Origin of the sequence: Pseudomonas sp. Q11 (genome assembly GCF_024494355.1) — a bacterium.
In the GTDB taxonomy this organism is placed as follows: domain Bacteria; phylum Pseudomonadota; class Gammaproteobacteria; order Pseudomonadales; family Pseudomonadaceae; genus Aquipseudomonas; species Aquipseudomonas hefeiensis.
The window spans coordinates 192739-249034 of record NZ_JAKNQY010000005.1 but is presented as its reverse complement, the minus strand read 5'-3'; the positions used below and the strand labels follow the sequence as shown (position 1 = coordinate 249034).

Here is a 56296-nt window from a genome sequence, read left to right as displayed (position 1 = left end):
CACCCTTTGCCAGCGCATGGGCGCGGGCGGCCAGACGGTCGACATCGTCGCGCTGACGCTGGCGGTTGTCCGCGAATTCGGTCACCAGGGCCGGTAGCAACTGCACCGCGTCGTCAAGCAACTGCCGGACCGCAACACCTGGCTCGACGCTGCGTTCCAGCACCCGGTTGAGCAGGTTTTCCACGGCCCAGGCCAGCTCACCCAAGACCAGCGCCCGCACCATCCGGCCGCTGCCCTTGAGGGTATGGAAGGCCCGACGCAGTTCAGCCAGGGCGCCGTGGTCGTCCGGGTGAGCGGCCCAGCGCGGCAGGTATTCGCGCAAAACGTCGAGCACCTCGTCGGTTTCTTCCAGGAAGACCTCGCGCAGCTCGTCGTCCACCGGATGCTCGTCCAGCGGCGGTGGTAGCAGGCTACCCGGCGTGCTCCTGGCCGGCGGGTTGACCGCCGAGACCGGGCTGGCCAGCACTTGAGCCAAAGACTGCACGGTCTGCGGATCATCGAGCTCCTGCAAGTCCTGCATGACTTGGGCTTCGTTGGGGCTCAGCACATCGTCGAGCAACGGCACTCGGGCTTCGTCGGGAAAATAACCTAGGGTACCCAGGCTGCGCTCAACCAAGTCCAATAAGGGTTCGCCGGGCGTTTGCGGGTCTTCGTTCAAACGCTCCAGGTAGTACTCGAGGCCGCTGATCACATCGGCCAGGTGATCGAGCTCTTCCCAACCTGGCTGGGCGTGGTCCAACAGCAGATGTTCGCGGATGAAACCGTTGCACGCTTCCACCAGGCTGGCGGCCCGGCTCAGGGGGATCATCGCCAGCGCGCCGCGCACCTGGGTCAGCAGCGCCGGTAGCGCTTGCAGTTGTTCGCTGTTCCAGTCGGCGTCGATGTAGTCGACGATCATGTCCTTGGCCTGTTGCAGGCAGGTGTGGGCTTCCTTGATGACAATCTGGTGGATCTGGGTCAGGTCTGTGGTGGGCAGGTGGGTGTCTTCAGGGCTCTCGGGCTCGACGGTGCCGACCATGCCGGCGAGGGTGGCCTCGACGTAGAGCAAGGCCCCGGCGACATCCATGAGCGTCGCATCATCCGGCTCGCGATGACCCTGGGCGAGGCTCAGGACCACCGCCAATTGATCGATGATCACTTTTCGCGGCTGACCGAAGCCGAGCACCGCCAGGGTGTCGGCGATCTGTCGCAGGGGTGCCAGCAGGCTGTCCAGCTCCGAGGCGTGCTGGCGGTCACTGCGCACGAACAGGTCGAGCCGCTCCTTGACCCGCACCAGTTCTTCACAGAGTGCGGCGAGCACCGAGCGCATGGCATCACGGTCCGGTCCGGCCAGGCGTGCGCGTTCTTCGTCGACCATGACGCTGTCAGGCAGCGCGTCGTCCAGTGAGTAGCGTTCTTTCATGATCTGCATCTGCCCGCTGGGATGTTCGGCCTTGGCAATATAGAACAACAAACTTGTCAGCAACTGTGGCGGCGCCGGTTGATTGATGCCTTGCAGGCCCTGGTCCAACAGTCGCTTGAGTTCCTTGTCCGCTTCCTTGAACAGGCTGCGCAGCGCCGGGCTATTGGCGATACGCCCCTCGCGCATGCCTTCGACCAGCGCTGACGCCACCTGCCACAACGCATTGAGCGGTGCGGCGGCGCACAGCCCTTCCAGGCGGTGAAAGACCTTGGCCAGGTAGCCTAAATGGGTGGCGTCGTCCTGTTCGCGCAACAGGCCCACCAGGGCCACTTGCAGGGTCTGGCGCAGTTTGCGCAAAGTGTTTGGCAGGTCCGGCGGCTCGAGTCGCTTCAAGGCCCCGTCGCTGAGTGGCGCGATCTGCGGTAACTCTGGACTGAACAGGCTGGTCTCCGACAGCAGGCTCTCACCCCGGGCGCTGCGCAAATCATTGATCAATGGCAGCACCACCAACGGCAAGTCGCGGCGGGCGCCTTGTATGCGGTCCAGATAGATCGGCATTTGACCCAGGGCCTGGCTCAACAGGCTGATGGCTTCGTCGCGATGGGCGATGCGGTTGTCCTGCAGGGCGACACACAGCTGTTCCATCTCCTCGGCCAGCAGCGCCGCACCATAGAACTCGACCATCTGCAGGCCGCCATGCACCTGATGAATGCACGCCAGGCAATGCGCAAGGGCATCCGCCGCCTGCGGGTCGTCCACCAGGCGATTGAGCGCCAGATGGGCCTGCTTCAGCGTTTCGGCAATCTCGCCCTTGACCCACTCCAGGGCCACATAGTCGTGCCGATCACCCATAACCACTCCAATCAGGAGAACCTGACACCTCTGTGGGGCAGGGATTTCTCTGTGGGAGCAAAGCTTGCTCGCGATGCAGACGCCTCAGCTCCCGAAGTACCGCGTTATCTTCATCGCGGGCAAGCCTTGCTCCCACAGTCACACTTTTCCCTCATCAACAGCCGCCGCCGGCAAAGTAAAACCCGACACCGAACGACGCAGCTGACTGGCCATTTTCGCCAGGTTGCCGATGCTCTCGGCGGTGGCGGTGGAGCCGGACGAGGTCTGGCTTGTGATCTGCTGGATCACGTTCATCGTCAAGGAAATCTGCCCCGCCGAGGTGGTCTGTTGCTGCGCTGCGTTGGAAATGCTCTGGATCAGCGCCGCCAGGGTCTTGGATACGCCTTCGATCTCTTCCAGGGCTACCCCTGCATCCTGGGCCAGCCGGGCGCCGCGCACCACTTCGGTGGTGGTCTGTTCCATGGAAATCACTGCCTCGTTGGTGTCGGCCTGGATCGCCCGCACCAGGGTCTCGATCTGTCGGGTCGCCGCCGAAGAGCGCTCCGCCAGCCGCTGCACTTCATCGGCCACCACTGCGAACCCGCGCCCGGCATCACCGGCCATGGACGCCTGGATCGCGGCGTTGAGGGCCAGGATGTTGGTCTGGTCGGCAATGTCATCGATCAGGCTGACAATGTCGCCGATTTCCTGAGATGACTCACCCAGGCGTTTGATGCGCTTGGCCGTGTCCTGGATCTGCTCGCGAATGTTGTCCATGCCATGAATGGTGTTATGCACCACCTCGTTGCCCTTGTTGGCGATTTCCACGGAGCGCTCGGCCACCGCCGATGACTCGGCGGCATTGGCCGAGACCTGATCGATGGACTGAGCCATTTCATTAATTGAAGTCGAAGCTTCGGATATCTGCTGGGCCTGATGCTCGGAAGCCTGCGCCAGGTGCATGGCCGTCGCCTGGGTTTCCTGCACCGCGGCGGCGACCTGGCCGGCGGTGAGGTTGATGGTGGCCACAAGGTCACGCAGTTGGTCCACCGAATAATTGATGGAGTCGGCGATGGTGCCGGTGAAGTCTTCGGTAACCGAGGCGGTGACGGTCAGGTCGCCATCGGCCAGGTCCTCGATCTCGTCGAGCAGGCGCATGATCGCGTTCTGGTTACGCTCGTTCTTTTCTGCGGTTTCACGCAACTGACGGTTGGTCTCGCGGACCATCACCAGTCCGATCAGGATGATCGACATCAGCGCCAACAGGCCCAGCACATAACCGCCGATGGCGTTTGTGGAACGCCCCCCGGCCAGGTTTTCGAACGCGGTGGCCAGGTGCGAGGCTTCGTCCAGCAAGGTTTGCGAAAGGTTGAAGATGTTGCCTGCCGACTCGCGGACTTTGAACAGCTCCGGGGAGGTCTCAAGGATTTCGTCCACCGAGCCTGAGACGAATTCGAAGAGTTCGCTGATCTCACTCAGGCGGGCCCGGGCATCGCGGTCCTGTACCTGGGAGATCTTCAAGGCTGGATCACCTTGCGACATGCCATTGAGCACCTGACCAAAACGTGCGGCATCGCGGCCAAAGGTATCGGCGGCCTGGCTGGCATTTTCGTCCCCCGCCAGCACGGTGTTCACCGCGCCGAGAATCCGTTCGGCCAGCAACGACTGGCGCTGAGCCATGGCGACCTGCGCGGCAGGCGCGCCACGTTGCAGGAGGATTTCGACGACTTTTTCGTACTCGACCTGCAATTGCGGCACGGTTTCGGCGAGGGTCGCCGCCACCTGATGCAGCGACAGCACCGTCTGTTCGCTGGACAGGATGGCGTCCGTGTTCTTGAGCAGGCGTTCCCAGTCCAGCTGTACGGCACGCATCTGCGGGCGCAGGGCAGCAGGTGCCGGTGGCAGGCCGGTCACCGGGTCGCCCTGCTTCAGATAGCCCCAGCGCTGGGCGAAATCATTGCGTGCCTCGCTCAGCAACTTGAACGCTGCGGCCTTGCCGGCGGCAGCCTCGGTGGCATTCTTGGCAATGCGCTGAGACAGCACCCGCAACTCACCGGCATGACCGATGTACTGCTTGTCGTAGTTGGACTGGGTGTTGAGGTAAGCGAAGTTGGCGAACAGCAGCATGATGAAGACAATCAGCGCGACGAACAGCACGATGATCTGCGAACGACTGCGCGACGCTTCCAGAGGCTTGCCTGTATTTGCTTTGATCATCGGTTCTCGCCTGTACTGCCCAATCTATCCACAATTCCAAGCCCGACTGGATTCCCCGTAGGAGCTGCCGAAGGCTGCGATCTTTTGATCTTAGGGCTTTAATGTCAAAGCAAGCTGTCTGTTGGAAAGATCAAAAGATCGCAGCCTTCGGCAGCTCCTACCCTGAGTTGTGCAAGAACCTAAATTGCCACATCCATGAACCCCGGTGAGCGCGTCAGCGCAAACGGGCTGAACACCTGCCACAGCCGTTCGCCGCGAAACCGGCCCTTGACGAAGGCCGACTCCGGGCCGTCAAGGTCGTCCATCAGCGTCGGCTCCAGGCTGTCCTGGGCAAAATGCTGCAATCCGAGGACCTCATCCACCAGCAAACCGGTGAAAACCTCGTCGTGATCGACCACCAGCACCCGCCGCTGCTTGCGCACGCTCGACAGCTCATGGCCGAAGAAACCGCACACATCCATCAACGGCAACAGGCGCCCGCGCAGATTAGCCACGCCACGAACCCACGGCTTGACCCCGGGCAAATGTGTGTAGCGCGGCTCGTGCAGCACTTCGCTGACTTCGCCCATGGGCGCCACGTACCAGTGTTCGCCAAGGCGAAAACCGATACCGCTCCAGCTGTCGCCGTGGGTCGGTTGTGATGGCAGGTCCGCCCCCAGCAGCCGGCAACGCCGGTCGATCTGCAGGAGCAGTTCGAATGCGGTCAGGGATTGGCTCATGGCCGCGTCATCAACCCGCCAGCACGTTGTTCAGCGTCGCGATCAGGGTTTCTTCGTCCACCGGCTTGGTCAGGTAGTCCTTCGCCCCCTGGCGAGTGCCCCAGACCTTGTCGGTGTCCTGATCCTTGGTGGTGATGATGATCACCGGGATGTGGCCGGTGTCTGGGTCCTTGGTCAACTGGCGCGTGGCCTGGAAACCGTTGAGGCCAGGCATGACGATGTCCATCAGCACCGCGTCGGGTTTTTCCTGACGGGCCAGGGCCACGCCGTCGGCGCCGTTTTCGGCCTTCAGGACCTGGTGACCGTGCTTTTCCAGCATGCCGGTCAGTTTGTACATTTCGGTCGGCGAATCATCGACGATCAGAATTCGTGCCATGGTGTTCCCCATTTTTCGTTGACCCCCAGGCCCGATGGCCGAGCGTCATTAATGTGCCTGGTGCGGCTGGACTGCGGCAAAGCCCGGAACAAGGGCCTGTATCGCGCCCAGCAATTCTTCCTTGCTGAAAGGCTTGGTCAAAAACTGATCGGAGCCGACGATGCGCCCCTTGGCCTTGTCGAACAAACCGTCCCGGGACGACAGCATGATCACCGGCGTGGCCTTGAAAACGCTATTGTTCTTGATCAGGGCGCAGGTCTGGTACCCGTCCAGGCGCGGCATCATGATGTCGACAAAGATAATGCCCGGATGATGGTCGGCAATCTTGGCCAGGGCATCGAAGCCGTCGACAGCCGTGATGACCTCGCAACCGACGTTGCGCAACAAGGTCTCGGCGGTACGACGGATGGTCTTCGAGTCGTCGATGACCATGACCTTCAAGGCGCTGGGTTGCTGCTGCGTAAGGTGCTCTGCCATTGCCACTGCGAACCGGTTTTTAACGCGTAAGTGTGAACGACAGCGCAAACCCTTGATGTTCAAGGCCCGCACGTCACATGCCAGCCTTTTTAGCACAGTCTCCATCGCCGATCTATCGGCTGCTCGGTACAGTGGTTTTTCCTTGACCGCCAATCTTCCGGGCGCCACTCTGACGCCACTTTTTCATGCCATTTTGTGCCCATCCAATTTTCGAGGAACCAAGCCATGAGCGTACGCGTCGGCATTGTCATGGACCCTATCGCCAGCATTTCCTATAAAAAGGATAGCTCGCTGGCCATGCTGCTGGCCGCTCAAAAGCGCGGCTGGGAGCTGTTCTACATGGAACAGCGCGACCTCTACCAGGCCGAAGGCCAGGCGCGGGCGCGGATGAAGCCGCTGAAAGTCTTCGCCAACCCCGAAAAATGGTTTGAGCTGGGCACCGAAAGCGATGCACTGCTGAGCGACCTGGATGTGATCCTGATGCGCAAGGATCCGCCGTTCGACATGGAGTTCGTGTATTCCACCTACCTGCTTGAGCAGGCCGAAAGCGCCGGCGTGCTGGTGGTCAACAAACCCCAGAGCCTGCGCGACTGCAACGAAAAGCTGTTCGCCACGCTGTTCCCGCAATGCACGCCACCCACCATCGTCAGCCGTCGCCCGGACGTGCTTCGTGAGTTCGCCGACCATCACGGCGACGTGATCCTCAAGCCCCTGGACGGCATGGGCGGCTCCTCGATTTTCCGTCACACCGCCGGCCACCCCAACCTGTCGGTGATCCTGGAAACGCTGACCTTGCACGGCCGGCAGCAGATCATGATCCAGGGTTACCTGCCGGCCATCGTCGATGGCGACAAGCGCATCCTGATGATCGACGGCGAACCGGTGGACTATTGCCTGGCGCGCATTCCCGCGGCCGGCGAAACCCGTGGCAACCTGGCGGCCGGCGGGCGTGGCGAGGCGCGTCCGTTGACTGAAAAGGACCGCTGGATCGCGGCCCAGGTCGGCCCGACCCTGCGGGAAAAAGGCCTGCTGTTCGTGGGCCTGGACGTGATCGGCGAGCACCTGACGGAAATCAACGTCACCAGCCCGACCTGCATCCGCGAGATCGACAACGCCTTCGGCACCGACATCGGCGCGATGCTGATGGATGCCATCGAGAAGCAGCTGCAAGCGGCAAGCCACAAGCGGCAAGTTTGATGCAGCTTGCAGCCTGACTTGGAGCTTGAAACTTGAAGCTTGAAGCTAAGAAGATGCCGTCCGATCTGCCCCAAGAGCTCGCCCATCGCGGCGTGCGCCCGGCTGATCGTCTCGGTTTTACCCTGTTCCTGGCGGCATTGATCCACTTGGCACTGCTGTTGGGCGTCGGGTTTGCCACGGTAGACCCCAAACAGATCAGCCAGACCCTGGAAATCACCCTGGCTACCTTCAAAAGCGAAACCAAGCCACAGAAAGCGGACTTCCTCGCCCAGGAAAACCAGCAAGGCAGTGGCACCCTGGAAAAAAAGGCGACGCCCAAGACCACCCAGATCGCCCCGTTCCAGGACAATAAGGTACAGAAGGTCACACCGCCGCCAGCGGCCAAGCCCGAGGTCCGGGAGACGGCGCCCAAGGCCGCCGTGACCACAGTGGCGCCGAAGCCGAAAAAAGCCCCGGTCAAGGAAGAGGTCAGGCCCGACCCCAAACCCAAGGCCCCGCTGCCCACCTTCGACAGCGCCCAACTGTCCAGCGACATCGCCAGCCTGGAAGCCGAGCTGGCCCAGGAGCAGCAGCTATATGCCAAGCGCCCGCGTATTCACCGCCTGAGCGCCGCCTCGACCATGCGCGACAAGGGCGCCTGGTACAAAGATGAGTGGCGCAAGAAAGTCGAGCGCATCGGCAACCTCAACTACCCCGACGAAGCCAGGCGCAAGCAGATCTATGGCAACCTGCGTCTCCTGGTCTCGATCAACCGCGACGGCTCGTTGTATGAAGTGCTGGTGCTGGAGTCCTCCGGCCAGCCATTGCTGGATCAGGCCGCCCAGCGGATCGTGCGCCTGGCCGCGCCGTTCGCGCCGTTTACCGGGGACCTGTCGGACATCGATCGCCTGGAAATCATCCGCACCTGGAAGTTCGCCCGGGGCGATCGTCTCTCCAGCAACTGAGCCGCATTAATGGTGGACATGGAGCCTGAACCTGCCGCAAATCCCTTGTGGGAGCGGGCTGTGTGGGAGCAAGGCTTGCCCGCGATGAAAACGCCGCGGTCTCTTGAGGACCGCAGCGCCTGGATCGCGAGCAAGCTTTGCTCCCACACAGCCCACTCCCACATTTGATCGGTGTCGCCTTCCAGATCGAGGCATTTGCTGCACATCTCCAGCTTGTCAGTTCGCCCCTGCGCCGCCACACTAGCGCCTATGAAAAACGTCAGCCCCACCTACCTCAAGCATCACTTCCTGATTGCCATGCCGCACATGGCCGATCCGAACTTTGCCCATACCTTGACCTACATCGTCGAGCACACGGCCAATGGGGCCATGGGGCTGGTGATCAATCGCCCGCAGGAATTGAACCTGGCGGACATTCTTGAGCAGTTGCGCCCGGATGTAGAACCGCCACTCTTGTGCCAGCACGTTCCGATATTCATCGGCGGCCCGGTGCAGACCGACCGGGGCTTCGTGCTCCATCCGACAGGGCCGTCCTACCAGGCCACCGTGGACCTGGATGGCGTATCGCTGTCCACCTCCCAGGACGTGCTGTTCGCCATCGCCGACGGCGTAGGCCCGGAAAAAAGCCTGATCGCCCTCGGCTATGCCGGTTGGGAAGCCGGGCAACTGGAAGCCGAGCTGGCCGATAACGCCTGGCTGACCTGCCCGTTTGACGCCGACATCCTGTTCAACACCAGCAGCGAACTGCGCCTGGAAGCGGCGGCCAGTCGGTTGGGGGTCAACCTCAGCCTGCTCACCAGCCAGGCAGGACACGCCTGATGGCCCTGCGCCTGCTGTTGGGCTTCGATTACGGCACCAAACAGATCGGCGTAGCAGTCGGCCAGGTGATTACCGGCCAGGCCCGCGAGTTGTGCACGTTGAAGGCGCAGAACGGCGTTCCGGACTGGAACCAGGTCGAAGCACTGATCAAGGAATGGAAACCCGACGCCGTGGTGGTCGGCCTGCCGCTGAACATGGACGGCACGCCCAGCGACATGTGCGTTCGTGCGGAGAAGTTCGCCCGCAGGCTCAACGGCCGCTACAACCTGCCCTTCTATACCCACGACGAGCGCCTGACCACGTTCGAGGCCAAGGGCGAACGCCTGGTACGTGGCGGGCAGAAAGGCAGTTACCGCGACAACCCGGTGGACGCCATCGCGGCCGCCCTGCTGCTGCAAGGCTGGCTCGACGCCAACGCCGCCCTGTTCGAAACCTGATTTTTTGAAAGCGCCGCCAGGGCGCTTTCTTTTAGCGATAAACCGGGCCGCTGACCACCGGCCCGGAACCTGAAGGAGCCAGCATGAGCCTGCCCAATCCCACCGAACTGATCAGCCAGATGGCGATTCGTCTCACGGCGCACCTGGAACAACGCGGCATCAGCGAACCGCGCTACATCGGCATTCGCACTGGCGGCATCTGGGTCGCCCAGGCCTTGCTCGAAGAACTGGGCAGCGATGCGCCGCTGGGTACCCTGGATGTGTCGTTCTACCGCGACGACTTCAGCCAGAACGGCCTGCACCCGCAAGTACGCCCCTCGGCCCTGCCGTTCGAGATTGAAGGCCAGCATCTGGTGCTGATCGACGATGTGCTGATGAGCGGCCGGACCATCCGCGCCGCCATGAATGAACTGTTCGATTATGGCCGCCCAGCCAGCGTGACCCTGGTGTGCCTGCTGGACCTGGACGCCGCCGAGCTGCCGATCCGCCCGAACGTGGTCGGCGCGACGCTGACGCTGGCCGCTCACGAGCGAGTCAAGCTGTCCGGTCCCGCTCCGCTGCAACTCGAACTGCAAGACCTTGCCCTTTAACTGCCCTTGTAAGAGTCCATTGCGATGACGCCTCTCGAAACCAAGCGAGCGCTACAGCTCAACGATCAGGGCCAGCTGCGGCACTTCCTGTCCCTCGACGGCCTGCGCCGCGAGCTGCTGACGGAAATCCTCGACACCGCCGACTCGTTCCTCGAAGTCGGGGCCCGGGCGGTGAAGAAAGTCCCGTTGTTGCGCGGCAAGACCGTGTGCAACGTGTTCTTCGAAAACTCCACCCGCACCCGCACCACCTTCGAGCTGGCGGCCCAGCGGCTGTCGGCGGACGTGATCACCCTCAACGTGTCCACGTCCTCGGCGAGCAAGGGCGAAACCTTGCTCGACACCCTGCGCAACCTCGAGGCCATGGCCGCCGACATGTTCGTCGTGCGTCACGGTGATTCCGGCGCCGCGCATTTCATTGCCGAACACGTGTGCCCGCAGGTGGCGATCATCAACGGCGGCGACGGCCGTCACGCCCACCCGACCCAGGGTATGCTGGACATGCTGACCATCCGTCGGCACAAGGGCAGCTTCGAAAACCTGTCGGTGGCTATTGTCGGCGATATCCTGCACTCACGGGTGGCCCGTTCGAACATGCTCGCCCTCAAGACCCTCGGCTGCCCGGACATCCGCGTGATCGCGCCGAAAACCCTGCTGCCCATTGGCGTCGAGCAATACGGCGTGAAGGTCTACACCGACATGACCGAAGGTCTCAAGGACGTGGACGTGGTGATCATGCTGCGCCTGCAGCGCGAACGCATGACCGGCGGCCTGCTACCCAGCGAAGGCGAGTTCTACCGCCTGTTCGGCCTGACTACCGCGCGCCTGGCCGGGGCCAAGCCGGACGCCATCGTCATGCACCCGGGGCCGATCAACCGCGGGGTGGAGATTGAGTCGGCAGTGGCCGACGGACCACATTCGGTGATCCTCAACCAGGTGACCTACGGCATCGCCATCCGCATGGCCGTACTGTCCATGGCCATGAGCGGGCAAACGGCCCAGCGCCAATTCGACCAGGAGAACGCCCAGTGAAGCTCAGCATTCTCGGCGCACGTGTGATCGATCCGGCCAGCGGCCTGGATCATGTGACTGATATTCATATCGATGCCTGCAAAATTGTCGCCCTTGGCGCCGCTCCGGCCGGTTTTACCGCCGTTGACACTCTAGACGCCCAAGGCCTGGTGGCCGCTCCGGGGTTGGTGGACCTGAACGTCGCCCTGCGCGAACCCGGTTACAGCCGCAAGGGCAGTATCGTCAGCGAAACCCGGGCCGCCGCCGCCGGTGGTGTGACCAGTTTGTGCTGCCCGCCGCAGACCAAGCCGGTACTGGATACTTCGGCCGTGGCCGAACTGATCCTCGATCGCGCCCGCGAGGCCGGCAACACCAAGGTCTTCCCTATCGGCGCGCTGAGCAAAGGCCTCGATGGCGAACAACTGGCTGAACTCATTGCACTGCGCGACGCCGGTTGCGTGGCGTTCGGCAACGGCCTGAACAGTTTCCGCAACACCCGCACCCTGTGTCGTGCCCTGGAGTACGCAGCGACCTTCGGCCTGACGGTGATCTTCAACTCCCAGGATCATGATCTGGCTGAAGGTGGGCTGGCCAACGAAGGCCCAACCGCCAGTTTCCTCGGCCTGCCGGGCATTCCGGAAACCGCCGAAACCGTGGCCCTGGCCCGGGACCTGCTGCTGGTGGAGCAAAGCGGCGTGCGCGCGCACTTCAGCCAGTTGACCAGCGCCCGCGGCGCCGCGCTGATCGCCCAGGCCCAGGCTCGCGGCCTGCCCGTGACCGCCGATGTGGCGCTGTACCAACTGATCCTGACCGACGAAGCGCTGATCGACTTCAACAGCGTCTATCACGTCCAGCCGCCGTTGCGCACCCGCGCTGACCGCGATGGCTTGCGCGAGGCCGTGAAGTCCGGCGTGATCTCGGCCATCTCCAGCCATCACCAACCCCACGAGCGCGATGCCAAGCTGGCACCATTCGGCGCTACGGAACCGGGCATCAGCAGCGTCGAACTGTTGCTGCCGCTGGCCATGACGCTGGTGGAAGACGGATTACTGGACCTGCCGACCTTGCTCGCACGCCTGAGCGCCGGGCCGGCCGAAGCGCTGCAATTACCGGTGGGTAAACTGGCGGTGGGTGCGGCGGCGGACCTGGTGCTGTTCGACCCGGCGGCGTCCACCGTGGCGGGTGAAGCCTGGCGCTCCAAGGGTGACAACTGCCCGTTCCTTGGCCACAGTTTGCCGGGGGTGGTGCGTTATACCTTGATGGATGGGCGGATCACTCACCAGGCCTGACACCGCATCGCCCTTATCGCGAGCAGGCTCGCTCCCACAGGGATCTTCGGTGAACACATAACCTGTGAACACCTCGATCCAGTGTGGGAGCGAGCCTGCTCGCGATGCAGGCGACTCGGTCTTAGTGAAAAGCCCCGCGCTTCTGCGCATTGCGAATCGAGACCTGATCGTTCAGCGTCCAGAAGTCATACAGCACCCCCAGGAAAAACACCCCGCCGGTCAGCAGGTAAAGGATGCCGGTGAGCCATTTGCCCTGGTACATGCGGTGCACACCCAGCACACCGAGAAACGTCAGCAGAATCCACGCCACGCTGTACTCGAGGGGACCCGGGGTGAAGCGCAGATCAGCCTCCCGATCCATGGCCGGAATCAGGAACAGGTCGATCAACCAACCGATGCCCAACAGGCCAAAGGTGAAAAACCAGATCGTGCCGGTGACCGGCTTGCCGTAATAGAAGCGGTGGGCGCCGGTAAAGCCGAAAATCCACAAGAGATAGCCAATCACTTTGCTGTGGGTATCGCGTAAAGCGTCCTGCTGATAGCTGTTCATGAATCGCCTCTTTTGCCTCGATAGATAAATTTGTTCGGATTATTTGTGACTTTTTTATGGATCGCCGACAAGCGGTCTCTCGCGCCTGGAACCCGGTAACCCCCCGTGCTGTCTGGGTTCTGTCAGACAATCAGCTCAATATGTCGCAATTATGCGGGTTTCACCTAGGGTTGCGATTCGACAAACGGCCTCGGAACAGTAAAAAAAGCTGTTATAAAGTTGCGCGCTTACCTTCAAGAGCCCTGCCTAATGCGTCCATTTTTCAAGACATGGCTAACCATTTGCCTATTATTGCCCTTGGCCGCCCACGCCACCAATCGTGAGCAACGTCTTCCCAACGTCAACGGCTACACCCCTAAATCCCATGTTTCTGCTCCTTCGAGCAAGAACAAGCGAAACGCCCAGCGTTTGAGCAGCGTCAATAGCAAGCTGGTTCCGGTCATGACCGCCAAGACGAGCAGCAACGTCTTGAGCCGTGCCGTGAACGTACTGGGAACACCTTACCGTTGGGGCGGCAGCAGCCCAAGCAAAGGTTTCGATTGCAGCGGCCTGGTGAAATACGCCTTCAACGATGCCACCTTCGACCTTCCGCGCACGTCCAACGCGATGGCCAGCGGTCACGGTCAGAAGGTCGATCGCAAGGACCTCAGGCCCGGCGACCTGATTTTCTTCAAGCTCAAGAGCCGCCGTGTCAACCACGTGGCCATCTACCTGGGCAACGACCGCTTCATCCATGCCCCGCGTCGTGGCAAGTCGGTGACCATTGATACGTTGAACAAGCCGTACTGGAACAGCCACTACGTCCTTGCCAAGCGGATTCTGCCCAAAGAGCCGAAAGGGATGCAGGTGGTTCAGCGCTGATCCGAAGAGCTCACATGGCCCCTGTGGCGAGGGAGCTTGCTCCCGCTGGGTGGCGCAGCCGCCCCAAACAGACCAATGATCTCTGTAGGCCCAATCCTTTTGGGTCCGCTTCGCGGCCCAGCGGGAGCAAGCTCCCTCGCCACAGAGGGCTGCACCGCCTCTTGTTCCTGCTCAGAAATTATCCGGCGTTCGCGCCCGCTCCCGCGCATGCTCGCGGCTGATCAGCCCCTTGTTCAGCAGATCCTTCAAACACATATCCAATGTCTGCATCCCCAGCGACCCGCCGGTCTGGATCGCCGAGTACATCTGCGCCACTTTGTCCTCGCGGATCAGGTTACGGATCGCCGATGTACCCAGCATGATTTCATGAGCCGCGACCCGGCCGCCGCCAATCTTCTTGACCAGCGTCTGTGAAATCACCGCCTGCAAGGATTCGGACAACATCGAACGAACCATGGATTTCTCATCCCCCGGGAACACGTCCACTACCCGGTCGATGGTCTTGGCCGCCGAGGTGGTGTGCAAGGTGCCAAACACCAGGTGACCGGTTTCGGCGGCGGTCAGGGCCAGGCGGATGGTCTCCAGGTCACGCATCTCCCCCACCAGAATCACGTCCGGGTCTTCGCGCAAGGCCGAGCGCAGGGCCGTGGAGAAGCTTTGGGTGTCACGGTGCACTTCGCGCTGGTTGATCAGGCATTTGCGCGGTTCGTGGACAAACTCGATGGGGTCTTCGATGGTGAGGATGTGATGGTGTTTGTGGGTGTTGAGGTAGTCGATCATCGCCGCCAGGGTGGTGGATTTGCCGGAGCCGGTCGGCCCGGTCACCAGCACCAGCCCGCGAGGCGCCTCGGTCACTTTGCGAAACACATCGCTCATGCCCAGGTCTTCCATGGTCAGGACTTTTGACGGAATGGTCCGAAACACCGCCCCTGCGCCGCGATTCTGGTTGAACGCATTGACCCGGAACCGTGCAACACCCGGCACGTCGAAAGAAAAGTCGGTTTCCAGAAACTTCTCGTAATCTACCCGCTGCCGGTCGTTCATGATGTCGTAGATCAGCTCATGGACCTGCTTGTGGTCCAGCGCCGGCAGGTTGATCCGCCTCACATCGCCATCGACACGGATCATTGGCGGCAGCCCGGCGGACAAGTGCAGGTCCGATGCGCCCTGCTTGGCGCTGAATGCCAGTAACTCAGTGATATCCATAGCGCTCCTCAATTCCAGTAGAATGCCGCGAACCTCACCGCTGGCGCTTCTTTATGTCCACGATAGCAGACAACATTGCCCAGGTTAGATCGCGTATCCGCGCAGCCGAACAAGCCGCCCACCGCGACGAACACAGCGTGCAACTGCTGGCGGTGAGCAAGACCAAGCCCGCCCAGGCCCTGCGCGAAGCCCATGCCGCCGGCCTGCGGGACTTTGGCGAGAACTATCTGCAGGAGGCGCTGGGCAAACAGGCCGAACTGACCGACCTGCCCTTGATCTGGCACTTCATCGGCCCCATTCAATCGAACAAGACGCGCGCTATCGCCGAACACTTCGACTGGGTGCATTCCGTGGATCGTTTGAAAATTGCACAACGCCTGTCCGAGCAGCGCCCGGCCGACCTGCCGCCGCTGAACATCTGCATCCAGGTCAACGTCAGCGGCGAAGACAGCAAATCCGGCTGTACGGCGGCGGACCTGCCCGCTCTGGCCAGCGCCATCAGCGCGTTGCCACGCCTGCAACTGCGCGGGTTGATGGCGATTCCCGAGCCGACCGAAGAGCGTGCCGCCCAGGATGCCGCCTTCGCAGCGGTCCAACGCTTGCAAGCCGACCTGAAGCTACCGCTGGACACCCTTTCCATGGGCATGAGCCATGACCTGGAATCCGCCATTGCCCAGGGCGCCACCTGGGTGCGAATCGGTACAGCCCTGTTTGGTGCTCGCGACTATAGCCGTAGCTAGTCGCAAGCCATGCTGACTCAACTCTCTAATCAAGGACCTGTCATGAGCAACACACGCATTGCCTTCATTGGCGCCGGCAACATGGCCGCCAGTCTGATCGGCGGTCTGCGGGCCAAAGGTCTGGACGCTGCGCAGATTCGCGCCAGCGATCCGGGGGCCGAGACTCGCGCCCGGGTGAGCACAGCGCACGGCATCGAAACGTTCGCCGACAACGCCCAGGCCATCGAGGGCGCGGACGTCGTCGTGCTGGCGGTCAAGCCACAAGCGATGAAAACCGTTTGCGAGGCCCTTCGCCCAAGCCTGAAACCCCATCAAATGGTGGTGTCGATCGCTGCCGGTATCACCTGCGCCAGCATGAACAACTGGCTCGGTGCCCAGCCGATCGTGCGCTGCATGCCCAACACCCCGGCGCTGCTGCGCCAGGGCGTCAGTGGGCTGTTCGCGACCGCACAAGTGACCGCCGAACAGCGCCAGCAGGCCGAAGAGCTGCTATCGGCCGTAGGCCTGGCGCTGTGGCTGGAAACCGAACAACAACTGGATGCAGTGACGGCGGTGTCCGGCTCGGGCCCGGCATACTTTTTCCTGCTGATCGAAGCCATGACCGCCGCCGGTGAAAAACTCGGCCTGCCGCGCGAAACCGCCGCCAAGCTGACGTTGCAGACCGCCCTGGGCGCCGCCCACATGGCAGTGTCCAGCGATGTCGATGCGGCCGAACTGCGGCGCCGGGTGACTTCGCCAGCCGGCACCACTGAAGCAGCCATCAAATCGTTCCAGGCCGGGGGCTTCGAAGCCCTGGTGGAAAAAGCACTCGGCGCCGCCGCGCACCGCTCGGCCGAAATGGCCGAACAACTGGGCCAATAAGGAGCCATTCATGATCGGATTGAACACTGCAGCGGTCTACGTGCTGCAAACCCTCGGCAGCCTGTACCTGCTGATCGTGCTGCTGCGCTTTGTGCTGCAACTGGTGCGCGCCAACTTCTACAACCCGCTGTGCCAGTTCATCGTCAAGGCCACCCAGCCCTTGCTCAAGCCGCTGCGCCGGATCATTCCGAGCGTGTTCGGCCTGGACATGTCGTCGCTGGTCCTGGCGATCATCGTGCAACTGGCGCTGATGGCCCTGACCCTGCTGCTGACCTACGGCACTACCGGTAACCCGCTGCAACTGTTGATCTGGTCGATCATTGGCGTGACCGCGCTGTTCCTGAAGATTTTCTTCTTCGCCCTGATCATCAGTGTGATCCTGTCCTGGGTCGCTCCCGGCAGCCACAACCCGGGCGCCGAACTGGTGAACCAGATCTGCGAGCCGGCGCTGGCACCGTTCCGCCGCATCGTGCCGAACCTCGGCGGCCTGGATATCTCGCCGATCCTGGCGTTCCTGGTGCTCAAGCTGATCGACATGCTGGTGATCAACAACCTGGCGGCGATGACCATGATGCCGCAAATTCTGCGTCTGCTGATCTGACCCTGTAGGAGCTGCCGAAGGCTGCGATCTTTTGATCTTTCGCTTGCGACTCAATTGTCTGGGGAAAGATCGCAGCCTCGTTGCACTCGACAGCTCCTACAGGACCGCATCGTCCTCATCGCGGGCAAGCCTTGCTCCCACAGGGTTTGCACCCGCCGAATAATCAGCTCCGGCCTTTGCTTGCCGCTTGCCACAGCGGTCTTTAGACTTACGCCTCATTTCAACGAGAGCAGGGTCGATGCCAGCTGCCTTTCCCCCCGATTCCGTTGGTCTGGTGACGCCGCAAATGGCGCATTTCAGCGAGCCCCTGGCCCTGGCCTGCGGTCGTTCGTTGCCAGCCTATGACCTGATTTTCGAAACCTACGGCACCCTCAACGCCACGGCGAGCAATGCCGTGCTGATTTGCCACGCCTTGTCGGGGCATCACCACGCCGCCGGCTACCACAGCATCGACGACCGCAAGCCTGGCTGGTGGGACAGCTGCATCGGCCCGGGCAAACCCATCGATACCAACAAGTTCTTCGTGGTCAGCCTGAACAACCTCGGCGGCTGCAACGGCTCCACCGGCCCCAGCAGCGTCAATCCGGACACTGGCAAGCCCTTCGGCGCCGACTTTCCGGTGCTGACCGTGGAAGACTGGGTCCACAGTCAGGCACGCCTGGCGGATCGCCTCGGTATCGGCCAGTGGGCCGCGGTGATTGGCGGCAGCCTGGGCGGCATGCAAGCCCTGCAATGGACCATCACTTACCCGGACCGCGTGCGCCACTGCCTGGCAATCGCTTCGGCCCCCAAGCTGTCGGCGCAGAACATCGCCTTCAACGAAGTGGCGCGCCAGGCGATCCTCACCGATCCGGAATTCCACGGCGGTTCGTTCCAGGAACACGGCGTGATCCCCAAGCGCGGGCTAATGCTGGCGCGGATGGTCGGGCATATCACCTACCTGTCCGACGATTCCATGGGCGAGAAATTCGGCCGGGGTCTCAAGAGCGAAAAGCTCAACTACGACTTCCACAGCGTCGAATTCCAGGTGGAAAGCTACCTGCGCTACCAGGGCGAGGAGTTCTCCGGACGCTTCGATGCCAACACCTACCTGTTGATGACTAAAGCCCTGGACTACTTCGATCCGGCGGCAAACTTCGACAATGACTTGGCGAAAACCTTTGCAGGCGCCACCGCCAGGTTCTGCGTGATGTCATTCACCACCGACTGGCGCTTTTCCCCGGCCCGCTCGCGGGAACTGGTGGACGCGCTGATGGCCGCCCGCAAGGACGTCTGCTATCTGGAAATCGACGCGCCCCAGGGTCACGACGCCTTTTTGATCCCGATCCCGCGCTACCTGCAGGCGTTCGGCAACTACATGAATCGTATAACGCTGTGAGGACGCCATGAGAGCCGATCTGGACATCATCCAGGAATGGATCCCCGCCGGCAGCCGCGTGCTCGACCTGGGCTGCGGCAACGGCGAACTGCTGACCTGGCTGCGCGACCACAAGCAAGTCACCGGCTACGGCCTGGAAAACGACGCGGACAACATCGCCGAGTGCGTGGCCAAGGGCATCAACGTCATCGAGCAGAACCTGGACAAGGGCCTGGGCAACTTCGCCAGCAACAGCTTCGACGTCGTGGTCATGACCCAGGCGCTACAAGCGGTGCACTACCCGGACAAGATCCTCGACGAAATGCTGCGGGTCGGGCGCCAGTGCATCATCACCTTCCCCAACTTCGGCCACTGGCGCTGCCGTTGGTACCTGGCGAGCAAGGGACGCATGCCAGTGTCGGAGTTCCTGCCCTACACCTGGTACAACACGCCGAACATCCACTTCTGCACTTTCGAGGATTTCGAGGCGCTGTGCCGCGAACGCCAGGCCAAGGTCATCGATCGCCTGGCGGTGGACCAGCAGCACCGCCACGGGTGGGCCAGCAAGCTATGGCCTAATCTGTTAGGTGAAATAGGCATCTATCGGGTTAGCAGCCCAGGCCTTGCCGATCATCAGGTCGCGGTGTGAACCCCGACCTTACCAGGAGCACGACATGAAACGTCTAGCGTTGTTTCTCATCACCGCCTGCCTGAGCGCCGGGGCCATGGCTGCGGATGTTATCAAGAGCGATCGAAAGGAAGTGTTCGGCGACATCACCGTGCACTACAACACCTTCAACTCCACCTTCCTGACGCCGGACATCGCCAAGGCTGCCGAGCTGATCCGCAGCAAGGGCCAAGGCGTGATCAACGTCTCGGTAATCAAGGATGGCAAGCCATTGATGGCCCAGGTCAGTGGCACGGTGAAAGACCTGACCAGCAAGACAGTTCCCCTCACCTTCCGCCAGATCACCGAACAGGGCGCGATCTATTACATCGCCCAGTATCCAGTGGACCAACAGGAAACCCGCACCTTTGAAATCAAGGTGCAGACCGGCGACAAAATCAACACCATCAACTTCAACCAGGAACTGTTCCCCGGCGAATGATGAATTTCACCCAACTCGTACTGGCCAGCCACAACGCCGGCAAACTCAAGGAACTCCAGGCCATGCTCGGCGGGTCGGTGCAACTGCGCTCGATTGGCGAGTTCAGCCAGGTAGAGCCTGAAGAAACCGGCCTGTCGTTCGTCGAGAACGCCATTCTCAAGGCCCGCAATGCCGCACGCATTAGCGGCCTGCCGGCACTGGCCGATGATTCCGGGCTGGCGGTGGATTTTCTCGGCGGTGCGCCGGGCATCTATTCCGCCCGCTACGCAGATGGCAAAGGCGACGCAGCGAACAACGCCAAGCTGCTCGACGCCCTCAAGGACGTGCCCGAAGCTGAGCGCGGCGCGCAGTTCGTGTGTGTGCTGGCCCTGGTGCGCCATGCCGACGATCCGCTGCCGATCCTCTGCGAAGGCTTGTGGCCCGGGCGCATTCTCACCGAAGCCAGTGGCGAGCACGGTTTTGGCTACGACCCGTTATTTTGGGTGCCGGAGCGCAATTGCTCCAGCGCCGAGCTGGGCCCGGTGGAAAAGAACCAGCTGAGCCACCGCGCGCGCGCCATGGCCCTGCTGCGCCAGCGCCTGGGCCTGCAATGATCGATGAGTCCGCCGCACCTCTTATCCATGGCGGTGCGCAAACGCCTCGGGCGCCGCTGCCAGTGCTGCCGCCCCTGGCGTTGTACATCCACATTCCGTGGTGTGTACGCAAATGCCCGTATTGCGATTTCAACTCCCATACCGCCAGCCCGCAGTTGCCGGAAGAGGAGTACGTCGACGCCTTGCTGGCCGATCTCGACCAGGACTTGCAGGCGGTGTATGGCCGGGAACTGAGCTCGATCTTTTTCGGCGGCGGCACTCCAAGCCTGTTCAGCGCCCAAGCCCTGGGTCGGCTGCTCAAAGGAGTCGAGGCGCGAATCCCCTTCGCCCATGACATTGAAATCACCCTGGAAGCCAACCCAGGGACCTTCGAACAAGAGAAATTCGTCGCTTACCGGGCATTGGGCATCAATCGCCTGTCCATTGGCATCCAGAGTTTCCAGGAAGCCAAGCTCAAGGCTTTGGGCCGGATTCACAACGGTGACGAGGCTGTGCGCGCCGCTGGCATGGCCCGTCAGGCCGGGTTCGACAACTTCAACCTGGACCTGATGCATGGACTGCCCGATCAGTCCCTGGACGACGCCTTGAACGACTTGCACCAGGCCATTGCGTTAAAGCCCACGCACCTGTCCTGGTATCAGTTGACCCTGGAGCCCAACACGGTGTTCTGGAACCAGCCGCCGACCTTGCCGGAAGACGACACGCTGTGGGACATCCAGGAAGCCGGGCAAGCGTTGCTGGCCGAGCATGGCTACGCCCAATACGAAGTCTCGGCCTATGCTCAACCCGGCCGGCCGGCGCGGCATAACCTCAATTACTGGAGTTTTGGCGACTTCATCGGCATCGGCGCGGGCGCCCACGGCAAGCTCAGCCATCCGGACGGGCGCATTGTGCGCACCTGGAAAACCCGACTGCCCAAGGACTACCTCAACCCAGCCAAACGCTTCCTGGCCGGCGAGAAAACCCTGAGCAATGAAGAACTGCCCTTCGAGTTCCTGATGAACGCGCTGCGCCTGACCGAAGGCGTGGACGCGCGGCTTTACCCGGAGCGCACCGGTCTGTCCTTGCAAAGTCTGGCCGAAGGCCGGCGCGAGGCCGAACAAAGCGGGTTGTTGCAGGTCGAACCGGCACGTCTGGCAGCCACCGAGCGCGGACAGTTGTTTCTCAATGACTTGTTGCAGAAATTTTTGAGCTAATCACACAAGGAAACCCCATGGATCTGGTACTCGACCTGCTCGCCACCGTGTCCCGCTGGAGCCGCAGCAACCTGTCGGAAATCTCCCTGGCATTGGTAGGTTGCCTGCTGGTGCTGTTTGGAGCAGACATCAAGGGTTGGGTCGAACAACGCCTTGGCAATATTGCCGGGGCTTTGCGCGTCCCGCTGATCGCCCTGCTGTGCATGATCGGCAGCGGCGCGGCCCTGATCTACGCCACGCCATGGATTGTCCGGGGGTTGAGCCAGTTCAACAACTACAGCCTGGCGCCGGTGTTGTTGGTGGTGCTGGTATTGATTGGGGTGGTGGCGGATCGTCGCTGATCCAGCACACACCACGAACAAATGTGGGAGCAAACTTTTGTGGGAGCAAAGCTTGCTCGCGATGCAGGCGACTCGGGGTTCAAGTTGATCCTGAGGCGTTGCTATCGCGGGCAAGCCTTGCTCCCACAGAAGCTCATCCCACTAAGCTTTGCTCCCACAGTTTTCCTTAAGCCACCTTCTCGAACTTCAAGTCCCAAACCCCATGCCCTAGTCGTTCACCACGGCGCTCGAACTTGGTGATCGGTCGTTCGGCCGGGCGCGGTACGCACTTGCCGTCTTCGGCCAGGTTACGGTAGCCCGGGGCAACGTTCATCACTTCCAGCATGTACTCGGCGTAAGGCTCCCAGTCGGTAGCCATATGCAACACGCCACCGACCTTCAACTTGCTGCGCACCAGTTCAGCGAACGACGCCTGGACGATACGGCGCTTGTGATGACGGCTCTTGTGCCAAGGGTCGGGGAAGAACAGCATCAGCCGGTCGAGGCTGTTGTCGGCCACGCAGCGGTTGAGCACTTCAATGGCGTCGCAGTCGTAGACCCGCAGATTGGTCAGCCCTTGGGTCAACACGCCGTTGAGCAGCGCGCCCACACCGGGACGGTGGACTTCCACACCGATGAAATCCTGCTCCGGCGCCGCGGCGGCCATTTCCAGCAGCGAGTGGCCCATGCCGAAGCCGATTTCCAGCGAGCGCGGCGCCGAGCGGCCGAACACCTGATCAAAATCCACCGGCGCATCGGCCAGGGGCAGGACGAACCGCGGCGCGCCCTGTTCCAGACCGCGTTGCTGGCCTTCGGTCATGCGCCCGGCGCGCATCACGAAACTCTTGATGCGGCGGTGTTGGCGCTCTTCGCCTTCTTCCGGGAGGACAGGCGTGTCGTTCGATTCAGTCATCAATGGCTCTTACTTGATCAGACCATCCAGCGGCGAGGAGGCGCTGGCGTAGAGTTTTTTCGGCATGCGCCCGGCGAGGTACGCCAGACGCCCGGCCACAATGGCGTGCTTCATGGCTTCGGCCATCAGGATCGGTTGCTGGGCATGGGCGATGGCCGAGTTCATCAGCACCGCCTCACACCCCAGCTCCATGGCGATAGTGGCGTCGGACGCAGTGCCGACACCGGCATCCACCAACACCGGAATCTTGGCTTCTTCCAGAATGATCTGCAGGTTGTACGGGTTGCAGATCCCCAGGCCTGTGCCGATCAAGCCAGCCAGCGGCATCACCGCGATGCAGCCGATTTCCGCCAGTTGACGGGCGATGATCGGGTCGTCGCTGGTGTACACCATCACGTCGAAGCCTTCCTTGACCAGGGTTTCGGCGGCCTTGAGGGTTTCGATCACATTGGGGAACAGGGTTTTCTGGTCAGCCAGGACCTCCAGCTTCACCAGGTTGTGGCCGTCGAGCAGTTCACGGGCCAGGCGGCAGGTGCGCACAGCCTCGATGGCGTCGAAGCAACCGGCGGTGTTGGGCAGGATGGTGTAGCGATCTGGCGGCAGGATATCCAGCAGGTTCGGTTCGCCCGGGTTCTGGCCGATGTTGGTGCGGCGCACGGCAACGGTCACGATTTCAGCGCCCGAGGCTTCGATGGCCAGGCGGGTTTCTTCCATGTCGCGGTATTTACCGGTGCCAACCAGCAAGCGCGACTGGTAGGTACGACCGGCCAGGACGAAGGGCTTGTCGCTACGAACGATGCTCATGGGAAATCCTCTGTTGGGGTGAGGTTCTTGCGAAATGCTGTGAGGCAGGCGACGTTAGCCGCCGCCGATGGCGTGTACCACTTCGACACTATCACCGTCGCTCAACGTGGTGTCGGCGTGCTGGCTGCGCGGGACGATATCCAGATTGAGCTCCACCGCGACGCGGCGTCCGGTAAGTTCCAGACGGGTCAGCAGGGCCGCAACGGTTTCACCGTCGGGCAGATCAAGGGGTTCGCCGTTCAATTGAATGCGCATGCCGGATGCCGCCATCATTTTTAGGGGCTGGCATTCTAGCCCGATCAGTCTGGGCGACCCAAGTCCCTTGGTCAGCTACAAGTGGCAAGCTTCAAGCGGCAAGTTGTAAGCGCCAGGCCGCAATGCCGAGGCAAAGCCAGCCGATCAGGAACGCCACACCACCAAACGGGGTGATGATGCCGAGCTTACCGATGCCGGTCATCGTCAGTAAATACAGGCTTCCGGAGAACAGGACGATGCCGATCACAAAGGAAATACCAGCCCAGGTGACGATACGTCCGGGGATGTGCGTGGCCAGCAGCGCGACGCCCAGCAACGCCAAGGTGTGTACCAACTGATAGGTGACGCCGGTATGAAAAATCGCCAGATAATCGGCGCTCAGGCGATTTTTCAGGCCGTGGGCGGCAAACGCTCCCAGTGCCACGCCGGTGAAGCCGAAAAAAGCAGCCAGCATCAGAAAACTACGCAGCATGAGAACTCCAGTCAGACTCGGTGGACAGGGTCTGTATAATGGCCCGCTCGACGGGTTCGGCCAAGCCATCTCTATGTTGCGTTCATTGTTTCGACGATTCGTTAAAGCCCTGCTCTGGTTCGCCGTCGGCAGCGTTGTGCTGGTGCTGCTGTTTCGCGTGGTGCCGCCACCGTTCACCGCGCTGATGATCGAGCGCAAGGTTGAATCCTGGCTCGATGGCGAGCCGATCGACCTGCAGCGTACCTGGCAACCCTGGGATCAGATTTCCGACAACCTCAAAGTTGCGGTAATTGCAGGTGAGGATCAGAAATTTCCCGAGCACTGGGGCTTCGACTTCGGTGCGATCCAGGCCGCGCTTACCCATAACGGACGCGGCGGCTCGATTCGCGGCGCCAGCACCCTCAGCCAGCAAGTGTCCAAGAACCTGTTCCTGTGGCCGGGCCGCAGCTGGCTGCGCAAGGGTCTGGAAGCCTGGTTTACCGCGCTGATCGAAATGCTCTGGCCCAAGCAGCGGATCCTTGAGGTGTACCTCAACAGCGTCGAGTGGGATGACGGTGTATTCGGCGCCGAAGCCGCGGCACGGCATCACTTTCGGGTGAGCGCCGACGCATTGTCCCGGCAACAGGCCAGCCTGCTGGCGGCGGTACTGCCCAACCCCCGAGTATGGAGCGCCGCACGCCCAAGCCCTTATGTACTGCGTCGCGCGAACTGGATTCGGCGGCAGATGAGCCAGTTGGGGGGCGACAGCTATCTGCTGGGGCTCAACGACTCGCGGCGGGGGCCTTGGACGCAATAACCAAGACACTGAACACCCCTTGTGGGAGCGAGCCTGCTCGCGATGGCAATAGATCATTCGACATCGTCATCGACTGACCCAACGCCATCGCGAGCAGGCTCGCTCCCACATTAGGCATCCGCGTCGAGTCCAATATTGAGCACACAAAAAAACGCCCCGACCATCAATGATCGGGGCGTTTTTTATGGCTGTTGCGCAGGTCAGGCAGCAATCGACGTCTTGAGCTTGTTCATCGCGCTTTTCTCAAGCTGGCGAATCCGCTCGGCCGACACGTTGTACTTCTGCGCCAGGTCGTGCAGCGTGGCTTTTTCCTCGGCCAGCCAGCGCTGGTAGAGAATGTCACGGCTGCGCTCGTCCAGCACTTCCAGGGCCTCGTGCAGGTTGGTGTTGGAGTTGTCGCTCCAGTCGGCGTCTTCCAGTTGACGCGCCGGGTCGTACCGGTGGTCTTCCAGATAGTTGGCCGGCGACTGGAAAGCGCTGTCGTCGTCCGCTTCGGCGGCCGGGTCGAAGGCCATGTCATGGCCGGTCAGACGACTTTCCATCTCGCGCACTTCCCGCGGCTCAACGCCCAGGCTTTCGGCAACGCGATGGACTTCTTCATTGTTCAGCCAGGCCAGACGCTTCTTCTGGCTGCGCAGGTTGAAGAACAGCTTGCGCTGGGCCTTGGTGGTCGCGACTTTCACAATGCGCCAGTTGCGCAGGATGAACTCGTGGATTTCCGCCTTGATCCAATGCACCGCAAATGACACCAGACGCACACCCATTTCCGGGTTGAAACGCTTGACCGCCTTCATCAGGCCGACGTTGCCTTCCTGGATCAGGTCGGCCTGGGCCAGCCCGTAGCCGGAATAGCTGCGGGCGATATGTACGACAAAACGCAGGTGGGCGAGCACCATCTGCCGAGCCGCCTCAAGATCCTGCTCATAATAGAGACTCTCGGCCAGTTCACGCTCCTGCTCAGGCGTCAGCAAAGGGATGCTGTTCACCGTGTGCACATAAGCCTCCAGGTTCGCACCTGGGACCAGAGCATAAGCAGGTTGCAAAGAAGTGGTCATACGAAAAAACCTCCGACTCACATAACTCGTGCAGTTCAGCACTGCGAAAATTGACCGGGAACCGTAGGACAAGTTCCCACAAAAACCGAAAGGTCAATACGCGCAAAAAACACTATTTTGGAGCAAGCTCACGCAAGTGGCGTGCTACCGCAATCCATGCACCGATATAACCCAACAGCACCGCGCCAAGCAAGAGCGACAGACCGTCGGCGGCTGGTACTCCGGCCAGGGAAAAATCACTGCCGTACAAACCGGCCAGCCCCACTACCGCGTCATTCAGCCAGTCCAGGCCAAACGCCAATACGCCCCAGGACAGAATCCCGGCACCGAAGCCATACAGCGCCCCCATATAAAGGAAGGGCCTGCGCACATAACTGTCCGTACCGCCGACGAGTTTAATCACTTCTATCTCGGTGCGGCGGTTTTCAATATGAAGACGAATGGTATTGCCTATCACCAAAAGTAATGCAGAAACCAGAAGCACCGTCAGACCGAAGACAAACCGGTCACCGAGCTTGAGGATCGCCGCAAGACGCTCGACCCAGACTAGATCAAGTTGCGCCTGTTGTACCTTCGGCAACTCGGAAAGTCTTTGTCTTAATGCTTCAAGGGTCGGCTTGTCGACTTCGTCCGGAGTCACCAGTACCACACCTGGCAGCGGGTTTTCCGGCAGTTCCTTGAGAGCATCGCCCAAGCCGGACTGCTGCTGGAATTCTTCCAGCGCTTGCTCGCGACCAATGTATTCGGCGTCGGCCACACCCGGCATGACCTTGATCTGCTCGCGCAACGCCTGACCTTCGCCCGGGCTCGCGTCCAGTTGCAGGTACAGGGAAATCTGCGCCGCACGCTGCCAGGAGCCGCCCAGGCGCTCCACATTACTTAGCAATAATGACAGGCCCATGGGCAAACTCAGGGCCACCGCCATCACCATGCAGGTGAAAAAACTGCCGATCGGTTGCTTGCCCAGGCGCTTCAGGCTGTCGAGCAGGCTGGCGCGATGGCTTTCGACCCAGGCGTGAAACAGTGTCGCGAAATCCGGACCGTCGTCATCGTCGCGTTTTTTCTTTGACGGCTGCGGATCGGAGGCTTTCGGGGCCACACGTTCGGCGACCTTGGGGCTACGGGTCGCACTCATACGCCAGCCTCCCCGTCACCGATCAGTCGACCGCGTTGCAAGGTGAGCATGCGATGACGCATGCGCGCGATCAGGGCCAGGTCGTGACTGGCAATCAACACGCTGGTGCCCAAGCGATTGATGTCTTCGAATACACCCATGATTTCAGCCGCCAGACGTGGGTCCAGGTTACCGGTAGGTTCGTCCGCCAGCAGCAAGGCCGGGCGATGGACGATGGCGCGGGCGATGCCCACGCGCTGTTGCTGACCGGTGGACAGGTCGCCAGGGTACAAATCGGTCTTGTCCGACAGGGCAACACGTTCCAGCGCCGAATCCACGCGCTTGTTGATCTCGGCCTTGGACAGGCCAAGGATCTGCAACGGCAACGCTACGTTGTTGAACACCGTGCGATCGAACAGCAACTGGTGGTTCTGGAACACCACGCCGATCTGCCGACGCAAGTAAGGAATCTGGGCATTGCTGATGGTGCTCAGGTCCTGGCCGGCCAACAGCAGTTTGCCGGTGGTGGGCCGCTCCATCGCCAGCAGCAGGCGCAGCAAGGTACTTTTACCGGCGCCCGAGTGGCCGGTGACAAACAGAAACTCGCCACGACGGACCCGAAAGCTCAGCTCATGCAAGCCGACGTGACCGTTCGGATAGCGTTTACCGACCTGTTCGAAACGAATCATGAATGCTCCCGCTCGGCAAACAATGCCTGGACAAAGGGCTCGGCTTCAAAGGTGCGCAGATCGTCGATGCCTTCACCCACGCCAATGTAGCGAATCGGCAGGCCAAACTGCTTGGCCAGGGCGAAAATCACCCCGCCCTTGGCAGTCCCGTCGAGCTTGGTCAGGACCAGTCCGGTCAGTTGGACGGTCTGGTTAAACTGCTTGGCCTGGTTGATGGCGTTCTGGCCGGTACCGGCGTCCAGCACCAGCAGCACCTCATGGGGCGCGTCGGCATCGAGCTTGCCGATCACCCGGCGAACCTTCTTCAGCTCTTCCATCAGGTTGTCCTTGGTGTGCAGGCGACCGGCCGTGTCGGCGATCAGCACATCGATTCCACGGGCCTTGGCGGCCTGCACGGCGTCGAAAATCACTGAAGCGGAGTCGGCGCCGGTGTGCTGGGCGATCACCGGGATCTTGTTGCGCTCGCCCCACACTTGCAGCTGTTCGACCGCGGCGGCGCGGAAGGTGTCACCGGCGGCGAGCATGACTTTCTTGCCCTCAAGCTGCAGCTTCTTCGCCAGCTTGCCGATGGTCGTGGTCTTGCCGGCGCCGTTGACGCCCACTACCAGAATTACGAACGGCTTGTTCTGCGAGGCAATCACCAGCGGCTGCTCCACCGGCTTGAGCATGTTGGTCAACTCGCCCTGCAGAGACGTGTACAAAGCGCCGGCGTCGGTGAGCTGCTTGCGCGCCACCTTTTGAGTCAGGCTCTGGATGATCACCGATGTCGCCTCGACGCCGACATCGGCGGTCAGCAAGCGGGTTTCGATGTCTTCCAGCAATTCGTCATCGATGACTTTCTTGCCCAGGAACAGGCTGGCCATGCCTTCGCCGATGCTGGCGCTGGTCTTGGACAGGCCTTGCTTGAGGCGGGCGAAGAACCCGACCTTGTTCTCTTCGGTGGCAGGCACGGGCTCTGCGAGAGCTGGCAATTCAACTGCAACGGGCTCCGGTTCAGGGGCGGCCGGGGCAGCGACGGGTGGAATGGCAGGTGCTGACATTTCGACGAGCGGCTCTACGACCGGGGGCGCGACAGCCTGCGTCAATACCGGAATCGGCGGGGCGATATGCGGCGCCTGGACGTCCTCCACCAGCCCTACCGGCTCTTCCGCCACGGGCAAGGTCAGCCAGGGGGTTTGCCCTTCGGGCGGGGTCAGCGGTTGCTCTGCCGCCGGTTCAGCGCTCAGCTCAGGCTCAGGCTCGGCCGGTTGCAATACCGGCTCGACAATCGGCAGAACAATGGGGGCAGCTTGTTCAGCCGCCGCCTCGGCGTCGGGCTCAGGCAGCGGTTGCGGCTGTTCGACGACGGTTTCCTGCGGCTTCTTGCGCAGCCACCCGAACAGGCCTTTTTTCTCGCCAGCCGCAGCTGGGGTTTTCTTGTCGTCGTTGGAACCAAACATGGAGGACGGCTATCTCACGGTAGCGACGCGCCATCAGGGCGCCTCGGTGATAAATATTCGATGCTGAACAGACTGCGTTTCACCCAGCTTGTTCACGCGCAACATTTTGTCGAGTTGTCCCCAGGACACCTCAAGGTCGATTTTTTCGAAGGACTGGCACGGCATCATCGGCGAAAACGCTGGGATCCACGAACAAACCCAGGGCTTCTTCCGGGAACCCAAACAACCCCGGGCCGAGAAAAGACCCGATAGGCGTGGCCGCCAGTAAAACGGATCAGTATCCTAGCACCCTCTCGCCCGCCGACGCTAAGACCTAGCGGGCAGCCCAACAGGTTTAAACACGAATGAATGCTCTTGCCCGCCGTGCTGCAGGCCTGCTGCTCAGCACAGTTTGTCTGCCTTTTTCAGTCTTGGCTGCCGATCCACAACCCACCCATGAATTTACCCTCGACAATGGCCTGAAGGTCGTGGTCCGTGAAGACCATCGGGCGCCGGTGGTGGTATCCCAAGTCTGGTACAAGGTTGGCTCCAGTTATGAAACCCCGGGCCAGACCGGTTTGTCCCACGCCCTGGAACACATGATGTTCAAGGGCAGCTCGAAAGTCGGCCCCGGGGAAGCCTCGCTGATCCTGCGCGACCTTGGCGCCGAGGAGAACGCCTTCACCAGCGATGACTTCACCGCGTATTACCAGGTGCTGGCCCGCGATCGCCTGGGCGTTGCCTTCGAACTGGAAGCCGATCGCATGGCCAGCCTGCGTCTGCCGCCGGAGGAGTTCAGCCGCGAGATCGAGGTGATCAAGGAAGAGCGCCGCATGCGCACCGACGACAAGCCCATGTCCAAGGCCTACGAGCGCTTCAAGGCCATGGCTTACCCGGCCAGCGGCTATCACACGCCGACCATCGGCTGGATGGCCGACCTGGAGCGGATGAAAGTCCAGGAACTGCGCCACTGGTACGAATCCTGGTACGCGCCGAATAACGCAACCTTGGTGGTGGTCGGCGACGTCACGCCCGACGAGGTCAAGACGCTGGCCCAGCGTTACTTTGGCCCGGTTGCCCGGCGCGACGTGCCACCGGCGAAAATCCCTCTGGAGCTGGCCGAGCCCGGCGAGCGGCAGATTACCCTGCATGTGCAGACCCAACTGCCAAGCCTGATGCTGGCCTTCAACGTGCCGAGTATCGCCACCACCACCGACAAACGCTCGGTCAATGCCCTGCGGCTGATCTCGGCCTTGCTGGACGGCGGCTACAGCGGGCGGATCCCGACCCAGCTGGAACGCGGCGAAGAGCTGGTGTCCGGCGGTTCGTCGAGCTACGACGCCTTTACCCGTGGCGACACGCTGTTCACCTTGTCGGCCACGCCCAACACCCAGAAAAACAAGACCATGGCCCAGGCCGAGGCCGGTCTGTGGCGCCTGCTTGAGCAGTTGAAAACCACTGCCCCGACCGCCGAGGAACTGGAGCGCGTCCGCGCCCAGGTCATCGCCGGCCTGGTGTACGAACGCGACTCGATCACCAGCCAGGCCACCGCCATCGGCCAACTGGAAACGGTCGGTTTGTCCTGGAAACTGATGGACACCGAACTCGCCGAACTGCAAAGCGTGACCCCGCAAGATATCCAGAAGGCAGCCCAGCTGTATTTCACCCGCTCGCGCCTGAGCGTCGCGCACGTCCTGCCCGAGGAGAAAGCTCATGAGTGAGCGCAAATCACCGCGCCTGGTGCTGATCGCTGTGGTGTTGGTCGCCCTGATCGGCGCCCTGGCCTTTTACCTGTCGCCATCCAATGACACCAACGCCAGCCAGGCACTGGACAAAGCCAAGGCCAGCAACAAGCTGCAATCTTTGGCCGAACTGGACGGCAAGGCCCCCAGCCGTCGCCAGCTCGACGTACAAACCTGGACAACCGCCGACGGCGCCAAGGTGTTGTTCGTCGAAGCCCGGGAATTGCCAATGTTCGACCTGCGCCTGACATTTGCCGCCGGCAGCAGTCAGGACGGCGATACACCCGGGTTGGCGCTGTTGACCAACGCCATGCTCAATGAGGGCGTAGCGGGCAAGGACGTCAGCGCCATTGCCCAAGGGTTCGAAAGCCTCGGTGCCGACTTCGGCAACGGTGCCTTGCGGGACATGGCCCTGGCGTCACTGCGCAGTCTCAGCGCGGTGGACAAGCGTGAGCCGGCGCTGAAGCTGTTCGCCGACGTCGTCGGTAAACCGACCTTCCCCGCCGACTCCTTTGCGCGCATCAAGAATCAGTTGCTGGCCGGTTTCGAGTACCAGAAGCAGAACCCCGGCAAACTGGCGGGGCTGGAGTTGATGAAGCGCCTGTACGGTGACCATCCGTATGCTCATTCCAGTGACGGCACCGCCCAAAGCATTCCTCCGATCACACTGGCCCAGGTCCAGGCTTTCCACGCCAGGGCCTATGCCGCCGGCAACGCGGTGATTGCGCTGGTGGGAGACCTGTCCCGCGCCGAAGCCGAAACGATTGCCAACCAGGTATCCGCCGCGCTGCCCAAAGGCCCGGCGCTGGCGAAGACCGTGCAAGCGGTTGAACCGAAGGCGAGCATTGGTCATATCGAATTCCCGTCCAAGCAGACCAACCTGATGCTCGCGCAACTGGGCATCGATCGGGACGACCCGGACTATGCGGCCGTATCCCTGGGCAACCAGATCCTCGGCGGTGGTGGTTTCGGCACGCGACTGATGACCGAAGTCCGGGAAAAACGTGGCCTGACCTACGGTGTGTATTCCGGCTTCTCGCCGATGCAGGCCCGTGGCCCGTTCATGATCAACCTGCAGACACGCGCCGAAATGAGCGAAGGCACGCTGAAACTGGTGCAGGATGTGTTCGCCGACTACCTGAAAAACGGCCCGACCCAAAAAGAACTCGATGATGCCAAGCGCGAGCTGGCCGGCAGTTTCCCGCTGTCCACCGCCAGCAACGAAGACATCGTCGGCCAGCTCGGAGCCATGGGCTTCTATAACCTGCCGCTCAGCTACCTGGAGGACTTCATGCGTCAGTCCCAGGAGCTGACCGTCGAACAGGTCAAGGCCGCGCTGAACAAACACCTGAGCACGGATAAAATGGTCATCGTCACCGCCGGCCCGACCGTGCCGCAAAAGCCGCTGCCGGCCCCCACTGAAAAACCTGCCGAGCAACCGCTCGGGGTTCCGGAGCACTAATGGCCCGCCCATCCAATTCCAGCAAGAAACCCGTGCACAACGGTGTGAACCAGTTGCGCATTATCGGCGGCCAATGGCGCAGCCGGCGCTTGAGCTTCCCCGACGCGCCGGGCCTGCGCCCAACCCCGGACCGGGTACGCGAAACCTTGTTCAATTGGCTCGCGCCCTACGTGGCTGGCGCTCGGGTACTCGATCCGTTTGCCGGCAGCGGCGCATTGTTTCTTGAGGCGCTGTCTCGTGGCGCCGTCATGGGCCAGGCGTTGGACGCCAGCAGCCTGGCGGTCTCCAGCCTGAAGGAACACCTGGGAACACTGCGCTGCACCGTCGGCCAGGCGCAGACCGCCGACGCGCTGCGCTATCTGGACAGCCAACCGGCGACCCCCTTCGACCTGGTGTTCCTCGACCCGCCTTTCAATCAGAACCTGCTGCCAGCCGTTTGCACCTTGCTCGAAGAACGTCATTGGCTGGCCGACGATGCCTGGGTCTACACTGAAAGCGAAGCCGCCCCGTCCACCCTGGGGTTGCCGGGCAACTGGCGCCTGCATCGTGAACAGAAATCCGGACGGGTGTATTACGCGTTGTGGCAACGTGGGGCAGAGGCCGTTGGCTGAGCGGCTGGCCAGTGCATCGAGAAATGATCGTGTCTGCTGCATCTGAACGTTTCGTCCCGGCCCTGGGCCTTGGCAACCCGCACTTGCAAACCTTGTGGGGACCGCTATGGCGCAAGACCACCCACATCGCTCGGGAACGTGAGCGCCTGTGGCTGGAAGACGGCGACTTTCTCGATCTCGACTGGCATGGCCCCCACCAAGTCGATGCACCACTGGTGCTGGTGCTTCACGGGCTCACCGGTTCTTCCAACTCGCCTTACGTAGCCGGTCTGCAACAGGCTCTTGGCAGTCAGGGCTGGGCCAGTGTTGCATTGAACTGGCGCGGTTGCTCGGGGGAACCGAACCTGTTGCCCCGCAGCTATCACTCGGGGGCCAGCGAAGACCTGGCCGCCGCCATTACCCATGTGCGGGCCCGCCGTCCCTTGGCACCGCTGTTTGCGGTGGGTTATTCACTGGGGGGCAACGTGCTGCTCAAGCACCTGGGGGAAACGGGTGGCGACAGCCAGTTGCAAGGAGCGGTCGCGGTGTCGGTACCGTTTCGCCTCGACCAATGTGCCGATCGCATCGGGCAGGGGTTTTCCAGGTTTTATCAGGCCCATTTCATGCGTGAGATGGTGGCCTACGTGCGCAACAAGCAGCGCCAGTTCCAGCACGACGGACGCCACGAAGGGCTGGCGACCCTCGCGGCGCTGGGCCCGCTGGAAAACATGCGCACTTTCTGGGACTTCGATGGGCGGGTGACGGCCCCGTTGCACGGTTTCTCTGACGCGGCGGACTATTATCGCCGCGCCTCCAGTCGCTACTTTCTTGGCAAGATCAGCACACCGACCCTGGTCATCCAGGCCTGTGACGATCCTTTCGTGTTCCCCCACAGCTTGCCCGAACCTGGCGAGTTGTCAGCCTCTACCCAGCTTGAACTGCATGCACAAGGCGGGCATGTGGGCTTTGTCGACGGGAGCTTGCGGCACCCGGGGTATTATCTGGAGCGGCGAATCCCCAACTGGCTGGCGGGCCTGTAACGGGCCTGTAGGAGCTGACGAGTGCAACGAGGCTGCGATCTTTCCACGACCACTTGAGTCCTAGAGCGAAAGATCAAGATCAAAAGATCGTCCGAACGCGGCCCGAACCTTCGCCAGCTCCTACAAGGACCGCGTTCAGTCACCGACGGCCACTTGCCTTTTGGGATCTGTGATCCACTCGCTCCACGAGCCGGCGTACAACCTCCCCAGCGGATACCCTGCCAGACACAAGGCAAACAGGTTATGGCATGCCGTCACGCCGGAGCCGCAATAGGCCACCAGCTCAGTCGGTGAGCGCCCTGCGAGTGCTTCAGCGAAGCGCTTCTTGAGCTGGTCGACTGGCAGGAATCGACCATTAGCATCCAGGTTCTGCGTGAACGCCGCGCACTGCGCGCCCGGGATATGCCCGGCTACCGGATCGATCGGCTCGACTTCGCCCTTGAAGCGCGGTAACGCCCGAGCATCGAGCAGAGTCATGGCCGGCTGACCGATGCGCTGCTCAAGCGCCTCGGCACTGAGCAGCAGGGTCGCGTCCGGCGAACCACTGAAGGTGCCGGGACCGTTCACCGGTGGATCGAGGCTCAAGGGCAAACCGGCGGCATGCCAAGCCTTGAGCCCGCCGTCGAGGATGTATACGCCATCGCGTTTACCCAGCCAGGCCAGCAACCACCAGGCCCGAGCGGCATAGGCACCGGGGCCGTCGTCATACAAAACGATGTCGCTGTCGTTGCCGATCCCCCAGGCCCGCAAACACTTCATCAGGGCTTCAGGCTCCGGCAACGGATGGCGGCCGGTCACGCCTTTGGTCACCGGTCCACTCAGGTCCCGCTCAAGGTCGGCGAAGGATGCCCCGGCAATATGGCCCTCGGCGTAACTGCGCTGGCCATAGTCCGAATCCTCCAGGGCAAAACGACAATCGAGGATCACCAGCCCGGGCTGCGACCTCCTGTGTTCCAGAGCTTGGGGACTGATGAGTTGCGCAATGGGCATAACGGGCTCCTGTGGCTCGATCGAATTTGAATCCTATGGCCCTTCTTCCAGGGTCTGGGCCAGGGGAACATAGAACTCTTTGAACAATGCCTCCACTGATTCACGGGCCTGATCCGTTACGAAACCGGCCTCCAGCACCAGTACTTGATAGACACCGCGCTTGATGGCTTGCTCGCTCAAGTGGTTGGAATTTTCCCGTGTGGTGCATAGGAAGCGCACCCAGGACGTGAGAATGATCCAGGCATTGAGGGTCAGGGACTCGATCTGCACGCGGTCCATTTTCAGGATACCGGCAGCGACGAAGCCTTCGTAGATAGCGGTGCCGTGAATCAGGCTACGCTGGGAAAACCGACGATAACGCGCCGCAAGGTCGGGGTCGCTGTCAAGCAGATGCTCCAGGTCTCGGTGCAGGAAGCGGTAGCGCCACATCGCCGAGATCAGTTCCTGCAGATAGAAACGCTTGTCCTCGACGGTGGCCGCCCGGCCTTGGGGCGGGCGCAGGAAACTGTCCACCAGGTTTTCGTATTCACTGAACAATACGGCGATGATCGCCTGCTTGTTGGGGAAGTGGTAATAAAGATTGCCCGGGGACATATCCATATGGGCGGCGATATGGTTGGTGCTGACGCTGCGCTCGCCCTGCTGATTGAACAGCTCCAGGCTGTTCTGCACGATGCGCTCGCTGGTTTTCATTCGTATGGCCATGGTTTGGGCTTTAATTCGACGAAAGCATTGACCGGCATCTTACGACCTATCGGTCACGGGACAAACCCAAAGGCGCCGCGGATGCCAGTTGACTTTTTAGAGCACAAGCTCTAAAAAACACTCATTCTAATAATATCGGTGCACGCCCATGCCTGCCGACGTCGCTTACCTGCACGAATCTCAACAGCACGTGGGCGAACTGAAAACGCTCTTCGACGCCCAGCGCCAGGCCTATGCCGCCCATCCGATACCGCCCGCCGAACAGCGGCTGCAATGGCTCAAGGCGTTGCGAGACTTGTTGAGCAATGAACGACAGGCACTGATCGACGCTATCAGTCAGGACTTCAGCCATCGCAGCGCGGACGAAACGTTACTGGCCGAGCTCATGCCGAGCCTGCACGGCATCCACCACGCCAGCCGACACCTCAAGGGTTGGATGAAACCTTCCCGGCGCAAGGTGGGCGTGGCCTTCCAGCCGGCGTCAGCCAAAGTGGTGTACCAACCGCTGGGCGTGGTCGGGGTCATCGTGCCCTGGAACTACCCGCTGTTCCTGGCCATCGGGCCGCTGGTGGGGGCGTTGTCGGCGGGTAACCGGGTGATGCTCAAGCTGAGCGAATCGACCCCCGCCACCGGATCGCTGCTCAAACAATTGCTGGCGCGAATTTTCCCTCAGGACCTGGTATGCGTGGTGCTCGGCGAAGCCGAGGTTGGCATGGCGTTTTCCAGGTTGCCCTTCGATCACTTGCTGTTCACCGGCGCCACCAGCATTGGCAAACACGTGATGCGCGCCGCCGCCGAGAACCTGACGCCGGTCACGCTCGAACTGGGAGGCAAATCGCCCGCCATCGTATCCGCGGACGTGCCCCTCAAGGACGCCGCCGAGCGCATCGCATTCGGCAAAACCCTGAATGCCGGGCAAACCTGTGTCGCACCGGACTACGTGCTGGTACCGCAGAACCGTGTAGGTGAATTTGTTGAAGCGTATCGCGAAGCGGTTCGCGGGTTTTATCCGACCCTGACTGACAATCCGGACTACACCGCGATCATCAACGAACGACAATTGGCGCGGCTCAACGGCTACATCAGCGATGCCACCAGCAAGGGTGCGTTGCTGATTGAGTTGTTCGACCAGGGACAGGGCCGGCGCATGGCCCACAGCCTGTTGCTCAACGTCAGCGATGACATGACCGTCATGCAGGACGAAATCTTCGGTCCGCTGCTGCCCATCGTGCCCTATGAGAGCCTGGACCAGGCATTTGCCTACATCAATCAGCGGCCTCGCCCGCTGGCGCTCTACTATTTTGGCTACAACAAGGCCGAACACAATCGCGTACTCAACGAGACCCATTCCGGCGGCGTGTGCTTGAACGACACGCTGCTGCACGTCGCCCAGGACGACCTGCCCTTCGGCGGCATTGGCGCCTCGGGAATGGGGCACTACCACGGGCACGAAGGCTTCCTGACGTTCAGCAAGGCCAAGGGCGTACTGACCAAACAGCGGTTCAACGCCGCAAAACTGATTTACCCGCCTTACGGCAAGCCATTTCAGAAATTGATCCAGAAGTTGTTTATCCGCTAGCAGCAGTCTTTTTGGGTAATAACAATAATGAACCCAAGCCTGATCGATACACCCGCCCTGTCACGGCGCGGCCTGCTGCAGTTCAGCGTCGGGGCCAGCGTTTTTCTGGTCACCGTCGGGCTGGGTGCCAGCCTGAGCGGTTGCCGGCCCAGCCATTCGGCCAGTGGTCTTGTAGCCCTGCGTGACGATGACCTGGCGTTTTTGCGAGCCGTCATTCCCGTGATGCTGGACGGCTCCGTGGTCGCTGAGAAGCGCCCTGGCGCCGCTGAAGCGACCTTGCAAAGCCTGGACACCACCCTGGCTCATCTGTCCCCGTCGATGCTCAAACTCACGCACCAGCTATTCGACGTGCTCACGCTGAGCATCACCCGTGGACCACTGACCGGGATCTGGAGCTCGTGGGAAAACGCCAGCGCCCATGACATCCGAAAATTTCTCGTTCGGTGGGAAAACAGCTCGCTGGACCTGCTTCGTCAAGGGCACAGCTCGTTGCTGCAAATGGTCATGATGGCTTGGTACAGCCGGGCCGAGGCCTGGACGCATTGCGGATACCCTGGACCGCCGGCGGTTTGAAACCGAGCTGGCTCTATCGCGGGCAAGCCTTGCTCCCACAGTGGATCGTCGGGCACGCGGGGGAGCAAAGCTTGCTCCCCAGTGGATCGCCGGGCACCTGTGGGAGCAAAGCTTGCTCGCGATGGCTGACTCAAGCGCGCCGCCCCCACTCAGACACAACAAGAGACCCCAAACATGCCCGTACCCGACCCTTTCCGCGAAGGCCTGGCCCGTGGCTGGACTACCTACAACGGTGCGCAGTTGGCCCAGGACCTGACCCTGGAAGCGGACGTGGCGATCATCGGCAGCGGCGCCGGCGGGGGCACCACGGCCGAAATCCTCAGCGCCGCCGGCTACAACGTCTTGTTGATCGAGGAGGGTCCCCTCAAGACCAGTCATGACTTCAAGCTGCTCGAGGACCTGGCCTACACCAGCCTTTACCAGGAAGGCCTCGGACGCATGAGCAAGGACGGCGCAATCACCATTCTCCAGGGTCGCGCGGTGGGTGGCACGACACTGATAAACTGGACCTCCTGTTTCCGCACGCCCGATCAGACCCTGGATCACTGGGCGACCGAGCACAACGTCAAGGGCCACAGCCCTGAGGAAATGGCGCCCTGGTTCGAAAAAATGGAACAGCGCCTTGGGGTGGCGCCCTGGCAGGTTCCGCCCAATGCCAACAACGACGTGATCCGCAAAGGCTGTGAACAACTGGGCTATAGCTGGCACGTCATCCCGCGCAATGTGCGCGGTTGCTGGAACCTGGGCTATTGCGGCATGGGCTGCCCGACCAACGCCAAGCAATCGATGCTGGTCACCACCATCCCGGCCACGCTGGACAAGGGCGGCGCGCTGCTTTACCTGGCGCGGGCCGAACGGTTGACGATCAAAAACGATACGGTTGTCGGCCTGCAATGCCTGGCCATGGACGAGCGCTGCGTGGCGCCGACAGGGCGGCGCGTCACGGTCAGGGCGCGGCACTACGTGCTGGCCGGCGGCGCTATCAACAGCCCGGCCTTGCTGCTGCGCTCCGACGCGCCGGACCCACACGAGTGCCTGGGTAAACGCACCTTTCTGCACCTGGTGAACATGTCGGCTGGACAATTCGACGAGGTGATCAACCCGTTCTACGGTGCGCCACAATCGATTTATTCAGATCATTTCCAGTGGCAGGACGGCACCACCGGCAAGATGTCCTACAAACTGGAAGTCCCGCCCCTGCACCCGGCCCTCGCCGCGGCGCTGCTGGGCGGGTTTGGCAGCGAGAATGCCGAGCACATGGCGCAACTGCCCCACACCCACGCCATGCTGGCGCTGCTACGCGATGGTTTTCACCCGCAGAGCACCGGCGGCAATGTCCAATTGCGCAGCGACGGCACACCTGTGCTCGACTATGTAGTGTCGCCCTACGCCTGGGACGGTTTGCGCCGGGCGTTTCACAGCATGGCCGAGATTCAGTTTGCCGGCGGCGCCAGGGCAGTCATGCCGATGCACAGCGACGCGCGCTACGTGAACACCCTGGCCCAGGCCCGTACGCTGATCGACGGCCTGGACCTTGCCCTGTACCGCACGCGCCTGGGCAGCGCCCATGTCATGGGTGGTTGCGCCATGGGCGAAGAGGCGAAAAGCGCCGTCACCGACAGCCTTGGGCGCCATCATCAATTGAGTAATCTTTCCATCCATGATGGCTCGCTGTTCCCCACCAGCATTGGCGCCAATCCGCAGTTATCGGTATACGGGCTGACGGCACAATTGGCGACGTCCCTGGCCGTTCGCTTGAAACACCCATGAGTTTGCGGATGATTCGCACCGTCTATAGTGCTTACTTATCCCAAAGCCGACTTGGCCGACCGAGTAGGCTGCGATACCATCCGACTCCCCAACGGACACCCGCCAGGACGACGCGATGAACCGAGTGTTGTACCCAGGTACCTTCGACCCTATTACCAAGGGCCATGGCGATCTGGTCGAACGCGCCTCGCGCCTGTTCGATCATGTGATCATTGCCGTCGCCGCCAGCCCGAAGAAAAACCCATTGTTCCCGCTGGAGCAACGTGTGGAGCTGGCCCGCGAGGTCACCAAGCATCTGCCCAACGTGGAAGTGGTCGGTTTCTCGACGCTGCTGGCGCACTTTGCCAAGGAAAAGAACGCCAATGTGTTCCTGCGTGGCCTGCGTGCGGTCTCGGACTTCGAATACGAGTTCCAACTGGCCAACATGAACCGCCAGTTGGCGCCGGACGTCGAAAGCCTGTTCCTGACGCCATCGGAGCGCTACTCTTTCATTTCCTCGACCCTGGTGCGGGAAATTGCAGCGCTGGGCGGCGATATCACCAAGTTCGTCCACCCGGCAGTGGCCGATGCGTTGACCCTGCGCTTCAAGAAATAACCCGCTGGCTGCGATCCGCTTCGCAGCCAGCACAGCGCAGTCCATCGCGCCCGCGTGCACTGCGCTCGCCAATGCGGCACAATTGCGTACATACGTTTTTCAGATGCCCGGGCCCCACGCCCCGGCAGGAGCCTGCATGTCCCTGATCATCACCGACGACTGCATCAATTGCGACGTCTGCGAACCCGAGTGCCCGAACGAGGCCATTTCCCAAGGCGAAGAGATCTACGTCATCGACCCGAACCTGTGCACCCAGTGCGTCGGCCATTACGACGAGCCCCAGTGCCAGCAGGTCTGCCCGGTGGATTGCATCCCGCTGGACGAGGCCCATCCGGAAACGGAAGAACAGTTGATGGCGAAATATCGCAAGATTACTGGCAAGGTTTGAGCCAGGTAGTTTTGTAGGGTCTGTGCCGGCCTCATCGCGAGCAGGCTCGCTCCCACAGGGACCCGCTGTGTTCACAAAGTTTGTGTCTTAAGCAAAATCCCTTGTGGGAGCGAGCCTGCTCGCGATGAGGCCAGCAGCCACAGCGACATCACTCCTGCTCAAACCCCTCGCCAACACATCCCAGGCACCGCACAAACGTCGCCTTCGCCGGGTCCACCACCAACGCCTTCCCCGCGTCACCGACGCCTCCGCCCAACGCAGTAAAGGGCAACGACACCACAAATGCCCCCGCACCGATCACGGTGGCGGCGAGCAGCAATGGGCGGGCGATCAGCAGGTCGCCAATCATGGCGTAGGCAGGCGGATTCTGGATGGTGTAGCGCGGGTCGCCGCTGCCGCTGTTCGCCATGGCAGGCAAACCGACACTCAGCAGCAGTACTAGAACGACAGGTCGAAGCAGTTTCATTGGGCGATCCTTCGGCTAAATCAGTACCACTGACTATAGACCGCAGGACGGATCAGCTCTGGCAGCGCGGGCACCAGACGCTGGCGCGCTGGCCCAGGCGGATTTCCCGCAGCCCCGTGCCGCAGACCTTACACAGCTCGCCGCCCCGGCCATACACGAACAGTTCCTGCTGGAAATAACCGGGCTGGCCGTCTCCCCCGATGAAATCACGTAGCGTTGTACCGCCGCGCTCAATGGCATGGGCAAGGATGCGTTTGATCTCGATCGCCAGTTTCAGGTAGCGCGCCCGGGAAATGCCTCCGGCCTCCCGGCGCGGGTCGATCCCGGCGGCGAACAGCGCTTCGGTCGCATAAATATTGCCGACCCCAACCACCACCGCGTTATCCATGATGAACGGTTTGACCGCCATGGAACGCCCTCGCGAAAGCTGGAACAGGCGCTCGCCATCGAATAGATCGGTCAACGGCTCCGGTCCGAGGCGAATCAGCAGTTCGTGATTGAGCGGGTCGAGGCTCCAGAGCATCGCGCCAAAGCGGCGCGGGTCGGTGTAGCGCAAAGCCAGGCCGGATTCCAGCTCGATGTCCACATGCTCATGTTTGGCGGCGGGCATGCCGATTTCCACCAGCCGCAGGTTGCCGGACATGCCCAAGTGGCTGATCAAGGTGCCGACTTCGGCGTTGATCAGCAGGTACTTGGCCCGCCGTTCCACCTGCACGATCCGCTGCCCCGACAGTCGCACGTCAAGGTCTTCGGGAATCGGCCAGCGCAAGCGCCGATCGCGTACGACCACGCGGCTGACACGCTGTCCTTCAAGGTGTGGTGCGATTCCGCGGCGGGTGGTTTCGACTTCCGGCAGTTCTGGCATGAGGTTCTCGAATCAGGCGAAGGCTTGGCGCTGGTTTTCGATGCTTAGCGAGTGGCGAGGTCGCGAATTTCCTGTTTCTGGATCTGGAAATCGTATTCCGACAAACCGATGTAATCGAGCACCAGAGCGCCGACACACGACCACTCATGGTCTACAGCCTGATTGCCCAAGACCCGGTGCGATGCGCAGATGTTTTCGGACATTTTCAAGATCGCCAGCAGGTTTTTCAGCGGGCTGTTGTTGTGCGAAGACCCATCGCTGAAAATCGCCAGGGCATTGTGGTGGTTGGCGATGGCCTGGCTGACATGGTCAGGCAGGCGCCAGGATTTGGAGGTGTAATACCCGACCACCGCATGGTTGGTGTTGAACACACGGTTCTCAGTGTCCACCACCCGACACTCTGAGCTGGCACTGGCGTAGGCCTGCTCGAGCACACTCATATAGTTGGGGAACTGCTTGAGCATCAACGGCACGCCACAATCGTGGAACAGCCCCAATGCATAGGCTTCGTCGCCATTCTCCACGCCGACGCGCTTGGCCAAGGTCAGACAGGTCATCGCCACATCCTGGGCCGTATCCCAGAAGCGGTTCAGGGTGACGATGGTGTCATCGTGCAACGCGCCCTTGATTGACTGTGCATTGATCAGGTTGATGATCGACCGGCTGCCCAGCAGGTTTACCGCGCGCTGGATCGAAGTGATCTTGTTGCGCAGGCCGTAGTACGGCGAATTGACGATCTTGAGCAAGGCACCCGAGAGGCCCGGGTCCTGGGAGATCAGCTTGGCAATGGTCTCCAGGTCCGGATCAGGCATGTACTGCTCCATCTGCAGATCCACCATGATCTGCGGCTGGGGCGGCACACTGATGCCTTGCAGGGACTGTTGGATCTGTGCGGCGGAAAGCTCTTCGGACATGGGCATACACTCTGGGTCAGGCGGCGATTCTAACCCTTAAAGAGGGATCCGATACACCGTCGGGCAAATCGCGCCACATGTCCACCACGAGCCCCGTACGCGCTTCAACACGTTATACTCCCGCTCTTTTTTCCGGAGCGACGTCATGTCCCTGCCCAGCCTGCGCCTCAAAGCCAACGCCGACCGTCGCCTGCGCGCCGGCCACCTGTGGGTCTACAGCAACGAAATCGATGTAGCCGCCACCCCGCTGCACGGCTTCAAGGCTGGCGACCAGGCCATCCTCGAAGCCGCCGGTGGCAAGCCGTTGGGTATCGTCGCGATGAGCCCCAACAACCTGATCTGCGCCCGCCTGCTGTCCCGTGACGTGAAACTGCCACTGGACAAATCCCTGCTGGTGCATCGTCTCAACGTGGCGTTGTCGTTGCGCGAGCGCCTGTTCGACAAACCGTTCTATCGCCTGGTCTACGGTGATTCCGACCTGTTGCCTGGCTTGGTGGTTGACCGGTTTGGCGACATATTGGTGGTGCAGATCGCCTCCGCCACCATGGAAGCCCATAAAGAAGACGTGATCGCAGCCCTGACCCAGGTCCTCAAGCCCAGCGGTATTCTGTTCAAGAACGACTCCGCCGCCCGCGACGCCGAAGGCCTGAACCGCTACGTCGAGACGGTGTTCGGCCTCGTACCGGAATGGGTCGCCTTGGAAGAGAACGGCGTGAAGTTCGAAGCACCGGTCATGGCAGGCCAGAAAACCGGCTGGTTCTACGACCACCGCATGAACCGCGCACGTTTGGCGCCGTACGCCAAGGGCAAGCGTGTACTGGACCTGTTCAGCTACATCGGCGGTTGGGGCGTGCAAGCCGCGGCGTTCGGTGCCAGCGAAGTATTCTGCGTCGACGCCTCGGCCTTCGCCCTCGATGGCGTAGAGCGCAACGCCGCGCTGAATGGCTTTGCCGAAAAGCTGACCTGCATCGAAGGCGACGTGTTCGAAGCCCTGAAGGAACTCAAGGCCAGCGAAGAACGTTTCGATGTCATCGTTGCCGACCCGCCCGCCTTCATCAAACGCAAGAAAGACCTGAAGAACGGTGAAGGCGCCTATCGTCGCCTCAACGAACAAGCCATGCGCCTGCTCAGCAAGGACGGCATCCTGGTCAGCGCTTCGTGCTCGATGCACCTGCCCGAAGACGACCTGCAGAACATCCTGCTGACCAGCGCCCGTCACCTGGATCGCAATATCCAACTGCTCGAACGCGGCGGCCAGGGACCGGACCACCCGGTGCACCCCGCCATCGCCGAAACCCGCTACATCAAGAGCATCACCTGCCGGTTGTTGCCCAACAGTTGAATCGTTTGCGGGGCCGGAGCCAAGACTCCCGCCCCGCACACTGACCTTCATCACACGCAGCCTTGGCTGCGTTTTTTTTGCACGTACGAAAAGTTACCGAGCGCTTAAGTAAATACCTACAAATAAATTTTTTGTATGAGCAGTCCCACATTATTACTAGAACTTTCCTACTCAATATCCCCTTGCCAAGCACTCATTAAAAACTATGATTGAACTGTCACTTCGCAAGTGACGGCTATCAAAAAAACAACACTTACTCAAACCCCTTATTCAAACAAAGGAGCTGTATCATGAAAGCAATCAATCTGGAAGCTAACAAGATCGCGAACCTGGCGGGCCTGATTGTTCCAAAGAGCCGCTAAGTAAGTAAAGGACGGGGTTAAGGAATGCCGGCACCTCAGCCCCGTCTAGACGGCCCACCCAGCGGAAACAAACCTAATGCATATAAACCCGTGCCTTTTCATACTTGCGCGTTCGCCAAACCAGATCGTATGGAACTATGAGCAGCACACTCAGTTCGAGCTCGATATTAATTATTCGACTCGACTGGCACAACTGATTGACGATCCTTCAGACTTCGACGCTTGTAACCCCATCGATATTGAATTCCTGAATGCCAGCATATTGACTGCAGAACCCCAAAAAACCCTCGAATGGCGATGGGACGAGTTATCCAGAATATTTCATATCGGCACCAAAAATATCCCTTGTGAAAGTGTCCCCAAAGATATCAATGAATGGGCGATTCTGTATCTACAGCATTGCAATGAGGTTCTCTCATCACCGACGCCTCCCACCCGCGTAAAATCGTGCCCGGTCGACCGGATTGCCCTGCCTCCCTGCTCCCTGGTCGACATGGAGGACGTTTCGCTGGGGCAGACGCTTGTCAGTCGAAGCACCTCTCGCTCATTCAACGAACAACCCATTTCAATCGAGCAGGTCAGCACCCTCCTGTACCTGACCCTGGGCTACCTGAACGAGCGCCCTTTCATCCATGAGACCGGCCATCCCGAAGCGCTGGGCGCACGGCGCAGCAGCCCCTCGGGCGGCGGCCTGAATACCTGCGAAGGTTATTTATACGTACGCCACGTCTGCGGCCTGGAACCGGGTGTCTACGCCTATCACCCCGACGCGCACGCCCTGAGCCTTTTGCGGCCGCTACCGGATGCCCCCCTGGGCCAATTGCTAAGCGGTCAACACTTCATTAATCCGTTGCCATTCGGGCTGTTCGTCACTTCGCGCTTCGACAAACTCTGGTGGAAATACGAGCACTCCCGTGCCTATCGGATGGCTTTTGTCGAAACGGGGCACGTGTCCCAGGTTTTCCTGATGGTGGCGACTGCACTGGGCCTCAATACCTGGCTGACCGGAGCGTTGAGCGACCGTCAGGTGGAGCGGCTGCTTGGCCTTGAAGACACCCCCGAGCAGCCTTTGTTTTTTGTCGGCTGCGGCCATGGCGACGGGCAGGTGCACTGCAAGGAACTGATGGCGCTGGTCAATAGTCAGGACACTGGGTCATGACCGGTCCGAGCTTTACACACACGCCTCGCTACACCTTGGGCGACTGGGATAACAAGGCTGCGGTGCGCGTGCGGAAAAACGATTACCGCCTACCCGACGATCTGGAGCAGCAACTCGCCAGTCGAGACTGGTTTGCGCCAGCCTTCATACCCTATATCGAACACCCGCTGATCAACCAGGCGGGGCGCGCCATTGCCCAACGCCTGGCGGCCAATCACCTGGTGTATTTCCTTGACTACACCACCTTGCTCGAACACCGGGTCGTCAATCGCGCGGTGGAAACCATCGTCCATGGCGAACTGGCCATACCGATCCCCAGCCAGATGAAAACCGCCGCCCTACAGCTCTACACCGACGAGGGTTATCACGCGCTGTTTTCCAATGAAGTAGCCGAACAGATCGCCACCCTGTATGACATCCGCGACCGAGCGATCCCCAGGCGCATCGACCGCCTGCTGGACGTGATCGCCGCCGCCAGCCCCCCGGATCGCCCTCTGGCGTGGTTTCTGCTGGGGTTCGTCTCCGAAACGATCATCGCCAAGGAGTTGCTGTCCATTACCCGCGACACGCTGGTCTCCACGGTTTACCTGATGCTCAGGAATCATCTCGAAGACGAGGCCCGCCATAGCCGCTATTTCAGCGAGGTGTTCCAGTACCTGTGGTCCGCCCTGGACCCGCCACAGCGCGACCTGACCACAAGGCTGCTGCTGGACATCATCGGGCTTTACTTCGAGCCCGACACTCCCTGGTTGATGCGCAGCCTCGCCAGCGTCGGTTTCGACGAGCAGGACTCCCTGAAGATCGTTACAGGCCTCCTGCAACCGGACGCCCACGCCCGACGGGTTCGCTCGGGGGCAGTATCAACCTTTGCGGCCATGCAAAAGGCAGGGTTCTTCGACAATGCCCTCAATCGGCAGATTTTCTTCCACGCGGGGTTTATCGATGGCTGACACCCAAGACCTTCCGGCGACACGCAAACCGGCGACTGTCGGCTTATTGCTGACGCTGACCCTGCTCGGCGTATTCCCCATCGATGTGGTGCTGCCTTCGTTTCCCGCACTGTCCGAACACTTTGCGCGTCCATCGTCCGATATTGCCCTGTCTGTCAGCCTGTTCGCGGTGGGTATCGCCCTTTCGCAATTGTTGGTCGGCCCGCTTTCCGACGCCATGGGGCGAAAAAACCTGTTGTTGATCGGGATCATCGTCTCCGCCATTGGTGCAACCGGGTGCGTACTCGCCAACGACTACTGGTCCTTTCTGTTTTTCCGGGTCGTCCAAGCCGTGGGATGCGGTTGTTTCGTTCTGTCTCAGGCATTGATCCAGGACCTGTTTACAGGCCAGGAGCAGCAACGATTACGGATTCTCCTGGTCACCTGCGGCGGCATTTTCATTTCCGTTTCGCCCCTGGCCGGTACAGGGCTGCAAAGCTGGATGGGCTGGCGTGGCAGCTTCCTGGTGTTCATTGCCCTGGCCGTCAGTGTACTTTTGAGCGCCGGCCTTTTACTCAAGCCTCTGCCGACGTATAGCCAACCCAGGCGCCTGGACTTCATCGCGTCCTACCGGAAGGTATGCAGTGACTTCAGTTTCATGGCGTACTGGCTGACGTCGGCGCTGGCTTTTTCCTGCCATTTCTCGTTCATCGTCATTTCACCCCTGGTTTTCATCGACCAGTTGCACCTGTCGCCCGAAGCTTTTTCCCTGGCGCTGCTGGGCTACGGACTGGCCTATATCGGCGGGGGAGCGATCGCTACCGTGCTGAGCAACCGGATCGACCCACAGACGCAAATCTTCACAGGCCTGTGCCTGATCCTGACGGCGGGTGTATTGATGCTTGGGCTCTCCGGCCATCTGGGCTTGTCGGTCACCACGCTGCTGCTGCCCATGATCGTGTGCACCGCAGGAACGACCATTGCTCGTGCGGCTGCCCACACCCGGGCGATGAATATATTCCCCGAGCAAGCCGGTACATCGGCCTCGGCAGGCAGCGTACTGATCTTCATCGTCGGCGGCTTGACCAGTGCCGTGCTCAGTCTCACTCCGCTGGACCTGCAAACCACGCTGGCCCTATGTCTGATATTGCTCAGCGTCCTGGGACTGGGACTCAATGGTCTGCTCCGGCATCGTCACAGGGCGCTGTTGACGGGCTGAACGCTGCCGGTCGTCATCCCGGGCGCGACATTGGCCTGCGATCAGCGCTTTGCGTCATTTCATCCTGACGCCAGGGGTGTAGAATCGCGACATTCATCGCCATTCATCCCCGGCGGGTTTATGAGCTCATGCTGAGGCGCGCAGCGATCCTGCAAAGTCATCGGTCACTTCCGGACACACGGCCAAACCCGGGTGTTCCAGACGTCAACAGAAGCTCACTTCCCATTGATACCTGATACGTACCTGATTTGCCGCCCGGAGTGCTCCATGCCTGATTACCGCTCGAAAACATCCACCCATGGCCGCAACATGGCTGGCGCCCGTGCACTGTGGCGCGCCACAGGCATGAAGGATGACGACTTCAAGAAGCCGATCATCGCTATTGCCAACTCTTTCACCCAGTTCGTGCCAGGCCATGTTCACCTCAAGGACCTGGGCCAACTGGTTGCCCGGGAGATCGAACGCGCAGGCGGTGTAGCCAAAGAGTTCAACACCATTGCCGTGGATGACGGTATCGCCATGGGCCACGACGGCATGCTCTATTCGCTGCCCAGCCGCGAGATCATCGCCGACTCCGTCGAATACATGGTCAATGCCCATTGCGCCGACGCCATCGTGTGCATTTCCAACTGCGACAAGATCACCCCCGGCATGCTCATGGCGGCCTTGCGCCTGAACATCCCGGTGATCTTCGTTTCCGGCGGCCCGATGGAAGCCGGCAAGACCAAACTCGCCAGCCATGGCCTTGACCTGGTCGACGCCATGGTGATCGCCGCCGACTCCAGCGCCTCTGACGAGAAGGTCGCAGAGTATGAGCGCAGCGCCTGTCCGACCTGCGGTTCGTGCTCCGGCATGTTCACCGCCAACTCGATGAACTGCCTGACCGAAGCTTTGGGCCTGGCCCTGCCGGGCAACGGTTCGACCCTCGCCACCCATAGCGATCGCGAACAGTTGTTCCTGCAGGCCGGCCGGACCATCGTCGAACTGTGCAAACGCTACTACGGCGAGAACGACGAGTCGGTGTTGCCGCGCAACGTCGCCAACTTCAAGGCGTTCGAAAACGCCATGACCCTGGACATCGCCATGGGCGGTTCCACCAACACCATCCTGCATTTGCTGGCCGCCGCCCAGGAAGCCGAGATCGATTTCGACCTGCGCGACATCGACCGCCTGTCCCGTCACGTGCCGCAATTGTGCAAGGTCGCGCCGAACATCCAGAAATACCACATGGAAGATGTGCACCGCGCCGGCGGGATCTTCAGCATCCTCGGCTCCCTGGCCCGTGGTGGCCTGCTGCACACCGACCTGCCGACCGTACACAGCAAAACCATGGCCGAGGCCATCGCCAAGTGGGACATCACCCAGACCACCGACGAAGCCGTGCATCATTTCTTCAAGGCCGGCCCGGCGGGCATTCCTACGCAAACTGCGTTCAGCCAGTCCACTCGCTGGGAAACCCTGGACGACGACCGTGAGAACGGCTGCATTCGCAGCGTCGAACACGCGTACTCCAAGGAAGGCGGCCTGGCCGTGCTGTACGGCAACATTGCTCTGGATGGCTGCGTGGTGAAAACCGCCGGCGTCGACGAATCGATCCATGTGTTCGAAGGCAACGCCAAGATTTTCGAAAGCCAGGACAGCGCCGTGCGCGGGATCCTCGCCGACGAAGTGAAGGCTGGCGATATCGTGATCATCCGCTACGAAGGGCCAAAAGGCGGTCCGGGCATGCAGGAAATGCTTTACCCCACGTCCTACCTGAAGTCCAAAGGCCTGGGCAAAGACTGCGCCCTGCTGACCGACGGCCGTTTCTCCGGCGGCACCTCGGGCCTGTCCATCGGCCATGCTTCACCGGAAGCCGCTGCTGGCGGTGCCATCGGCCTGGTGCGCGACGGCGACAAAGTCCTGATCGACATTCCGAACCGCTCGATCAACCTGCTGATCAGCGATGAAGAACTGGCCGGGCGCCGTGTTGAACAGGACAACAAAGGCTGGAAGCCGGTGGAAGTACGTCCGCGCAAAGTCACCACTGCCCTCAAGGCCTACGCCCTGCTCGCCACCAGCGCCGACAAGGGCGCGGTGCGTAACAAGGCGATGCTCGACGGGTTGTAAGCGTCCATAAACGGCAATAAAAAAATGCCCCACCCAAGGTGGGGCATTTTTTTTGCCGTGAAACAAACCACCGATGATCAACTGTTCGAGCCTGCTCGCGAAAGCGGTGTGTCAGTCGGAATCGATGTTGAATGTGCTGCCGTCTTCGCGAGCAAGCCCGCTCCCACAGTAGTCCGAGTCGTTCGCAAGCCTTGCATGCCCCCGCAGATCCCTGTGGGAGCGAGCCTGCTCGCGATGACGTCGGCTCAGTAACATCTCAGTTGGCTGACACACCGTTTTCGCGAGCAGGCTCGCTCCCACAAGGCGTCGTGGGGTTTACTGGATATCTTCCGGCTTGACGATCACCCAGTTCTTGTCCGCCGTCACCGGCAGCCCTTCCTTGGCCTGAGCTGCGGCGTGCTTGGCCATCATGCCGTTGATCTGGTCCATGTACTTGTCCTTGCGGTTGACCCACAGGTGAATGCCGCCCTTGGCCACGTTCACATCGTGGAACAGCATGTAGCCGTCACTGCTGGGGGTGTCGCCAGCCACAAGCACCGGTTTTTTCCATTCGTCGATGTAGGTCAGGATTGCCGCATGCTTGCCGGCCATCCAGGTCGCCGGGGTCCACAGATACGGTGTGTACTCAAGGCTGAGGTTGGCCTTCTCGTCATATTTTCCATGGCTGATCTGCTTGCGGGCGGTGGTCAGTTCGCCAGTCTTGCGATCCTTGAGCAGCGTGGTCACGCCGATGATGTTCTGCGGCTTGAGGTTGTACCCGTACTTCGGATCGGCGGCGACCATGCGCACCAGCTCTTCCGAAGCCGCGGTCATGACATAGACTTCGATGCCGTTTTCCATCAGTTTGTTGTACAGCTCGACCTGCCCGGTGAAGATCTTTGGCGGGTTGACGTTGTAGTTGACCACCTTGTCGCCGTCGTAATACGTGGTCGGGATCGGCTTGCCAGAAGCCATCAGTTCGTCGACGTAGCCCTTGAGTTCCTTGAGGGTAAAGCCGGAAAACACCTGGGCAACCCAGGGGTAGCAGACCATGTCGTCCACTTCGCACAAACGGTAGTAGTAGCTGAACAGGCTTTCCTTGTGTTCGGCCGTGTCTTTGAACGGCATCAACTTCAAGGACGGGTCGAGGGTTTCGCGGGTGATGAGGCCCTTGTTCTCCATGAACGGCAGCAACGACTCCTCCAAGTCATAGCGGTAACTGGTGTTGTCCATGTCGAACACCGCGTAGTTACCTTTGTTGGCGTTGGCCGCAATCATCGCGTCCAAGGCCTTGGCCTGTTGCGCAGGCCAGTGCTTGAGCTCAGTGGCGAGCGCCTGGCCAACGAGGCCCAGGCCCAAGGCGACAACGAGAAGGTGAGGTGCAAGCTTCATCGGCGTTTCTCCAAGGTTCAAAGAGCTCGACGCTAACAAATGCTTGTGACGTTTCTCACCTGCCCGCGACCGCTTACGTCTTGATAGCGCCAGCGGCATGCCCATAAACGTCATTGCCTTATTCCATAAACGACAATCCACATGCCTTTTTATTATTAATTCATTAGATATCAGCCTGTTAGGCTTCCCGGCTCGCAGTCGTGGCTTCAGGCGACTGGCACAAGTCTCATGGGAGTTTTTGATGAATCTGCCGCTGATCCTCAATCTGCTGGTGTTCCTCGCCTTGCTGTTCGCTCTGGCGCAAACCCGTCACAGCACCTGGAGCCTGGCCAAAAAAGTGCTGCTGGCACTGGGGCTGGGCGTGGTGTTCGGCATCGTCCTGCACACGATTTACGGCGCTGGCAACCCGGTGCTAAAAGCCTCGATCAGTTGGTTTGACCTGGTGGGCAACGGTTACGTGCAGTTGCTGCAAATGATCGTGATTCCGCTGGTCTTCGCCTCAATTCTCAGCGCGGTGGCGCGCCTGCATAACGCCTCGTCCCTGGGCAAGATCAGCTTCCTGACCATCGGCACGCTGCTGTTCACCACCGCCATCGCCGCGCTTATCGGTATCGGTCTGACCAACCTGTTCGGTCTCACCGCCGAAGGCCTGGTGGCCGGCACCCAGGAAATCGCACGCCTGCAGGTGATCCAGAGCGACTATGCCGGCAAGGTCGCTGACCTCAATATCCCGCAACTGCTGCTCTCGTTCGTTCCGCAGAACCCCTTTGCCGACCTGGCCCGGGCCAAGCCGACTTCGATCATCAGCGTGGTGATATTCGCGGCCTTCCTGGGTGTCGCGGCGCTGCAATTGCTCAAGGATGACGTGGAAAAAGGTCAGAAAGTGGTCAACGCCATCGACACCCTGCAAAGCTGGGTGACACGCCTGGTGCGGCTGGTGATGAAGCTGACCCCGTACGGCGTGCTGGCGCTGATGACCAAAGTGGTGGCCGGTTCCAACGTGCAGGACATCATCAAGCTCGGCAGTTTCGTGGTGGTGTCGTACCTGGGGCTGGGCCTGATGTTCGTGGTTCACGGCCTGCTGGTGTCCGCCGCTGGAATCAACCCGTTGCGTTTCTTCCGCAAGATCTGGCCGGTCCTGACCTTCGCCTTCACCAGCCGCTCGAGCGCCGCGACCATCCCGCTGAGTATCGAAGCCCAGACCAGCCGCCTCGGTATTCCCCGGGCCATTGCCAGCTTCAGCGCGTCGTTCGGCGCCACCATCGGCCAGAACGGCTGCGCCGGCCTCTACCCGGCCATGTTGGCGGTGATGGTCGCGCCGACCGTGGGCATCAATCCGCTGGATCCGGTGTGGCTCGCGACGCTGGTAGCGATTGTCACCTTGAGCTCGGCCGGGGTGGCCGGCGTCGGTGGCGGCGCGACATTTGCCGCATTGATTGTGTTGCCGGCCATGGGCTTGCCGGTTTCACTGGTGGCACTGCTGATTTCCGTCGAGCCGCTGATCGACATGGGCCGCACCGCGTTGAACGTCAGCGGCTCGATCACCGCCGGGGCGATCACCAGCCAGGTGATGCAGCAGACCGACAAGGCTTTACTGGATGCCGAGGAGCATGGGGAGTTGGTGCAGGCTTGATTGCCTGATACTTGTGGGAGCAAAGCTTTGCTCCCACATGTGGCTTACAGCTTTTCCCACACCTCAAAGCTGTAGGCCGGCTTATCGCCCTCGGCCGGATTCGGCTGGTTCGAAACCAATTCCCACTGGCTCGAATCGAACGCCGGAAACCAGGCATCACCATCCGGGCTCAACGCCACGCGGGTCAGGTACAAGCGATCCGCCTGATCCAGGGCCTGGGCGTACAGCTGGGCGCCACCGATCAACATCAGTTCACCGACACCCTGCTGCAACGCCCACGCCTCGGCCCGTTCCACCGCTGCCTCCAGCGTGGAAAAGACTTCCGCGCCCTCCAGCACGAGGCCCGGCTGACGACTGACCACGATATTCAAGCGCCCCGGCAGCGGCCGACCGAGGGAATCCCAGGTCTTGCGGCCCATGATGATCGGCTTGCCCAAGGTGGTGGCCTTGAAGTATTTAAAGTCCCCCGGCAAGTGCCAGGGCATGCTGTTGTCGACGCCGATCACACGGTTTTCACCGAGGGCTGCGATCAGGCTTAAAGGGAGTGTTTTTTTCATGCCGGCGAGGATACCAGAGGCCACAGCGGTTATGCTCAACCCTCATTTGCGACGGAAGCGCCTGTGCCTGAACCTCTGACAGAACTGCACGACCTCTGGTTGACCGAAACGGTACGCTTGCGTGAAGAACACGCCGGCCCGCTCGAAGACCAGGAAGCCAATCGCCTGGCCCGCGCGGCGGGTGGCGACTTATCCAGCCGTATCCGCCACCGCGCCCGCTGGCTGGCCGAGCGCGACGGCCTCAGCCAGGCCCTGCATCGCTGGCTGCAAGGGGCGCGCCTGGCGCTGATCATATTGGCTGTACTCGCCATCATCAGTGGCGCTGGCCTGGGGTTTGCCGCACTCGGCGACGGACAAACGCCGGTCAATGTGTTCTGGGCCCTGGGCAGTCTGTTGGCGTTGAACCTGATCTTGCTTATTGGCTGGGCCCTGGGCCTGATCTTTGCGGGTGAGCAAGGTGCAGCGCTGGGGCGCCTGTGGTTGTGGCTCAGCGAAAAACTTGCCCGCGATGCCAAGGCTGCGCAACTGGCGCCAGCCCTGCTGCTGTTATTGCAACGGCACAAGCTCAATCGATGGGCCCTCGGTGCCTTGGTCAACGGTTTGTGGCTGTTGGCGATGCTCAGCGCGCTGGTCATCGTACTGCTGCTGATGGCCACCCGGCGCTACGGTTTTGTATGGGAAACCACCATTCTCGGCGATGAGACCTTCGTCGTCATGACCCAGGCCCTCGGCGCCCTGCCCGCCCTGCTCGGCTTGAGCGGGCCAACCGAAGAGATGATTCGCGCCAGTGGCGACGCCGCGCTGAATATCGAAAGCGCCCGCCAGGCCTGGGCCGCATGGCTGGTGGGCGTAACGCTGGTCTACGGCGTGTTGCCGCGCCTGAGCCTGGCGCTGTTGTGCCTGTGGCGCTGGCGTCGCGGACGCGCCACGCTGCGCCTGGACTTGAACCTGCCAGGCTATGCCCAACTGCGGGAGCGGCTGATGCCCAGCAGCGAGCGCCTGGGCATCAACGATGCCGCACCCGCGCACCTGCATCAAATTGAAAGAAACGTCGGTGCGCTGGAAAGCGATGGTGCATTGCTGGTGGCGATCGAACTGGACGACCGGCCTTGGCCACCGAAACTGCCAGAGACAGTGAAAAACGCCGGTGTGCTCGACAGCCGCGAATCCCGCCACAAACTCCTCGAACAACTGTCACGATTTCCTCCCGCGCGACTGGCGATTGCCTGCGACCCGCGACGTTCACCGGATCGTGGCAGCCTGGCGTTGATCGCCGAGCTGGCCCGCAGCGCCAGCGCCACCCGCATCTGGCTGTTGCAGGCGCCGCCCGGGCAAGCGCTGGATGCCGAACGCCTGGGCGACTGGCACAACGCGCTCCAACAGCTGCAATTGCCCTTCGCTGACTGCGCGCCTTTGAACTGGCTGGAGACCGGCCATGACTGAACCCAACAAGCCGCTGAAGCTGGCCGTGGTCGGCCACACCAATGTGGGCAAAACTTCGTTGCTGCGCACACTGACCCGGGACATTGGCTTCGGCGAAGTTTCCCACCGACCGAGCACGACCCGACACGTCGAGGGCGCGCGCCTGTCGGTGGACGGCGAAGCGCTACTGGAACTGTACGATACGCCAGGCCTGGAAGACGCCATCGCCCTGCTTGACTACCTCGAACGCTTGGAGCGTCCCGGTGAGCGCCTGGACGGACCGGCACGCCTGGCGCGGTTCCTGGACGGCAGCGAGGCACAACAACGCTTCGAACAGGAAGCCAAAGTGCTGCGGCAATTGCTCGCCAGCGACGCCGGACTCTATGTGATCGATGCGCGAGAGCCAGTGTTGGCCAAGTACCGGGATGAGCTTCAAGTGCTCGCCAGTTGCGGCAAACCGCTGCTGCCGGTGTTGAATTTCGTCAGCAGCGCCAGCCACCGCGAGCCCGACTGGCGCGAAGCCCTGGCACGATTGGGGTTGCACGCCCTGGTACGCTTCGACAGCGTCGCTCCGCCCGAGGATGGCGAGCGGCGCCTGTATGAAAGCCTCGCGCTGTTGCTGGAAAGCGCCCGTGGGCAACTGGAACGACTGATCGCAGATCAACAGGCCCAACGCCTGGCACGCCAGCAGAGCGCGAAGCGCTTGATCGCCGAACTGCTGATCGATTGCGCCGCCTGCCGACGCAGCGTAGCCAGCGATGCCGAGCTGGAACGCCAGGCTATCAGCGAGCTGCGCAACGCAGTGCGTCAGCGGGAGCAGCGCTGCGTCGAAGCCTTGCTCAAGCTCTACGCCTTCCGCCCCCAGGACGCCGCCGCCAGCGATTTGCCTCTACTCGACGGCCGTTGGGGCGACGACCTGTTCAATCCCGACACCCTCAAACAGTTGGGCGTGCGTGTGGGTGGCGGAATCGCGGCGGGCGCGGCGGCCGGTGCCGGTGTGGACTTGTTGGTAGGCGGACTGACCCTCGGCGCCGCCGCCCTGGCCGGAGCCATTGCCGGTGGCGCCCTGCAAACCGCCCGCAGCTATGGCAATCGGTTGATGGGCAAGCTCAAGGGCCAGCGGGAGCTGACAGTGGACGACAGCGTGCTGCGCCTGTTAGCCCTACGCCAACAACAACTGCTGCAAGCCCTCAACCAGCGCGGCCATGCGGCAATGGACAGCATCCACATCGCCCCGCCCCAGGACAAGACCTGGCGCGAGGGCAAACTGCCCGAGGCGCTGAACAAGGCCAGGGCGT

57 protein-coding genes (2 of these 57 running past the window's edge) are annotated in these 56296 nt (G+C 61.4%); 35 read left to right on the top strand and 22 right to left on the bottom strand.

Annotated features, from left to right (window positions below; genetic code table 11):
• The 5 genes from MA884_RS08375 to MA884_RS08355 all read right to left on the bottom strand — a co-directional run.
• A protein-coding gene (locus MA884_RS08375; protein ID WP_256229996.1) for an Hpt domain-containing protein crosses the window boundary here: on the bottom strand, positions 1-2254 show its beginning. It extends 3659 nt beyond the left edge of the window; 2254 of the gene's 5913 nt are visible here — the first part of the coding sequence; it begins with the start codon at positions 2252-2254; the stop codon falls past the left edge of the window.
• Positions 2255-2392: 138 nt separating this feature from the next.
• A complete protein-coding gene (locus MA884_RS08370) occupies positions 2393-4450 on the bottom strand; it encodes a methyl-accepting chemotaxis protein (RefSeq protein WP_256229994.1) in 2058 nt (685 codons plus the stop codon).
• A gap of 179 nt (positions 4451-4629) precedes the next feature.
• On the bottom strand, positions 4630-5169 hold the full coding sequence (locus MA884_RS08365) for a chemotaxis protein CheW (RefSeq protein ID WP_256229992.1): 540 nt from the start codon (positions 5167-5169) through the stop codon (positions 4630-4632).
• Positions 5170-5179: 10 nt separating this feature from the next.
• Positions 5180-5545: a twitching motility response regulator PilH gene (gene pilH / locus MA884_RS08360; RefSeq protein ID WP_256229991.1), complete on the bottom strand. Its 366-nt coding sequence runs from the start codon at positions 5543-5545 to the stop codon at positions 5180-5182.
• A 48-nt stretch (positions 5546-5593) separates the two neighbouring features.
• Positions 5594-6022 (bottom strand): PleD family two-component system response regulator, encoded by a 429-nt coding sequence (locus MA884_RS08355; RefSeq protein ID WP_256229990.1) that lies wholly within the window; start codon positions 6020-6022, stop codon positions 5594-5596.
• Positions 6023-6247: 225 nt separating this feature from the next.
• Here MA884_RS08355 and gshB point away from each other — a divergent pair, with 225 nt between their 5' ends.
• From gshB to MA884_RS08320, 7 genes are all read left to right on the top strand, one after another.
• Positions 6248-7219 (top strand): glutathione synthase, encoded by a 972-nt coding sequence (gene gshB / locus MA884_RS08350; RefSeq protein ID WP_256229989.1) that lies wholly within the window; start codon positions 6248-6250, stop codon positions 7217-7219.
• Between the two features lie 53 nt (positions 7220-7272).
• Positions 7273-8163 carry an energy transducer TonB gene (locus MA884_RS08345; RefSeq protein ID WP_256230022.1) on the top strand — a complete coding sequence of 297 codons (891 nt, stop codon included), beginning with the start codon at positions 7273-7275 and terminating at the stop codon, positions 8161-8163.
• A 249-nt stretch (positions 8164-8412) separates the two neighbouring features.
• Positions 8413-8982, top strand: coding sequence for a YqgE/AlgH family protein (locus MA884_RS08340; protein WP_047226000.1), 570 nt, complete (start codon positions 8413-8415; stop codon positions 8980-8982).
• Complete coding sequence (gene ruvX / locus MA884_RS08335; RefSeq protein ID WP_092395470.1) at positions 8982-9419, top strand: Holliday junction resolvase RuvX; 438 nt, start codon at positions 8982-8984, stop codon at positions 9417-9419. Before MA884_RS08340 ends, ruvX begins: the two co-directional genes overlap by 1 nt.
• Before the next feature lie 83 nt (positions 9420-9502).
• Complete coding sequence (pyrR, locus tag MA884_RS08330) at positions 9503-10009, top strand: bifunctional pyr operon transcriptional regulator/uracil phosphoribosyltransferase PyrR (protein WP_256229988.1); 507 nt, start codon at positions 9503-9505, stop codon at positions 10007-10009.
• A gap of 24 nt (positions 10010-10033) precedes the next feature.
• Positions 10034-11038, top strand: coding sequence for an aspartate carbamoyltransferase catalytic subunit (locus MA884_RS08325; RefSeq protein ID WP_047226003.1), 1005 nt, complete (start codon positions 10034-10036; stop codon positions 11036-11038).
• Positions 11035-12306 carry a dihydroorotase gene (locus MA884_RS08320; protein ID WP_256229987.1) on the top strand — a complete coding sequence of 424 codons (1272 nt, stop codon included), beginning with the start codon at positions 11035-11037 and terminating at the stop codon, positions 12304-12306. The genes MA884_RS08325 and MA884_RS08320 overlap by 4 nt, the downstream gene beginning before the upstream one ends.
• A 121-nt stretch (positions 12307-12427) precedes the next feature.
• Here MA884_RS08320 and MA884_RS08315 read toward each other — a convergent pair whose 3' ends face one another.
• The gene (locus MA884_RS08315; protein WP_047226005.1) at positions 12428-12856 is read right to left on the bottom strand and encodes a TM2 domain-containing protein; all 429 of its coding nucleotides are present in this window, start codon (positions 12854-12856) and stop codon (positions 12428-12430) included.
• Positions 12857-13105: 249 nt separating this feature from the next.
• Here MA884_RS08315 and MA884_RS08310 point away from each other — a divergent pair, with 249 nt between their 5' ends.
• Entirely contained in the window at positions 13106-13717 is a 612-nt protein-coding gene (locus MA884_RS08310) for a C40 family peptidase (RefSeq protein ID WP_256229986.1), read from the top strand.
• A gap of 171 nt (positions 13718-13888) precedes the next feature.
• Here the strand turns inward: MA884_RS08310 and MA884_RS08305 are convergent, their stop codons facing one another.
• Entirely contained in the window at positions 13889-14923 is a 1035-nt protein-coding gene (locus tag MA884_RS08305) for a type IV pilus twitching motility protein PilT (RefSeq protein ID WP_256229985.1), read from the bottom strand.
• Positions 14924-14976: 53 nt separating this feature from the next.
• Between MA884_RS08305 and MA884_RS08300 the strand changes: the two genes are divergently transcribed.
• The 9 genes from MA884_RS08300 to MA884_RS08260 all read left to right on the top strand — a co-directional run bounded on the left by MA884_RS08300 (position 14977) and on the right by MA884_RS08260 (position 21721).
• Positions 14977-15663 (top strand): YggS family pyridoxal phosphate-dependent enzyme, encoded by a 687-nt coding sequence (locus MA884_RS08300; RefSeq protein WP_256229984.1) that lies wholly within the window; start codon positions 14977-14979, stop codon positions 15661-15663.
• 42 nt (positions 15664-15705) lie between these two features.
• Positions 15706-16524, top strand: a complete 819-nt coding sequence (gene proC / locus MA884_RS08295) for a pyrroline-5-carboxylate reductase (protein WP_256229983.1) — start codon at positions 15706-15708, stop codon at positions 16522-16524.
• Positions 16525-16534: 10 nt separating this feature from the next.
• Positions 16535-17125, top strand: a complete 591-nt coding sequence (locus MA884_RS08290) for a YggT family protein (RefSeq protein ID WP_256229982.1) — start codon at positions 16535-16537, stop codon at positions 17123-17125.
• A 238-nt stretch (positions 17126-17363) separates the two neighbouring features.
• A complete protein-coding gene (locus MA884_RS08285; protein WP_256229981.1) occupies positions 17364-18503 on the top strand; it encodes a homoserine O-acetyltransferase in 1140 nt (379 codons plus the stop codon).
• Positions 18504-18510: 7 nt separating this feature from the next.
• Positions 18511-19131 carry a methionine biosynthesis protein MetW gene (gene metW / locus MA884_RS08280; RefSeq protein WP_256229980.1) on the top strand — a complete coding sequence of 207 codons (621 nt, stop codon included), beginning with the start codon at positions 18511-18513 and terminating at the stop codon, positions 19129-19131.
• A gap of 25 nt (positions 19132-19156) precedes the next feature.
• Positions 19157-19591: a DUF4426 domain-containing protein gene (locus MA884_RS08275; protein WP_256229979.1), complete on the top strand. Its 435-nt coding sequence runs from the start codon at positions 19157-19159 to the stop codon at positions 19589-19591.
• The gene (rdgB, locus tag MA884_RS08270; protein ID WP_256229978.1) at positions 19588-20184 is read left to right on the top strand and encodes an RdgB/HAM1 family non-canonical purine NTP pyrophosphatase; all 597 of its coding nucleotides are present in this window, start codon (positions 19588-19590) and stop codon (positions 20182-20184) included. Before MA884_RS08275 ends, rdgB begins: the two co-directional genes overlap by 4 nt.
• The gene (hemW, locus tag MA884_RS08265) at positions 20181-21380 is read left to right on the top strand and encodes a radical SAM family heme chaperone HemW (RefSeq protein WP_256229977.1); all 1200 of its coding nucleotides are present in this window, start codon (positions 20181-20183) and stop codon (positions 21378-21380) included. Before rdgB ends, hemW begins: the two co-directional genes overlap by 4 nt.
• A 17-nt stretch (positions 21381-21397) precedes the next feature.
• On the top strand, positions 21398-21721 hold the full coding sequence (locus tag MA884_RS08260; protein WP_092395450.1) for a DUF3392 domain-containing protein: 324 nt from the start codon (positions 21398-21400) through the stop codon (positions 21719-21721).
• 166 nt (positions 21722-21887) lie between these two features.
• Here MA884_RS08260 and trmB read toward each other — a convergent pair whose 3' ends face one another.
• The 4 genes from trmB to MA884_RS08240 form a co-directional block, all read right to left on the bottom strand.
• Positions 21888-22613, bottom strand: coding sequence for a tRNA (guanosine(46)-N7)-methyltransferase TrmB (gene trmB, locus MA884_RS08255; protein WP_092452664.1), 726 nt, complete (start codon positions 22611-22613; stop codon positions 21888-21890).
• A 9-nt stretch (positions 22614-22622) separates the two neighbouring features.
• The gene (locus MA884_RS08250) at positions 22623-23417 is read right to left on the bottom strand and encodes a thiazole synthase (RefSeq protein ID WP_003177480.1); all 795 of its coding nucleotides are present in this window, start codon (positions 23415-23417) and stop codon (positions 22623-22625) included.
• A gap of 54 nt (positions 23418-23471) precedes the next feature.
• Positions 23472-23672: a sulfur carrier protein ThiS gene (gene thiS, locus MA884_RS08245; RefSeq protein ID WP_256229976.1), complete on the bottom strand. Its 201-nt coding sequence runs from the start codon at positions 23670-23672 to the stop codon at positions 23472-23474.
• 91 nt (positions 23673-23763) lie between these two features.
• On the bottom strand, positions 23764-24144 hold the full coding sequence (locus MA884_RS08240) for a DUF423 domain-containing protein (RefSeq protein WP_256229975.1): 381 nt from the start codon (positions 24142-24144) through the stop codon (positions 23764-23766).
• A 73-nt stretch (positions 24145-24217) separates the two neighbouring features.
• Between MA884_RS08240 and mtgA the strand changes: the two genes are divergently transcribed.
• Entirely contained in the window at positions 24218-24940 is a 723-nt protein-coding gene (gene mtgA, locus MA884_RS08235) for a monofunctional biosynthetic peptidoglycan transglycosylase (protein WP_256229973.1), read from the top strand.
• Between the two features lie 200 nt (positions 24941-25140).
• Here the strand turns inward: mtgA and rpoH are convergent, their stop codons facing one another.
• The 4 genes from rpoH to ftsY form a co-directional block, all read right to left on the bottom strand.
• Positions 25141-25995 carry an RNA polymerase sigma factor RpoH gene (rpoH, locus tag MA884_RS08230; RefSeq protein ID WP_092395442.1) on the bottom strand — a complete coding sequence of 285 codons (855 nt, stop codon included), beginning with the start codon at positions 25993-25995 and terminating at the stop codon, positions 25141-25143.
• Between the two features lie 112 nt (positions 25996-26107).
• Entirely contained in the window at positions 26108-27130 is a 1023-nt protein-coding gene (gene ftsX / locus MA884_RS08225) for a permease-like cell division protein FtsX (protein WP_256229971.1), read from the bottom strand.
• Positions 27127-27798, bottom strand: a complete 672-nt coding sequence (ftsE, locus tag MA884_RS08220) for a cell division ATP-binding protein FtsE (RefSeq protein WP_024778908.1) — start codon at positions 27796-27798, stop codon at positions 27127-27129. Before ftsE ends, ftsX begins: the two co-directional genes overlap by 4 nt.
• Positions 27795-29237: a signal recognition particle-docking protein FtsY gene (gene ftsY, locus MA884_RS08215; protein ID WP_256229970.1), complete on the bottom strand. Its 1443-nt coding sequence runs from the start codon at positions 29235-29237 to the stop codon at positions 27795-27797. The genes ftsE and ftsY overlap by 4 nt, the downstream gene beginning before the upstream one ends.
• 344 nt (positions 29238-29581) lie before the next feature.
• Between ftsY and MA884_RS08210 the strand changes: the two genes are divergently transcribed.
• Genes MA884_RS08210 through MA884_RS08195 form a run of 4 tightly spaced genes read left to right on the top strand, consistent with a single transcriptional unit; the run spans position 29582 to position 34050 of the window.
• Entirely contained in the window at positions 29582-30937 is a 1356-nt protein-coding gene (locus MA884_RS08210; RefSeq protein ID WP_256229969.1) for a pitrilysin family protein, read from the top strand.
• A complete protein-coding gene (locus MA884_RS08205) occupies positions 30930-32420 on the top strand; it encodes a pitrilysin family protein (protein ID WP_256229968.1) in 1491 nt (496 codons plus the stop codon). Before MA884_RS08210 ends, MA884_RS08205 begins: the two co-directional genes overlap by 8 nt.
• Positions 32420-33031 (top strand): 16S rRNA (guanine(966)-N(2))-methyltransferase RsmD, encoded by a 612-nt coding sequence (rsmD, locus tag MA884_RS08200; RefSeq protein WP_256229967.1) that lies wholly within the window; start codon positions 32420-32422, stop codon positions 33029-33031. Before MA884_RS08205 ends, rsmD begins: the two co-directional genes overlap by 1 nt.
• A gap of 23 nt (positions 33032-33054) precedes the next feature.
• Positions 33055-34050 carry a hydrolase gene (locus MA884_RS08195; protein WP_305518611.1) on the top strand — a complete coding sequence of 332 codons (996 nt, stop codon included), beginning with the start codon at positions 33055-33057 and terminating at the stop codon, positions 34048-34050.
• Positions 34051-34185: 135 nt separating this feature from the next.
• On the opposite strand, the gene MA884_RS08190 is transcribed toward MA884_RS08195, so the two are convergent.
• Both MA884_RS08190 and MA884_RS08185 read right to left on the bottom strand, forming a co-directional pair.
• Entirely contained in the window at positions 34186-35040 is an 855-nt protein-coding gene (locus MA884_RS08190; RefSeq protein WP_256229965.1) for a sulfurtransferase, read from the bottom strand.
• 33 nt (positions 35041-35073) lie between these two features.
• Positions 35074-35745, bottom strand: coding sequence for a TetR/AcrR family transcriptional regulator (locus tag MA884_RS08185; RefSeq protein WP_256229964.1), 672 nt, complete (start codon positions 35743-35745; stop codon positions 35074-35076).
• A 148-nt stretch (positions 35746-35893) separates the two neighbouring features.
• On the opposite strand from MA884_RS08185, the gene MA884_RS08180 reads away from it, so the two are divergent.
• The 5 genes from MA884_RS08180 to MA884_RS08160 all read left to right on the top strand — a co-directional run bounded on the left by MA884_RS08180 (position 35894) and on the right by MA884_RS08160 (position 40650).
• Entirely contained in the window at positions 35894-37324 is a 1431-nt protein-coding gene (locus tag MA884_RS08180; protein ID WP_256229963.1) for a coniferyl aldehyde dehydrogenase, read from the top strand.
• A 27-nt stretch (positions 37325-37351) separates the two neighbouring features.
• A complete protein-coding gene (locus tag MA884_RS08175) occupies positions 37352-37897 on the top strand; it encodes a twin-arginine translocation pathway signal protein (RefSeq protein ID WP_256229962.1) in 546 nt (181 codons plus the stop codon).
• Positions 37898-38071: 174 nt separating this feature from the next.
• Positions 38072-39667, top strand: a complete 1596-nt coding sequence (locus MA884_RS08170) for a GMC family oxidoreductase (protein ID WP_256229961.1) — start codon at positions 38072-38074, stop codon at positions 39665-39667.
• A 115-nt stretch (positions 39668-39782) separates the two neighbouring features.
• Complete coding sequence (gene coaD, locus MA884_RS08165; RefSeq protein ID WP_007897855.1) at positions 39783-40262, top strand: pantetheine-phosphate adenylyltransferase; 480 nt, start codon at positions 39783-39785, stop codon at positions 40260-40262.
• A 136-nt stretch (positions 40263-40398) separates the two neighbouring features.
• Complete coding sequence (locus tag MA884_RS08160) at positions 40399-40650, top strand: YfhL family 4Fe-4S dicluster ferredoxin (RefSeq protein WP_047226031.1); 252 nt, start codon at positions 40399-40401, stop codon at positions 40648-40650.
• A 148-nt stretch (positions 40651-40798) separates the two neighbouring features.
• Here the strand turns inward: MA884_RS08160 and MA884_RS08155 are convergent, their stop codons facing one another.
• From MA884_RS08155 to MA884_RS08145, 3 genes are read right to left on the bottom strand one after another with little or no spacing between them, the layout of a single operon-like run.
• A complete protein-coding gene (locus tag MA884_RS08155; RefSeq protein ID WP_256229960.1) occupies positions 40799-41116 on the bottom strand; it encodes a multidrug transporter in 318 nt (105 codons plus the stop codon).
• Between the two features lie 52 nt (positions 41117-41168).
• Positions 41169-41981 carry a bifunctional DNA-formamidopyrimidine glycosylase/DNA-(apurinic or apyrimidinic site) lyase gene (gene mutM, locus MA884_RS08150; protein ID WP_256229958.1) on the bottom strand — a complete coding sequence of 271 codons (813 nt, stop codon included), beginning with the start codon at positions 41979-41981 and terminating at the stop codon, positions 41169-41171.
• Positions 41982-42025: 44 nt separating this feature from the next.
• Positions 42026-42841 (bottom strand): HDOD domain-containing protein, encoded by an 816-nt coding sequence (locus MA884_RS08145; RefSeq protein WP_256230021.1) that lies wholly within the window; start codon positions 42839-42841, stop codon positions 42026-42028.
• A gap of 199 nt (positions 42842-43040) precedes the next feature.
• Between MA884_RS08145 and MA884_RS08140 the strand changes: the two genes are divergently transcribed.
• The 5 genes from MA884_RS08140 (at position 43041) to ilvD (ending at position 50015) form a co-directional block, all read left to right on the top strand.
• Entirely contained in the window at positions 43041-44237 is a 1197-nt protein-coding gene (locus tag MA884_RS08140; RefSeq protein WP_092395418.1) for a class I SAM-dependent rRNA methyltransferase, read from the top strand.
• Positions 44238-44675: 438 nt separating this feature from the next.
• Positions 44676-45758: a SagB family peptide dehydrogenase gene (locus MA884_RS08135; protein WP_256229957.1), complete on the top strand. Its 1083-nt coding sequence runs from the start codon at positions 44676-44678 to the stop codon at positions 45756-45758.
• Positions 45755-46708: a diiron oxygenase gene (locus tag MA884_RS08130; RefSeq protein ID WP_256229956.1), complete on the top strand. Its 954-nt coding sequence runs from the start codon at positions 45755-45757 to the stop codon at positions 46706-46708. Before MA884_RS08135 ends, MA884_RS08130 begins: the two co-directional genes overlap by 4 nt.
• Entirely contained in the window at positions 46701-47906 is a 1206-nt protein-coding gene (locus tag MA884_RS08125) for an MFS transporter (RefSeq protein WP_256229955.1), read from the top strand. Before MA884_RS08130 ends, MA884_RS08125 begins: the two co-directional genes overlap by 8 nt.
• A gap of 267 nt (positions 47907-48173) precedes the next feature.
• On the top strand, positions 48174-50015 hold the full coding sequence (gene ilvD, locus MA884_RS08120) for a dihydroxy-acid dehydratase (RefSeq protein ID WP_256229953.1): 1842 nt from the start codon (positions 48174-48176) through the stop codon (positions 50013-50015).
• Between the two features lie 315 nt (positions 50016-50330).
• On the opposite strand, the gene MA884_RS08115 is transcribed toward ilvD, so the two are convergent.
• Entirely contained in the window at positions 50331-51386 is a 1056-nt protein-coding gene (locus MA884_RS08115; RefSeq protein ID WP_256229951.1) for a haloacid dehalogenase-like hydrolase, read from the bottom strand.
• Positions 51387-51627: 241 nt separating this feature from the next.
• Between MA884_RS08115 and MA884_RS08110 the strand changes: the two genes are divergently transcribed.
• The gene (locus MA884_RS08110; protein ID WP_256229950.1) at positions 51628-53019 is read left to right on the top strand and encodes an L-cystine transporter; all 1392 of its coding nucleotides are present in this window, start codon (positions 51628-51630) and stop codon (positions 53017-53019) included.
• 44 nt (positions 53020-53063) lie between these two features.
• On the opposite strand, the gene MA884_RS08105 is transcribed toward MA884_RS08110, so the two are convergent.
• On the bottom strand, positions 53064-53576 hold the full coding sequence (locus tag MA884_RS08105; protein WP_256229949.1) for a dihydrofolate reductase: 513 nt from the start codon (positions 53574-53576) through the stop codon (positions 53064-53066).
• A gap of 75 nt (positions 53577-53651) precedes the next feature.
• Between MA884_RS08105 and MA884_RS08100 the strand changes: the two genes are divergently transcribed.
• A complete protein-coding gene (locus MA884_RS08100; protein WP_256230019.1) occupies positions 53652-55019 on the top strand; it encodes a DUF2868 domain-containing protein in 1368 nt (455 codons plus the stop codon).
• Positions 55012-56296 carry the 5' portion of a GTPase/DUF3482 domain-containing protein gene (locus MA884_RS08095; protein WP_256229948.1) on the top strand. Its footprint extends 89 nt past the window's final position, so 1285 of the gene's 1374 nt are visible here — the first part of the coding sequence; the start codon lies at positions 55012-55014; the stop codon falls past the right edge of the window. The genes MA884_RS08100 and MA884_RS08095 overlap by 8 nt, the downstream gene beginning before the upstream one ends.

Bases quoted from the DNA above. Each gene is read 5' to 3' on its own strand.
- MA884_RS08370 (WP_256229994.1), bottom strand. From the start codon at position 4,450: ATGATCAAAGCAAATACAGGCAAGCCTCTGGAAGCGTCGCGCAGTCGT.
- MA884_RS08365 (WP_256229992.1), bottom strand. From the start codon at position 5,169: ATGAGCCAATCCCTGACCGCATTCGAACTGCTCCTGCAGATCGACCGG.
- pilH (WP_256229991.1), bottom strand. From the start codon at position 5,545: ATGGCACGAATTCTGATCGTCGATGATTCGCCGACCGAAATGTACAAA.
- MA884_RS08355 (WP_256229990.1), bottom strand. From the start codon at position 6,022: ATGGCAGAGCACCTTACGCAGCAGCAACCCAGCGCCTTGAAGGTCATG.
- gshB (WP_256229989.1), top strand. From the start codon at position 6,248: ATGAGCGTACGCGTCGGCATTGTCATGGACCCTATCGCCAGCATTTCC.
- MA884_RS08345 (WP_256230022.1), top strand. From the start codon at position 7,273: ATGCCGTCCGATCTGCCCCAAGAGCTCGCCCATCGCGGCGTGCGCCCG.
- MA884_RS08340 (WP_047226000.1), top strand. From the start codon at position 8,413: ATGAAAAACGTCAGCCCCACCTACCTCAAGCATCACTTCCTGATTGCC.
- ruvX (WP_092395470.1), top strand. From the start codon at position 8,982: ATGGCCCTGCGCCTGCTGTTGGGCTTCGATTACGGCACCAAACAGATC.
- pyrR (WP_256229988.1), top strand. From the start codon at position 9,503: ATGAGCCTGCCCAATCCCACCGAACTGATCAGCCAGATGGCGATTCGT.
- MA884_RS08325 (WP_047226003.1), top strand. From the start codon at position 10,034: ATGACGCCTCTCGAAACCAAGCGAGCGCTACAGCTCAACGATCAGGGC.
- MA884_RS08315 (WP_047226005.1), bottom strand. From the start codon at position 12,856: ATGAACAGCTATCAGCAGGACGCTTTACGCGATACCCACAGCAAAGTG.
- MA884_RS08310 (WP_256229986.1), top strand. From the start codon at position 13,106: ATGCGTCCATTTTTCAAGACATGGCTAACCATTTGCCTATTATTGCCC.
- MA884_RS08305 (WP_256229985.1), bottom strand. From the start codon at position 14,923: ATGGATATCACTGAGTTACTGGCATTCAGCGCCAAGCAGGGCGCATCG.
- MA884_RS08300 (WP_256229984.1), top strand. From the start codon at position 14,977: ATGTCCACGATAGCAGACAACATTGCCCAGGTTAGATCGCGTATCCGC.
- proC (WP_256229983.1), top strand. From the start codon at position 15,706: ATGAGCAACACACGCATTGCCTTCATTGGCGCCGGCAACATGGCCGCC.
- MA884_RS08290 (WP_256229982.1), top strand. From the start codon at position 16,535: ATGATCGGATTGAACACTGCAGCGGTCTACGTGCTGCAAACCCTCGGC.
- MA884_RS08285 (WP_256229981.1), top strand. From the start codon at position 17,364: ATGCCAGCTGCCTTTCCCCCCGATTCCGTTGGTCTGGTGACGCCGCAA.
- metW (WP_256229980.1), top strand. From the start codon at position 18,511: ATGAGAGCCGATCTGGACATCATCCAGGAATGGATCCCCGCCGGCAGC.
- MA884_RS08275 (WP_256229979.1), top strand. From the start codon at position 19,157: ATGAAACGTCTAGCGTTGTTTCTCATCACCGCCTGCCTGAGCGCCGGG.
- rdgB (WP_256229978.1), top strand. From the start codon at position 19,588: ATGATGAATTTCACCCAACTCGTACTGGCCAGCCACAACGCCGGCAAA.
- hemW (WP_256229977.1), top strand. From the start codon at position 20,181: ATGATCGATGAGTCCGCCGCACCTCTTATCCATGGCGGTGCGCAAACG.
- MA884_RS08260 (WP_092395450.1), top strand. From the start codon at position 21,398: ATGGATCTGGTACTCGACCTGCTCGCCACCGTGTCCCGCTGGAGCCGC.
- trmB (WP_092452664.1), bottom strand. From the start codon at position 22,613: ATGACTGAATCGAACGACACGCCTGTCCTCCCGGAAGAAGGCGAAGAG.
- MA884_RS08250 (WP_003177480.1), bottom strand. From the start codon at position 23,417: ATGAGCATCGTTCGTAGCGACAAGCCCTTCGTCCTGGCCGGTCGTACC.
- thiS (WP_256229976.1), bottom strand. From the start codon at position 23,672: ATGCGCATTCAATTGAACGGCGAACCCCTTGATCTGCCCGACGGTGAA.
- MA884_RS08240 (WP_256229975.1), bottom strand. From the start codon at position 24,144: ATGCTGCGTAGTTTTCTGATGCTGGCTGCTTTTTTCGGCTTCACCGGC.
- mtgA (WP_256229973.1), top strand. From the start codon at position 24,218: ATGTTGCGTTCATTGTTTCGACGATTCGTTAAAGCCCTGCTCTGGTTC.
- rpoH (WP_092395442.1), bottom strand. From the start codon at position 25,995: ATGACCACTTCTTTGCAACCTGCTTATGCTCTGGTCCCAGGTGCGAAC.
- ftsX (WP_256229971.1), bottom strand. From the start codon at position 27,130: ATGAGTGCGACCCGTAGCCCCAAGGTCGCCGAACGTGTGGCCCCGAAA.
- ftsE (WP_024778908.1), bottom strand. From the start codon at position 27,798: ATGATTCGTTTCGAACAGGTCGGTAAACGCTATCCGAACGGTCACGTC.
- ftsY (WP_256229970.1), bottom strand. From the start codon at position 29,237: ATGTTTGGTTCCAACGACGACAAGAAAACCCCAGCTGCGGCTGGCGAG.
- MA884_RS08210 (WP_256229969.1), top strand. From the start codon at position 29,582: ATGAATGCTCTTGCCCGCCGTGCTGCAGGCCTGCTGCTCAGCACAGTT.
- MA884_RS08205 (WP_256229968.1), top strand. From the start codon at position 30,930: ATGAGTGAGCGCAAATCACCGCGCCTGGTGCTGATCGCTGTGGTGTTG.
- rsmD (WP_256229967.1), top strand. From the start codon at position 32,420: ATGGCCCGCCCATCCAATTCCAGCAAGAAACCCGTGCACAACGGTGTG.
- MA884_RS08195 (WP_305518611.1), top strand. From the start codon at position 33,055: ATGATCGTGTCTGCTGCATCTGAACGTTTCGTCCCGGCCCTGGGCCTT.
- MA884_RS08190 (WP_256229965.1), bottom strand. From the start codon at position 35,040: ATGCCCATTGCGCAACTCATCAGTCCCCAAGCTCTGGAACACAGGAGG.
- MA884_RS08185 (WP_256229964.1), bottom strand. From the start codon at position 35,745: ATGGCCATACGAATGAAAACCAGCGAGCGCATCGTGCAGAACAGCCTG.
- MA884_RS08180 (WP_256229963.1), top strand. From the start codon at position 35,894: ATGCCTGCCGACGTCGCTTACCTGCACGAATCTCAACAGCACGTGGGC.
- MA884_RS08175 (WP_256229962.1), top strand. From the start codon at position 37,352: ATGAACCCAAGCCTGATCGATACACCCGCCCTGTCACGGCGCGGCCTG.
- MA884_RS08170 (WP_256229961.1), top strand. From the start codon at position 38,072: ATGCCCGTACCCGACCCTTTCCGCGAAGGCCTGGCCCGTGGCTGGACT.
- coaD (WP_007897855.1), top strand. From the start codon at position 39,783: ATGAACCGAGTGTTGTACCCAGGTACCTTCGACCCTATTACCAAGGGC.
- MA884_RS08160 (WP_047226031.1), top strand. From the start codon at position 40,399: ATGTCCCTGATCATCACCGACGACTGCATCAATTGCGACGTCTGCGAA.
- MA884_RS08155 (WP_256229960.1), bottom strand. From the start codon at position 41,116: ATGAAACTGCTTCGACCTGTCGTTCTAGTACTGCTGCTGAGTGTCGGT.
- mutM (WP_256229958.1), bottom strand. From the start codon at position 41,981: ATGCCAGAACTGCCGGAAGTCGAAACCACCCGCCGCGGAATCGCACCA.
- MA884_RS08140 (WP_092395418.1), top strand. From the start codon at position 43,041: ATGTCCCTGCCCAGCCTGCGCCTCAAAGCCAACGCCGACCGTCGCCTG.
- MA884_RS08135 (WP_256229957.1), top strand. From the start codon at position 44,676: ATGCATATAAACCCGTGCCTTTTCATACTTGCGCGTTCGCCAAACCAG.
- MA884_RS08130 (WP_256229956.1), top strand. From the start codon at position 45,755: ATGACCGGTCCGAGCTTTACACACACGCCTCGCTACACCTTGGGCGAC.
- MA884_RS08125 (WP_256229955.1), top strand. From the start codon at position 46,701: ATGGCTGACACCCAAGACCTTCCGGCGACACGCAAACCGGCGACTGTC.
- ilvD (WP_256229953.1), top strand. From the start codon at position 48,174: ATGCCTGATTACCGCTCGAAAACATCCACCCATGGCCGCAACATGGCT.
- MA884_RS08115 (WP_256229951.1), bottom strand. From the start codon at position 51,386: ATGAAGCTTGCACCTCACCTTCTCGTTGTCGCCTTGGGCCTGGGCCTC.
- MA884_RS08110 (WP_256229950.1), top strand. From the start codon at position 51,628: ATGAATCTGCCGCTGATCCTCAATCTGCTGGTGTTCCTCGCCTTGCTG.
- MA884_RS08105 (WP_256229949.1), bottom strand. From the start codon at position 53,576: ATGAAAAAAACACTCCCTTTAAGCCTGATCGCAGCCCTCGGTGAAAAC.